General features: G+C 72.3%; 43 protein-coding genes and 2 pseudogenes (2 of these 45 only partly in view). 13 read left to right on the top strand and 32 right to left on the bottom strand.

The genetic code is table 11. From position 1 onward, the window contains the following. Both Sm713_RS41445 and Sm713_RS10985 read left to right on the top strand, forming a co-directional pair. Window positions 1-151 (top strand): annotated as a pseudogene (locus Sm713_RS41445) (helix-turn-helix domain-containing protein) (its annotated part extends 263 nt beyond the left edge of the window); the annotation flags it as partial. 219 nt (window positions 152-370) lie between these two features. After that, a complete protein-coding gene (locus Sm713_RS10985) occupies window positions 371-1,285 on the top strand; it encodes an XRE family transcriptional regulator (RefSeq protein WP_249416565.1) in 915 nt (304 codons plus the stop codon). Between the two features lie 137 nt (window positions 1,286-1,422). Here the strand turns inward: Sm713_RS10985 and Sm713_RS10980 are convergent, their stop codons facing one another. Together Sm713_RS10980 and Sm713_RS10975 are read right to left on the bottom strand one after the other, a co-directional pair. Further along, on the bottom strand, window positions 1,423-1,635 hold the full coding sequence (locus Sm713_RS10980; protein WP_212909430.1) for a DUF397 domain-containing protein: 213 nt from the start codon (window positions 1,633-1,635) through the stop codon (window positions 1,423-1,425). Continuing rightward, window positions 1,632-2,471, bottom strand: a complete 840-nt coding sequence (locus Sm713_RS10975) for a helix-turn-helix transcriptional regulator (RefSeq protein WP_212909429.1) — start codon at window positions 2,469-2,471, stop codon at window positions 1,632-1,634. The genes Sm713_RS10980 and Sm713_RS10975 overlap by 4 nt, the downstream gene beginning before the upstream one ends. Before the next feature lie 105 nt (window positions 2,472-2,576). Between Sm713_RS10975 and Sm713_RS10970 the strand changes: the two genes are divergently transcribed. Next, entirely contained in the window at window positions 2,577-3,083 is a 507-nt protein-coding gene (locus Sm713_RS10970; RefSeq protein WP_249416225.1) for an ATP-binding protein, read from the top strand. Window positions 3,084-3,433: 350 nt separating this feature from the next. On the opposite strand, the gene Sm713_RS10965 is transcribed toward Sm713_RS10970, so the two are convergent. The 11 genes from Sm713_RS10965 to Sm713_RS10915 form a co-directional block, all read right to left on the bottom strand. Then, window positions 3,434-3,646 carry a hypothetical protein gene (locus Sm713_RS10965; RefSeq protein ID WP_212909428.1) on the bottom strand — a complete coding sequence of 71 codons (213 nt, stop codon included), beginning with the start codon at window positions 3,644-3,646 and terminating at the stop codon, window positions 3,434-3,436. Continuing rightward, the gene (locus tag Sm713_RS10960) at window positions 3,643-3,930 is read right to left on the bottom strand and encodes a hypothetical protein (RefSeq protein WP_212909427.1); all 288 of its coding nucleotides are present in this window, start codon (window positions 3,928-3,930) and stop codon (window positions 3,643-3,645) included. Before Sm713_RS10960 ends, Sm713_RS10965 begins: the two co-directional genes overlap by 4 nt. Before the next feature lie 84 nt (window positions 3,931-4,014). After that, a complete protein-coding gene (locus Sm713_RS10955) occupies window positions 4,015-5,124 on the bottom strand; it encodes a hypothetical protein (RefSeq protein ID WP_212909426.1) in 1,110 nt (369 codons plus the stop codon). Window positions 5,125-5,128: 4 nt separating this feature from the next. Then, window positions 5,129-7,183 (bottom strand): methyltransferase, FxLD system, encoded by a 2,055-nt coding sequence (gene fxlM, locus Sm713_RS10950; protein WP_212909425.1) that lies wholly within the window; start codon window positions 7,181-7,183, stop codon window positions 5,129-5,131. Window positions 7,184-7,233: 50 nt separating this feature from the next. Next, entirely contained in the window at window positions 7,234-8,304 is a 1,071-nt protein-coding gene (locus Sm713_RS10945; RefSeq protein ID WP_212909424.1) for a lanthionine synthetase C family protein, read from the bottom strand. Beyond that, window positions 8,301-10,292: a lantibiotic dehydratase family protein gene (locus Sm713_RS10940; RefSeq protein WP_249416224.1), complete on the bottom strand. Its 1,992-nt coding sequence runs from the start codon at window positions 10,290-10,292 to the stop codon at window positions 8,301-8,303. The genes Sm713_RS10945 and Sm713_RS10940 overlap by 4 nt, the downstream gene beginning before the upstream one ends. A 124-nt stretch (window positions 10,293-10,416) precedes the next feature. After that, window positions 10,417-10,596 (bottom strand): FxLD family lanthipeptide, encoded by a 180-nt coding sequence (locus tag Sm713_RS10935; protein WP_212909423.1) that lies wholly within the window; start codon window positions 10,594-10,596, stop codon window positions 10,417-10,419. Window positions 10,597-11,224: 628 nt separating this feature from the next. Continuing rightward, the gene (locus Sm713_RS10930; RefSeq protein WP_212909422.1) at window positions 11,225-12,073 is read right to left on the bottom strand and encodes a helix-turn-helix transcriptional regulator; all 849 of its coding nucleotides are present in this window, start codon (window positions 12,071-12,073) and stop codon (window positions 11,225-11,227) included. Window positions 12,074-12,087: 14 nt separating this feature from the next. Next, entirely contained in the window at window positions 12,088-12,549 is a 462-nt protein-coding gene (locus tag Sm713_RS10925) for a DUF6879 family protein (protein WP_249416223.1), read from the bottom strand. Window positions 12,550-12,592: 43 nt separating this feature from the next. Then, the gene (locus Sm713_RS10920; protein WP_212909420.1) at window positions 12,593-12,817 is read right to left on the bottom strand and encodes a hypothetical protein; all 225 of its coding nucleotides are present in this window, start codon (window positions 12,815-12,817) and stop codon (window positions 12,593-12,595) included. A gap of 420 nt (window positions 12,818-13,237) precedes the next feature. Next, the gene (locus Sm713_RS10915) at window positions 13,238-13,651 is read right to left on the bottom strand and encodes a helix-turn-helix transcriptional regulator (protein ID WP_212909419.1); all 414 of its coding nucleotides are present in this window, start codon (window positions 13,649-13,651) and stop codon (window positions 13,238-13,240) included. 291 nt (window positions 13,652-13,942) lie between these two features. Between Sm713_RS10915 and Sm713_RS10910 the strand changes: the two genes are divergently transcribed. Continuing rightward, a complete protein-coding gene (locus Sm713_RS10910; RefSeq protein ID WP_212909418.1) occupies window positions 13,943-14,398 on the top strand; it encodes an NUDIX domain-containing protein in 456 nt (151 codons plus the stop codon). A 137-nt stretch (window positions 14,399-14,535) separates the two neighbouring features. On the opposite strand, the gene Sm713_RS10905 is transcribed toward Sm713_RS10910, so the two are convergent. The 7 genes from Sm713_RS10905 to Sm713_RS10875 form a co-directional block, all read right to left on the bottom strand. Next, window positions 14,536-15,816 carry a glycoside hydrolase family 71/99-like protein gene (locus tag Sm713_RS10905; protein ID WP_212909417.1) on the bottom strand — a complete coding sequence of 427 codons (1,281 nt, stop codon included), beginning with the start codon at window positions 15,814-15,816 and terminating at the stop codon, window positions 14,536-14,538. Window positions 15,817-16,165: 349 nt separating this feature from the next. Continuing rightward, entirely contained in the window at window positions 16,166-17,215 is a 1,050-nt protein-coding gene (locus Sm713_RS10900; RefSeq protein WP_249416222.1) for a phosphotransferase family protein, read from the bottom strand. 105 nt (window positions 17,216-17,320) lie between these two features. Continuing rightward, window positions 17,321-18,241, bottom strand: coding sequence for an ROK family protein (locus Sm713_RS10895; protein WP_212911937.1), 921 nt, complete (start codon window positions 18,239-18,241; stop codon window positions 17,321-17,323). Window positions 18,242-18,498: 257 nt separating this feature from the next. Then, on the bottom strand, window positions 18,499-20,481 hold the full coding sequence (locus Sm713_RS10890; RefSeq protein ID WP_249416221.1) for an ABC transporter ATP-binding protein: 1,983 nt from the start codon (window positions 20,479-20,481) through the stop codon (window positions 18,499-18,501). Then, window positions 20,478-21,392, bottom strand: coding sequence for an ABC transporter permease (locus tag Sm713_RS10885; RefSeq protein ID WP_212909416.1), 915 nt, complete (start codon window positions 21,390-21,392; stop codon window positions 20,478-20,480). Before Sm713_RS10885 ends, Sm713_RS10890 begins: the two co-directional genes overlap by 4 nt. Then, the gene (locus Sm713_RS10880) at window positions 21,389-22,348 is read right to left on the bottom strand and encodes an ABC transporter permease (RefSeq protein ID WP_212909415.1); all 960 of its coding nucleotides are present in this window, start codon (window positions 22,346-22,348) and stop codon (window positions 21,389-21,391) included. Before Sm713_RS10880 ends, Sm713_RS10885 begins: the two co-directional genes overlap by 4 nt. A gap of 142 nt (window positions 22,349-22,490) precedes the next feature. Beyond that, window positions 22,491-24,305 carry a peptide ABC transporter substrate-binding protein gene (locus Sm713_RS10875; RefSeq protein ID WP_212909414.1) on the bottom strand — a complete coding sequence of 605 codons (1,815 nt, stop codon included), beginning with the start codon at window positions 24,303-24,305 and terminating at the stop codon, window positions 22,491-22,493. Between the two features lie 309 nt (window positions 24,306-24,614). On the opposite strand from Sm713_RS10875, the gene Sm713_RS10870 reads away from it, so the two are divergent. Then, window positions 24,615-25,865 (top strand): ROK family transcriptional regulator, encoded by a 1,251-nt coding sequence (locus Sm713_RS10870; RefSeq protein ID WP_212909413.1) that lies wholly within the window; start codon window positions 24,615-24,617, stop codon window positions 25,863-25,865. A gap of 24 nt (window positions 25,866-25,889) precedes the next feature. Beyond that, window positions 25,890-27,419, top strand: coding sequence for a M81 family metallopeptidase (locus Sm713_RS10865; RefSeq protein WP_212909412.1), 1,530 nt, complete (start codon window positions 25,890-25,892; stop codon window positions 27,417-27,419). 382 nt (window positions 27,420-27,801) lie between these two features. Here Sm713_RS10865 and Sm713_RS10860 read toward each other — a convergent pair whose 3' ends face one another. Further along, a complete protein-coding gene (locus Sm713_RS10860) occupies window positions 27,802-28,656 on the bottom strand; it encodes an LLM class flavin-dependent oxidoreductase (protein ID WP_212909411.1) in 855 nt (284 codons plus the stop codon). A 586-nt stretch (window positions 28,657-29,242) separates the two neighbouring features. On the opposite strand from Sm713_RS10860, the gene Sm713_RS10855 reads away from it, so the two are divergent. Both Sm713_RS10855 and Sm713_RS10850 read left to right on the top strand, forming a co-directional pair. Then, window positions 29,243-30,703, top strand: a complete 1,461-nt coding sequence (locus tag Sm713_RS10855; RefSeq protein ID WP_212909410.1) for a sensor histidine kinase — start codon at window positions 29,243-29,245, stop codon at window positions 30,701-30,703. Continuing rightward, entirely contained in the window at window positions 30,700-31,392 is a 693-nt protein-coding gene (locus Sm713_RS10850) for a response regulator transcription factor (RefSeq protein WP_212909409.1), read from the top strand. Before Sm713_RS10855 ends, Sm713_RS10850 begins: the two co-directional genes overlap by 4 nt. Before the next feature lie 49 nt (window positions 31,393-31,441). Here the strand turns inward: Sm713_RS10850 and Sm713_RS10845 are convergent, their stop codons facing one another. From Sm713_RS10845 to Sm713_RS10820, 6 genes and pseudogenes are all read right to left on the bottom strand, one after another. Beyond that, on the bottom strand, window positions 31,442-32,671 hold the full coding sequence (locus Sm713_RS10845) for an FAD-dependent monooxygenase (RefSeq protein ID WP_212909408.1): 1,230 nt from the start codon (window positions 32,669-32,671) through the stop codon (window positions 31,442-31,444). Next, window positions 32,668-34,077 carry an MFS transporter gene (locus Sm713_RS10840; protein ID WP_212909407.1) on the bottom strand — a complete coding sequence of 470 codons (1,410 nt, stop codon included), beginning with the start codon at window positions 34,075-34,077 and terminating at the stop codon, window positions 32,668-32,670. Before Sm713_RS10840 ends, Sm713_RS10845 begins: the two co-directional genes overlap by 4 nt. Window positions 34,078-34,276: 199 nt before the next feature. Then, window positions 34,277-35,338, bottom strand: coding sequence for a serine protease (locus tag Sm713_RS10835; protein WP_212909406.1), 1,062 nt, complete (start codon window positions 35,336-35,338; stop codon window positions 34,277-34,279). A gap of 24 nt (window positions 35,339-35,362) precedes the next feature. Then, complete coding sequence (locus Sm713_RS10830) at window positions 35,363-37,429, bottom strand: HAMP domain-containing sensor histidine kinase (RefSeq protein ID WP_212909405.1); 2,067 nt, start codon at window positions 37,427-37,429, stop codon at window positions 35,363-35,365. After that, window positions 37,426-38,250, bottom strand: coding sequence for a response regulator transcription factor (locus tag Sm713_RS10825; protein ID WP_212909404.1), 825 nt, complete (start codon window positions 38,248-38,250; stop codon window positions 37,426-37,428). Before Sm713_RS10825 ends, Sm713_RS10830 begins: the two co-directional genes overlap by 4 nt. A gap of 285 nt (window positions 38,251-38,535) precedes the next feature. Then, window positions 38,536-38,817, bottom strand: a pseudogene (locus Sm713_RS10820) (helix-turn-helix domain-containing protein); the annotation flags it as partial. A 25-nt stretch (window positions 38,818-38,842) separates the two neighbouring features. Between Sm713_RS10820 and Sm713_RS10815 the strand changes: the two are divergent. Next, window positions 38,843-39,124: a hypothetical protein gene (locus Sm713_RS10815; protein ID WP_212909403.1), complete on the top strand. Its 282-nt coding sequence runs from the start codon at window positions 38,843-38,845 to the stop codon at window positions 39,122-39,124. 239 nt (window positions 39,125-39,363) lie between these two features. Here Sm713_RS10815 and Sm713_RS10810 read toward each other — a convergent pair whose 3' ends face one another. Both Sm713_RS10810 and Sm713_RS10805 read right to left on the bottom strand, forming a co-directional pair. Then, on the bottom strand, window positions 39,364-40,236 hold the full coding sequence (locus Sm713_RS10810; RefSeq protein WP_212909402.1) for an alpha/beta fold hydrolase: 873 nt from the start codon (window positions 40,234-40,236) through the stop codon (window positions 39,364-39,366). Window positions 40,237-40,432: 196 nt separating this feature from the next. Next, window positions 40,433-41,347: a cyclopropane-fatty-acyl-phospholipid synthase family protein gene (locus tag Sm713_RS10805; RefSeq protein WP_249416220.1), complete on the bottom strand. Its 915-nt coding sequence runs from the start codon at window positions 41,345-41,347 to the stop codon at window positions 40,433-40,435. Window positions 41,348-41,803: 456 nt separating this feature from the next. On the opposite strand from Sm713_RS10805, the gene Sm713_RS10800 reads away from it, so the two are divergent. From Sm713_RS10800 to Sm713_RS10790, 3 genes are read left to right on the top strand one after another with little or no spacing between them, the layout of a single operon-like run. Further along, the gene (locus Sm713_RS10800) at window positions 41,804-49,066 is read left to right on the top strand and encodes a type I polyketide synthase (RefSeq protein WP_212909401.1); all 7,263 of its coding nucleotides are present in this window, start codon (window positions 41,804-41,806) and stop codon (window positions 49,064-49,066) included. Next, complete coding sequence (locus tag Sm713_RS41180) at window positions 49,066-51,873, top strand: hypothetical protein (RefSeq protein WP_212909400.1); 2,808 nt, start codon at window positions 49,066-49,068, stop codon at window positions 51,871-51,873. The genes Sm713_RS10800 and Sm713_RS41180 overlap by 1 nt, the downstream gene beginning before the upstream one ends. Beyond that, window positions 51,870-53,492 carry a PfaD family polyunsaturated fatty acid/polyketide biosynthesis protein gene (locus Sm713_RS10790; RefSeq protein WP_249416219.1) on the top strand — a complete coding sequence of 541 codons (1,623 nt, stop codon included), beginning with the start codon at window positions 51,870-51,872 and terminating at the stop codon, window positions 53,490-53,492. The genes Sm713_RS41180 and Sm713_RS10790 overlap by 4 nt, the downstream gene beginning before the upstream one ends. A gap of 33 nt (window positions 53,493-53,525) precedes the next feature. Here Sm713_RS10790 and Sm713_RS10785 read toward each other — a convergent pair whose 3' ends face one another. Beyond that, on the bottom strand, window positions 53,526-53,885 hold the full coding sequence (locus tag Sm713_RS10785; RefSeq protein WP_212909399.1) for a helix-turn-helix domain-containing protein: 360 nt from the start codon (window positions 53,883-53,885) through the stop codon (window positions 53,526-53,528). A 103-nt stretch (window positions 53,886-53,988) separates the two neighbouring features. On the opposite strand from Sm713_RS10785, the gene Sm713_RS10780 reads away from it, so the two are divergent. After that, window positions 53,989-54,693, top strand: coding sequence for an SDR family NAD(P)-dependent oxidoreductase (locus Sm713_RS10780; RefSeq protein WP_249416218.1), 705 nt, complete (start codon window positions 53,989-53,991; stop codon window positions 54,691-54,693). Window positions 54,694-54,757: 64 nt separating this feature from the next. On the opposite strand, the gene Sm713_RS10775 is transcribed toward Sm713_RS10780, so the two are convergent. Beyond that, a complete protein-coding gene (locus Sm713_RS10775; RefSeq protein WP_212909397.1) occupies window positions 54,758-55,405 on the bottom strand; it encodes a DUF4230 domain-containing protein in 648 nt (215 codons plus the stop codon). 396 nt (window positions 55,406-55,801) lie between these two features. Then, window positions 55,802-57,671, bottom strand: partial view of an MFS transporter gene (locus tag Sm713_RS10770; RefSeq protein WP_212909396.1) — the 3' portion only. Its footprint extends 626 nt past the window's final position; the window shows 1,870 of its 2,496 coding nt (coding positions 627-2,496); its start codon lies beyond the right edge, outside the window; its stop codon occupies window positions 55,802-55,804.

Below are 57,671 nucleotides of genomic sequence, written 5' to 3'. Positions count from 1 at the left end.
CCAGGAACGAAGGGCTCAGGGGCTCACGCTGGCCCAACTCGGCCAGTTGACCGGTTACTCCGCAGCCCAGGTCAGCCGCTACGAACGGAGCGTCTCACCGCTCACCGATATCGACGTGCTCCGCCGCTTTGCGGGCGCCCTGAGCATCCCACCCCAGTGGCTCGGCCTCGCCCCGGCTCCCCAGACAACAGCCCGACACGGGCCCTGCAGCCCCTATCCCCGCCTCCCCCCGCCTACGCTGGCTGGTGCGCATGGGGAGGACGGTGACGTGAGACGACGACAATTCCTAGCCGCAACAGCAGCGGCGGCCGTAGGCTCCCAGGCCGGCTACCGCGCGGCTGAGGATGATGCCAGGCTTGGTGAGGTCCTTGTGGCAGGCCTCCGAGACGCCATGCTCGGACTCGGGCCCGCGTCCCCCGACTCGGCACCGGCTCGACTATCGTCCGAACTCGCCCACGCGCACGTCGAGTTCCGGGCCTGCGCCTACGCAAGCCTCGCCGTACGACTCCCGCGGCTCATCCGCACCGCTCACGCCAGGGCCGACATCACCGGATACTCCGTGCTGGCACGCTGCTATCTCCTGGCCACACGTCTGCTGATCAAACTGGACGAACAGCAGCTCGGATGGATGGCCGCGGACCGTGCGCGCCAGTTCAGCGAATCGGTCGGAGACCCCCTCACCGTCGCTGAATCAGCCCGTCAGCTCGCTGTCCTCGCCCGCAAAGCCGGGTGGCACGACCAAGCACTCACACTCGCGCTCAACGCCGCCGACGATCCGGCCCTCCGTGAGGCCGGCACCCAGGGAGCCGCAACCAGAGGGCTACTGATCCAATCCGCCGCCTACACGGTCGCCTGGCAGGGGGACCGCGACGGCATGCGGGAGCTGACCGCCGAGGCCGCCGCTATTGCCCGCGACCTCGACGGAACCCACCTCCATGACCTTGGTGGGTTCAGCCCGGTGACGGTCCAGCTCCATCTGGTCTCCGCCGAAAACTCCATCGGAGACCCCTCCGCAGCCATCGCAGCAGCCGCCGCCATCGCCCCAGCCGGCCTGCCCAGCGCTGAACGCCGCGCCCGCTACTACACGGACGTCGCCAACGCTTACAACCGTTGGGGCCGCCGCGAGGACTGTATCCACAACCTGCTCCAGGCCGAACGCTGCGCCCCGCAGGAAACCCACGCCCGCCCGGCGGTCAAGTCGCTTGTCTCGGGACTGTTCCTCTCCGGTCGCACCACACCGGAGCTCCGCCGTCTGGCTGCACGCACGGGCGTGCTCAATGGGTAGTCACACGACCAGCCGGAGCCGTGGAACCCGGTGCCCACCCGACGCGACGGCCGGGCCAGGGTGACTCCGTGAGCCCGCTACTGACACGTAGCGGACTCACGGCTTCGTGCGAGGTGACGGTTTCAGACCAGGAGCGGTCAGGCGGCGCCGAACTCTCCAGACCTGACGCCCGCCACGAAGGACGAGAACGCGTCGGCGGAGAAGTCCAGAACCGGACCGCTCGGGTTCTTGGAGTCACGCACGGGTATCACGCCGCGCGAGGCGACGAGGTTGGGGGCGACCTCGATGCAGGCGCCGCCATTGTCGCTATATGAGGACTTGAACCAGCGGGGGGACTCGGTCGTGGTCACGGGGTGCCCTTTCGTGCCTCGTTGATCAGGGTCACGGATGCTGCCTGGGACAGCGCTTCGGCCTGCAACTGATGGTAGGCCGTCAGTAGCGGAAGGACCGCCGGCGCTTCACGCTCCAGGTGCCCTCGGATCTGAGATTCCGCGTACGCGATCACGGACAGGTCCGGCAGCGTCAGAAAGTACGTCAGGTAGTTGAACGGACGACGCTCCCCGATGTCGAACGGAGCGATCTGGAGCACGGTGTTCGGCAACTCGGCGAACTCCAGCAGCCGGTCGAGCTGGGCGCCCATGACTTCGTCTCCACCGACCCGCCTGCGGATGCAGCTCTCATCCATGACCACCAGCACCATGGGAGGGCGGGGCCGCGTCAGCGCCGCCTGTCGCTCAGCCAGGAACGAGACACGTGCAGCGGCTTGTTCGTCCGTGATGACACCCCGCCGCACAGCGCTGTCCGCCAGCACCCGGGCGTACTCCGGTGTCTGTAACAGACCAGGGATGATCCCGATGTCGAACAGCCGGATCTCGGCCGCCCGCCCCTCGTATTTGACGTATTCCGGGAACCCCTCCAGCAGGCTGTTGTGCTTGATCTCGCGCCACGCGCGTTCGAACGACTCGGCCGTTCCCACGACCCCGAACACCACGTCCGTACTACGCGAGAAACGCAGCGTTGGCGGTTTGCGGCCAGTTTCCACCGCCGAGATGTGCTGGCCGGTGTAGCCCGTTCGCTCACCAAGTTCTTCCTGCGTCCAGCCACGCACCTCACGTGCGCTGCGCAGACGCGCGCCGAACGCCGCCTCGGGCGACTTCTCGGGATTCAACTCCATGCGGTTCACCATGGGTTGCCCCACCCCATCCTTCCGAACTGCCACGTTGAAGGACGCCCAACTGTACGCCACGCTGAACGCCCTTGGTAGTGGAAACACTACGGAGAGGAGCGGTCGGTGACCCATGAGATCACGAAAACGCAGCTAGTCCGCATGCCAGAGCTTGGACCCGCGGCCCATCCCGCACCGCCCGCCGCGCAAGCGGTGGCGTACCGGTTCCCTGGCCACGCCCGCAGCGTCAGCCGTGCCCGCGCGGCCCTCCGGGACCAACTCGCCTTGTGGCATGTCGAGGGTGACGCCGCCGACTCGGCAACCTTGCTCCTCTCCGAGCTGGCCGCCAACGCCGTCAATGCCGTCAACGCTCAGACCACGAACAGCCGAGATAGCCGGGATATCCGGGAATTCAAGGTCAGGTTCGAGCTGAACGGGCGCCGGTTGCGGCTTGAGGTCTCCGACACGAGCGACGAACGGCCGGCACTGAAGGACGCGACGGACGAGGACGTTTCCGGCCGGGGCTTGGCCCTGGTGGACGCCCTGGCCGACGGCTGGGGCGTCGAACCGCGCGGCGCGGCCGGAAAAGTCGTGTGGGCCCTCCTGGTTCTGATGAAGGAGGGACTGTCATGACCGCGGCGGCGTCCAAGAAGAAACCGTGCAACCACAAGAAGCTGGACCCGAAAACAAGGAAATGCGAAGACTGCGGGGAGCAAATCTACCCCGCGCCGGAAACAACAGCGGAAACAACCACTGGGCAGGGGAAATGACGCAGACGAGCGGCGACAGGCAGACGGCACCCGGGACTCTCCAGGACGCCGAGACGGTACGCGACGAACTCGACACAGCACTACGAAGCCGGGGAGTCACGCTGCCGTCCCTCTGCGTGGAAGCACTCGCATACGCCGATCGCGACGGCCGGCGGCCACTCATTCAGTTGGGCCGCTGCAACCTCGAAACGGCCCGCAAACTCAGCGCGGTGCTCACCGATGCGGCAGCCCCCACACCGGAGCCGCCCACTTCCCCGGGGACTCCGGCGGGCCGGTGACCGTCGCGGCGTCCAGGCCGCCGTACTGGTCCCACCAGGCGGTGTCGCCGACGACTTCCTTCAGCTCCTCCCCGAGGCCGAGGAAGTTCTCCGTGCGGTCATTGTCCGGATCGCCCGTCCCGCCGGTGTAGTCGACCTGCTTCTTCATGATCGCCGAGGCGATGCGGCTCTCCGCGGGCCATGAACTCGGGCCATGAACTCTCGCGCGTTGCGCATCAGGCCACGGCCGGTCTCCGCTATCACGTAGGCACTGAAACCGATCTTGTCGAACGTCGTTGCCGCCGCCGGCTTGTGCACGGCCGCGAGGACGTGCCCGGCGTCATCGTCACAGGCCATACCGTGCTGTCGGTCCAGCTCATGGAACAGCGCGATGGCGGTATCCCGGACGCCGGGCATGACGACCTGCACCATCCCCATGGACGCCTGGATCACGCCCTCGGCGATGACCTTCAGGTTCCGGTGCCAAGCCCACCTGTACCCCCGTCTTCAGTGCCTGGTACGCGGTGCCATGTTCGGTCAGGGTGAGAGAAGACCGCGGAGCCCAGCTTCCGCCGTGTCCACGGCGTCGGTGAGGGCACGCATGCGGGTTGTTGAGAGGTGCCCTGTTCCGATCCCTGATGTGGCGAGCACAGCATCGAGTTTCTGTTGCTGCCCACTGGCGAGGTGGGGACGTGCCACAGCGTGGTTCAGGACGTCGCGAGCGGCATAAGCGTCCAGGACGGCAACGTCTGCCATGGCCTCTCGCAAGGGAGCCACGAAGGGGCTGGTGCGCTCGCGGGCCAGGTCGAGCGCGGCAAGTCCGACTCGGGTCTGGAACGCTGCGATCGAAGCGTCGGGCGTGGCGATCAAGGCCGATGCCTCTCGCAGGACGGCGTCCAACTCCTGTCGCGGCACGGGCTCCCCCGGTGGGCGGCAGTGGAGGCGCAGAAGGGCGGCGACGGTGTCCTCCCACTGCTCTGCGGGGGTGGTGGAGTCGATCGTGTCGCGGGCCTCTTGATCGAGGCTGCGTTCCATCAGGGACATGATCAGGATTTGGCGGCCGTCGAGAAGGCGGTTGCCGACGCCGCGGTGGGCGGTCATGGCTTGGGCTGCCTCGGTCCAGCGGCCGATCCGTGCCAGGGCCCCGGCGCCGTCGACGAGGACGGTGGTCCACAGTTCCTCGCAGACCTTCCGGTGGTCCGCTTCCGTGCGGATCAGTGCCGAGAGGTCGACGATCCTGCCGTAGATCTCGGCTGTGCCGCGCTTCTGTGCCGCCCGGTAGAGGCGTTGGAGCACGGTGTAGGCGGCTTCGCCGTTGCCCTCGCGAGTCAGGAGCCGGGAGATGTTGATGAGGGGCATGAGCGACATCACAGCGATGTCTCCCGTGAGGTTTCCGGCATCGGCGAATACCTGGTGCTGTCTCCAGCACAGGTCGCCGGCCAGGTCGGGCAGCCCGACGTCGGAGGCGATCAGCGCGGCGTAGTTGAGGACCCCGCTGGCGCGGGCCACCAGATCGTGGTGGCTCGCACCGGCGGGTGCGACCGTCAGCCCGGTGAGGTGGATGATGCGCTCGTCCAGCGGGAGAGCCGGCGCCTTGGGGCGGCGGACCAGCGGGATGCGGCTGGCTATCACGGGCGCGGGGACCATCGGGTCATGCCTCGCGCGGCCAGTCGACGACAAGACGGCTGTAGGTCTTGTCGATGACGAAGCGCGGGTCGGAGGGCGTGAGCTGGTCGCGGGTGTCGCCGACGGCCATTCGGAAGCTGGGCTCCGGCGCGGTGTTGCCCCAGCCCTCGTTCCAGTCGCGGATCTCGCCCGCGACGCGGTCGGCAAGCTCGGCGGCGTGTGGGCCGTGGCCGATGACGCCGATCTCCCAGTACCGGCCGCCTCCGTCCTCGCCCTGGCGGATGGTCAAGTAGGCCAGGCTTTCGCCGTCGAGTGCGGCCATGGACCCCCAGCCGAAGTGCGGGGTGAAGCCGGGGCGCTGGCCGGGCATGCGGGACAGACCGTTGGGGAGCACGGAGGCAAGGTAGAGGTACAGCCACTCCCACGGGTCGCCTTGGCGGAACTTCACGCCTGTGTGGACCTTGGCCTGCTCCTGGTCGAGGACGGTGCGGATCGCGTCGCGGTCGACCTCCTGCTCGCTGAAGGTCTCCAGGCGGACGTTGCCCTCGCCGTCCATGGGAACCAGGGTGTAGAGGTCGTTGCAGACGCCCTTGCGCAGGGGCACGAAGGTGGCCATCTCGCAGGAGACGGTCTTCCAGGTGCTGCCGTCCCGTTCGAAGGCGAAGCTGCGGGAGATGCTGCCGCGGATGCGCATCGGAATGATCAGGCGTCCGCCGGGGGTGAGCTGATCCAGGATCTTCACGGGTACGTCGCCGGCGCCGACCGTGAACTGGATGCGGTCGAAGGGCGCGTACACGGGAAGGCCGGCGGCGCCGTCGCCCAGGAGCGCGGTCACGTTCGAGGCGCCGGCCTCGGCGAGGTTCTTCTGGGCGCCGGTGACGAGGTCCTGGTCGACGTCCACGGTCCACACATGGCCGCTGGGGGCGACGAGTTCACTCAGGAGGCAGGCGTTGTAGGCCGTGGCCGCTCCGACTTCCAGGACCTTGTGGCCGGGCTGGACGCCCATCTGCTCCAACTGGGTGGCGACGATCGATGGTGCGGAGATGCAGGAGATCATCTCGCCGTTCTCGTCGTGCTTGGTGGGCACAGCGTCCTCGATGTATGCCTTGTGGAGATCAACGCCAGGGAGGAACCGGTGGCGTTCGGTGGTGCGGAAGGCGTCGACGACGGCGGGGGTGCGCAGATGGCCGCTGTCGACGAGGCGGGTGACGAGGGCTTCACGCAGTTCGGCGGGGTCGGTGGCGGGTGGCACGGTGATCTCCATTCGAGCGAGGTCAGGGTCCGGCGAGGCGGACCGGTGGATGGACACGTCGGCGGCTTCGCCTGCGCTGAAGGCGACCTGACGAGCGAGCCACGCGGTGGCGGCCTGCTCGTCGGCAGGTACTCCTGCGCGGTTGAAGGCGAAGATCGCATGATGGGCGAGGACGGCGCGCAAGCCCCGTATCAACCACCCTTGGGCGGCGAGTCGGCGGAGCTGACGGCCGGTCTCTTCGAAGGCGGCGACCCGTTCGGCCCATCCGGGTTCCGCGTCCGGCCGCCGGGCCGCGTCGGCGTTCATCAGGCGTCGCATGGCGGTGATGGCCCGATCGCGAGCCAGACCGGTGGGCGGGGTGACGGGGGGCCGCAGGGTGCTGAGTCTCGCCCAGACATCGCCTGCTTCGAACGGGTCGAGACCAGTTGACCGGATCATGGCGGAGAGCAGCAGAACACAACGTTCTCTGGCTCCCGTACTGCCGACCTCGGCCAGGGCGGCACGGCTGTCGGCGCAGAACACGTCATGTGCGACGTCCATGCCCTCGGGGCCGCCGAAGGCTTCGGTCTCCGGCTCGTAGACGCCGCTGACCCAGCCGCTGACGTGCTGGGAGGCTACGAGACCGTTCAGCAGCTCTGCCGCGGAGTGCTCGGTGCGTAGCCTCAGCCCGCCGTCTTTGCGCAGGAAGTGAAATCGCTGGTCGTGCAGGGCGGTCGAGAGCGCGTGGGCGGCCTGCGGGCTCACTCCGGTGCCGTCCGGAAACGACACGATGGCGTGCCACCAGTCGTTCTCGGCGGTGATCGGAAGGTTCTCGTCGTCGATGTCCATGGTTCGTGGGCGTTCCTCATGAGTGGGCTCGGTCCGTACGCCGACCGACGTCAAGTGATCAGCAGGGCTCTGGTCCAGCCGGTGCTGTTCGTGCCGTCCAGAGCCAGTTGCGCGCCGGCACGGCCCTCCATGAATCCGGGCTTGGGCAGATGCGCCAGGTCAGCGGCGAGGCGGGTGGTCAGGTCGTCGATCAGCGGTGTGAACCGGCTGGGAGCAGTGCTGTCGTCGGCAACGGCACGGACGAGGGTCACCAGGCCGGCCCATCCGTGGCACAGCGAGGCGTCCCTGATCCGGTCGAGGTGCGCTGCGTCGGAGAGTGCGCTCGCGATGGTGTCCTCTGCCGCGAGCCGTCGGGCCGGGTCGCCCAGCGCGAGCGCGGCGAGCTGCTGCACCCGGGCGATGCCGGGCGGGCCGTAGCACCAGGACGGACGCGTCGGCGCTGGCTTGGGTGGCTCGGGATCTGTCAGCTCGTCCTGGGTGGTCCAGTAGCAGCAGCCGTACGTGTCCAGCCAGTGCGCGAAGACCTCGATGGCGTCGTGCTGCCCCGGCACCCGGATGCCGTGCCGCGTGGCGAGGGACAGCACGGCCAAGGGCCCGGCGATACCGTGAGCGACGCCGTTGTTGCCGTGTCCCCCGTCCATCTCCTCGTCAGCGGGCCCGGACTGCGACCACCACCCCGGCAGGTCACGGCCTTCGATGTAGACCGGCCGTGACAGCGAGACGAGGTAGGACAAGATCTCTTTCAGCAACGCCGGAACCCCGCCGCGGGTCAGCAGCAGGGCGGCCAGCCCCGTCAGACCGCGGATGAGGTCGAACTCTCCGAGATACGGCAGGGCGCCAGAAGCCCGCCGCCAGTGTGCCGCGGCCAGTCGGACAGTCACCATGCGATCGACGACGTTGCGGACGTCCCGGTCAGCGCGTCCGGCGCAGCTGAGCACGAACTCCAGTGCCGGGGCGCCGTGGAAGAGCGAGGCGTTGGCTCCTGCGCTCACGCCCTCGGCAACCGCGTGCTCCAGGCTGTTGTGGGCGGAGGGAAGATCACCGCGTTCGATGTGCAGCAGCGCTACTCCGAGGACACCCTCGGACAGATCCTGAGTCCCAGGCGGGGTCGCCGCTGTCATGAGCGCGCCTCCATGGGAAGGACGAGGGTGTGGGCCCTACCGCCGATCCATCCGTCAGCCTCTGGACCAGGCGCATCATGGAGGGTCGCGATGCCGGTCGGGCTGGCATCGAGGTGAGCACGCAGCAGGTCCAGGTGCATGTTCTGGTGCAGGTCGAGTGGAAGCTGTTGATCGTCCTCGGTCAGCAGCACGCGGTCCGGTACGCGGAAGCGGGCCATCCAGCCGTGTAACTGCCCGGCCCACTCATCCAGCCTCACCGTCCGGCTGGGCAAGTCCCTGGCCCGTACCTTCCATCGTGCGGCCACCAAGGTCGAGCGGCGGTAGCGCACGGCCGGAGTGAAGGGCAGCGTCCACGCCGCACCCCAGTCGAACGAGGTCACCTGCGGGGTCGTGGCCCGGCTGATCTCGACGAGGAAGCGCGCCAGCGGAGGCGTGTAGTTGTTCCATAGGAAGTTCAGGGCAGTCGGCGCGAGCAGTTCGAGGTGCGTGCCGGTGACGGCGTCGGCAAGGTAGGGGCGGCTGTCACGGATGCCGATGGCCAGGTCGGAGGGGAACAGCACGCCTTCCTCCGGCTGACGGAACTCGCCGACGCTGACCAGTCGGGGCAGCACGCGCGGGACGCGGGTGAGCAGGTCGGCCGGGACGCGACCGGGGTGGAAGGAGAGCTGGGCCAGCTCCGCGCCGGCTTCGACTGTGGGCAGGTCGGCGCACACCATGCCTGCATTCGGGAACAGGTGCCAGAACCGGCCCGTCATCGAGCCGGCCGAGCGAGAGACGGTGGACACCTGGAGTCGGAAGTTCCCACGTTCCAGAGCCTGCGTCGAGCGGGCGTTGACGGACACCGCCAGTTCGAGATGCGGCGCGGTGCCGGCGGGCTTGCCTGCGGCGGCCTCCAACTCTTCGATCAGCGCAGGGGGCAGTGGCACCGAGCGAGCGCCTTCGGCCACGGCAGCACCCGCGAACCCCAGCAGCAGTCGGTCCCGCCGCGTCATGGGGCGTGGCGGCTCGGACACGTGGCCGAACCCGTCGGGAAAGCCCAAGCCCTTCTCGGGGTCCAGCACCAGGTTCAGGGGCACCTCGGTGCTTTCGCCGTAGCGCTCGGCGAACTGCGCGATCCAGCGACGCCATGCCGGGGTGCCGCTCAGATGCGTAGCGATCCGGGCCAGGACGGTCGCAGCGGTCTCCGCCTCCGTCAGGACCGCGCTCGGGAGCCGGACCGTGGCGTCCAGCCTCAGATCCGTCGCCGACGAGGTGTTCCGAATCTCCTCTCGCAAGGTGGAGGGAAGGACGTCCGTGGGGTGGACGACGGTCGCGGGAGCGCGCAGTGCGGACCGCAGCAAGCGCACCCGTAGAAGTTGCGCAAGCAGACCGGCCCTGTGATGGTCAGCCGTCCCCGGAAGCTCTGCGGCGAGCTTCTCCGCCAGGTCCGAGTACCGGATCGGTGATCGGGCCACGTCGAGGACGAGCGCGACCGCGGGCGTCAGCGCCAACGAGAACTCCGAGGCCCCCTGGGACGGAACGTGAACCCGCCCGTCTCGCTGCTGAACAAGATTGTTCACGCATACGTCAACGTCGGCCATCCGCGCGCCGTCGCCCTCCCAGCCGGTGACCGCGGCATCCAGGGCCACCGGATCCGGCCTGCTGACCGCCTGGTGCCGGTCCCCGACTCGTACCTCGGCCATGTCGCCGAACTCGACCAGCGCAACGCCCGCGAACAGGCCGAACGGGGTAGAGCGCCGCGCGTACCTGATCGCATACCGGGCGATGGCCAGCGCCGCACGTCGCACCCGGCGCACCTTCGGTGAGCGGCCATCGATGATCGACTGGACCTGGCGTTCCAGGTCCGGGCTCGCGCTCGACACAGCCCGCCGGAATGTGTCATCGGCCCACACCGCGGCCAGCCACGAACGCCAGTGCACGAGCGAAGCCGCAGGCCCCGGCCAGGGCGGCATGACCGGCTCGGAGAGGTGCGCCGCAGCGCGCAGCATCCCTTGGCCCGTCCCCCTGTACAGGTTCTGTCGTAAGCGCGTCATAATCCGGACTCCGTTCTTGGCTGGAAGGGTGTGGGTCGGGCGGAGGCGATCCGTCCGACCCACACCGGCGGACGGCGTGTTACGACGTGGTGCAGGCGCTCGGGCAGGAGCTTCCGCAGTTGTCACCGGTGCTGCACATCAGCACGGTCTCGGTTGCCGGCGTGTTCTCGATGAAGGTGATGTCGAGCTGGAACGGGTCGTCGTCGGTGTCGGCGGCCGGCTGCTCGGGAGTAGCCGAACTGTCGATTTGCACGGTCATGCAGGCTCCTTATGGCAATGGGCTGTGGTGGTGCAGGCTCCGGACCCGGCGGGGACCGCGGTGGTCTCCGCCGGCCCGGCGAACTGGATGCCAGAAAGAGGTGAGAGCCCCGCCCGCTGCGTCGTCACCGCGGGGGAACGATCGGCTTCCCGTAGCGGGCCGGGCAGTCCAGGGGAACGGCGTCGAGCAAGCCCGAGGTGGCACGGTTCTGGCAGACGCGCGCCAGCCAGCGAGGACCGAGGGACTCAGGCCGCGGTCGGCAGCCGCAGCCACCCCGGTATTCGCGACAGCCGGACGGTCTCTATGCCGGTCTGGACGTCCTCCAGGCAGACCTCATGACGGTAGTGACGAACATTGGCCCGGAAGTCCGGAATGGCTCGTTCTCCCCGATCGGCTGACGGCAGCGGACGCAGAACATGGCGCAGGTCTCCTCATACGGGAACAGAGAGCCGTTCGGACGCGGGGTGCGCCTGAAGGCGGCGACGCGTGGCGCCGGACTCCAGGGAAGCCGTGGCCAGAGTTTCGGTGGGCGGCGGCGGCAGTGGCGGGGATCGGAATTCCCGCTGCTCAAGGACCGTACGGAGGCGCGTATGCACTGGACAAGGAATGTGCATGAACTTGCACGACGTCACCTGAGTGCGTCGATGGCGGCCGTGATGAGTCCTCGCGCCTGCGCACCATAGACGGCGATATCGGCCAGCGCGGCGAATGCCTTGCTGTACTCGGCCACCTCGCTCGGAGAGGTGACCGTCAGGTGTGCGGACACCAGCTCCACGTTGACCTGTTCCTCGTCGTAGATCGTGAAGGACTCGACGGGCCAGCCCTTGCCCCGAGGGGTGCCCAGCGGGATCACGCCCAGGCTCACCGACGGCAGGGTTGCCACGGAGATCAGATGTCCGAGCTGACCAGCCATGACCTCCGCGTTGCCGATGATCGTGCGCAGTACCCACTCCTCCAGGAGCATGGCGAAGCGCTGGCGACCGGAGTGCAGCGCCTGCTGACGCTCGATGCGCACCTGCACCGCGTCGTCGACGTCGTCCGGCACGTCGCGAAGCGCGGTGATGGTCTCCAGCACAGCCTTGGTGTACGCGGCGGTCTGAAGTAGCCCCGGGACGACCCAGGACTGGTAGGAGCGAAAACGGCGCGTTCGTTCGACGAGGGGCGCCACGGACTCCTGGACCTGCTTGAGCCCGGCGCGCTCCACGCGCCGCCACTCGATGTACATGCCCTCGATGCCGCGCGCCGTGGCGATCAGGTCCTCGATCTGATCCTGAGCGTCGCAGTGCAGCGCCCAAGACCGGATGTCGTTGTCGGACGGCGGCGTTCTCGCGTGCTCCAGGCGCGAGCACTTCGATTCATGCCAACCGGCCCGCCGGGCCAGCTCCCTCGCCGTCAGTCCAGCGTCCTTGCGGATCTCCCGCAGGCGCAGGCCGAAGGCTTGCCGAGCCTGCTGAACGCTGGACGACGATGAGGGCACGCTTCACGGACCCGTCAGGCGAACCGGTACTCCGCGTGGGGCACGGCACGCTCCCACACGGATTCGAAGGCCGACGCGCACAGCTTTGCCACGGCCGGCTCCGTGTTGACCTCTTCGTCTCCGTCCGGGGCCAGCTCGCCGTTACCGTCGAAGTGGAGGAAGACGACGAGGCTGTGATCGAACAACCAGAAGTCGTTGCCCGGAAGTGCCAGGTCGGATGCCTGGCGGCGGGGTAGCCATCGGACGGACTCGCCCGCCGCGACATTTCCCGCGGTGACGTGGTGCTCGAACCGGATGTAGTCGCTCACCGGCTCGGACACGATCCGAGCCCGGCGAACGTCGACTCCTCGGCCGACCGTCTCCACGATGACTCCGAGCCAGGGGCGCAGCTGCGGGTCGATGTCCTCCGGCGCGTCACGCTGGCCCTGTTGCCAGGCAACGTAACGGCGGTCGGAGGGCATGTAGCCGTCCCTCATCTCCAGGTGCAGAGCTGACCGCTCGCAGGCTCGCAGACGATCTTCAAGAGTCGGTTGCGGCACCCTTCACCTCCGGGAAGAACTGCATCATGCGCACAGGGAATTCGATCACGGTCTCGTGCTCGGGGATGTCCATCTGCCCAAGCCGTGCGGGGTCTGTCACCTTCCAGCCCTGCAAAATGTAGTTGCCGGTTTCGTCGTCGAGGTACACGGTGGGGGACTTGCCGTCAGGGCTCTCCGGATCCTTGCCCAACATGTGCAGTGCCATGATCAGTCCTTTCCGTCTGTGTGAACGAGCACCTTGTCTGAGATTGCGCGCGACGCCGCCCCATCCGCCAGGAATGTGCGCGAACTTGCACGCACACCGCGGCACAGGTCACGCCCCGGCGTAGACCCGGCGCCTGCATTTCGCGCAGTGCTTCTTGCCCCAGGGAACATCGTGTTCGCAGTTCTTCCTCTGATCCGCCATGACCGGTCAGCTCCCCTGGATGGCCGCCGCGATGTGCGCCGGCTGCGTTCACCGTCCGCGCGGGGTGGTGAATCCCCTATGGGACCGCGGAGCCGTTACCGCCGCGGCGTGAGCCGCGCCTTCGGTATCCGGGCCGTGCACGGCCCATGGCCGCGGCCTTTCTCAGAGGCACGAGAATGTACGAGAAGGCTCACGGCCCCGGCCAGTGCCCTACCGGCCTCACACGCCCGGTACCACCCCGGAACCCAACTCCCGCCGCACCCTTGACGCCGCTCCCACCGCCACCGCCCGGCTGCCGAGGGCCGCGCGTACGAAGTGGATCGGGTTGCCGCTGACCGGGCCGGGAGGGGCATATGCAGAGGCTGACGCCGGTTGGCGTGGCGCGAGCCCCAGCCAGTGCGGCGGGATACCGAGGTGAGCCGCGAGGCGCTGGAGCAGCTCCATGTCGCGCATCGGCTGGAGCCCGCGTCCCATGCGGGACAGGGAAGCGGCGGTGTACCCCACGGTGACCCCGAGATCGTTGAGGGTGAGGTTCTCGGCTCGGCGCACCAGCCGCACGATGGCTCCCGGGTCGTGCCGGGCCACGGCATCTTGCATGGCGGACGAGCGCCACAACGGGTGTGCGGGGTCCACATCGCCCTCCCCCTCGGGCCGCCTATGGTCCCGCCTTCCACCGCTTCGTGCAGGCCGTTGTAAAGGAATTACGCCCGATGCAAACGGTGTGCGGCATGCCGTGCTACGCCTCCCGGTCCCCCGCCGCCTACGGCTCAATGGACCGTGCGCCGCAGGGCCGCGGGGTCCCCTCCGCACCCCTGTAGTCACTCACCCCTGATACGCAGCGTGTTTGGACGGTCACGTCGAATACGTCATCGTGGCGGTTCCACGGGCCGCACGGCGCGGTCCGGCTCGCTGAGGAGGAACGAGATGAAGCAGGTCATCGCTCGGCTGTGGCGGATCATCCGCGGCCCGATGCAGTGGCGCCTGCTGTGGCTGGCTCACGCCAAGTTCATGGTCGGCGTGACCGGTGTCGTCCGGGACGGCCAGGGCCGTGTGCTGCTGCTGCGTCACCGCCTTCGGCCCGAGGGCCGCCAGTGGGGCCTGCCGACCGGCTACGCGATCAAGGGCGAGGAGTTCGGCGCGACCGTCGCCCGGGAGGTGCGCGAGGAGACCGGCCTGGACGTCAAGGCGGGTCGACTCGTGCACCTCAAGAGCGGCTACCGGCTGCGCGTCGAAGTCGCCTACGAGGCCCAGTTCCTCGGCGGCGACCTGGCAATCGACTCGTTCGAGATCCTGGAGGCCCGATGGTTCACCCCCGAGGAACTACCCGACGGGATGCAGGAGTCGCGCCGGCTCCTCATCCGCGGGGAAACCCCGAACTGACCCGACCGACGGGCATCAGTCCCCGGCTTCTCGCCCCGAACGAGCACCTGGTGGGCACCGCCGACGCAGCCCGGCTGCTGGAGCGCCCCCGGACGGCCTCGGGAGCCGGGGCCCAGCCCTGGAGTCGCCTCGGACGCCTACACCCTCGGCCGCGTCGGCCGCGTCGGCGTCAGCCCTATCTGGCCCTTGAGCATGCGGCCGCCGTCGCCGGTGAGACGCAGGTAGTAGTCGGAGGAGCAGGAGGTGCCGTCCTCGTCCAGGGCCCACAGGCCGGAGCCCGACGGCACCATGGACGCGTTCTCCGCGGTCTTGGCGATCTGGTTGCCCTCGCCGTACTCGTCGAACATCGAGACGTAGATGCCCTGCACGCCCGCCCGGCACATGTTGTAGAACTGCCGCCACATGAAGTCGCCGTGCGCCCGCTGCCGCGCCGAGACGTCGCCGGGCAGCACGCACGGCTGGTAGTCGATGCCGTGGGCGTTGCAGTCGGCCTGGTCGGGGACGGTGTAGGTGGAGTACGCGCTGTCCGAGCCGGAGGCGTCGCCGATCGCGCCGACCATCCAGGGCGAGATCATGTTCAGGGCGTGGTAGACGTCCCCGTACCCGGCGCGCGAGCCGCCGGTGCCGGTGCGCCATTCGCGCGGCACCCCGCCGATCACGTAGCAGCCCCGGCCCTTGAACCAGTTGATGACGTCGAGGCAGGCGGACTGGCTGAACGGGTGGTTGCCGTCGTTGTAGCCGAAGCCCCAGATGCACACCACCGGCTTGCCGTTCTGCCGGGCGTAGGCCCCGCTCGCGGTGTGCGCGGACATCTTGCTCGTCCAGTCGGCCTTGATCTCGGACTGCATGTTCGTCCAGCCCGAGACGTCGTACATGACGTAGAACTTCACGCCCTTGGACTCCGCCGCGCTGCGCACCTTCCGCGCCATGTCGTCGCGGGTCGCGCCCTCGCTGCTGTTGGGGTTGAAGCGCTGGAGGGCGGCGGTGTCGATGCCGTAGGTCCTCATCCACTGGAAGTGGACGTCCACGGTCTGCTGGTCGTAGGAGGAGAAGAGGGTGGCCGGGCCCCCGCCGTTGAGGTTCGGGTAGGCGGTCGGGTACGCCCTGGCGTACTCGCGCATGTCGGGCCAGGCCTTGATGGCGTTGTTCGACGGCGAGGGGGACCGGCCCCAGTCCTGGCTCCAGTGCCACCAGCCGTTGATGGGGGCCCCGTCGCCGGCGCAGGCGAACCACCCCTGGTAGCCCGTGCTGATCTTGCCCACCACGTCTCCGGGACCGCTGGCGGTGGGTCCGGCGATCCTGGCTGCGGGCCGGGGCGCCGGGGTGGCCGCGTGCGCGGCGCCGGCGGCCGCGCCGAGCGCCGCGGCGCCCGTCCCGCCGGCGATGGTGCTGAGGAACGTACGTCGTGACACGCCCATGTGACGACTCCGATGTTCAGTCCCTGAACTCAGACCCCGCGGCAGGGCACACCGCATCGATGGCACGGCTCGCCGGTGTTCCGCTCCATTTGCGCATGCTTGCGGTGGGGTCGGCGGGTACGCATCCGGCGTGCCCGCCACGCTACGCACGTGTGGCAAAGCGGTTTGAGGTTCGCAAGAATTCAACTGCCGAAGGAAACATCCCGTCAAGAGGCGGGAGAGGAACTCGACTTCGCCCGTTTATAGGAGGATTGCCCGCCTAAGCTGCCCCGTACGGCTCTTCTTCCGCTTGCAAACGTCGGACGACCGGTTTCGACGCTTGACAGGGCTCGGCGGCGCGGGGCCTGGCTCAGCGCGTCCGCCAGGTGTCGAGCGTCGCCGCGAGCGGACCGAGCACCCGCTCGCGCAGCCAGGCGCGGCGCTCCTCGCCGTAGCCGCGCGGCACGGCCTCCGTCCACATGATCAGGTGGAGGTAGCAGCGGTACAGCTCCAGGCGCCGGCGCGCCGCGGTGTCGAAGGTGACCGTGCCGCCGGCCGCGCGGTATCCGGCCAGGAAGGCGGGGTCGTCCTCGATGTCCCCGAACAGCGCCAGGGAGACGAACTCGGCGAGCGGGTCACCCCAGAAGGCCCGCTCGGCGTCGATCAGCGCGCCGATCCGGGGCTGGCCGGAGGTCGCGCCTTCCCGGGGCCCGGACGAACCCCCGGCGGTCCCGCGGTCGACGAGGATGTTCCCGTCCCACAGGTCGAAGTGGACCAGACGCGGGACGGTCACCTCGTCGAGCACGGGGCCCTGCGCCGCGAACAGCTCGTGGATCTCCTCGGCGGGGCGCGGCAGCGGAACGCCGAACCGGACGGCGTCGGCGAGGACCCCGCCGACCATCTCCAGGAAGGCCACGCGCCATCCGGACCGCAGCGGCCCGAACGGCTCGGCCGGGTAGCCGAAGCCCTCCCCGGCGAGGGTGTGGACGGCGGCCAGCTGGCGGCCCAGCTCGGCCCGGAGGGCCCGGCGCTCCCCGGCACCGAGCCCGTCGCCCAGCTCGTACCAGGAGGTGCCGGGACACTCGGACATCACCAGGAATCCACCGGCACCCACCGCGCCGCCGGCCCCCGGCTCCCCCACCCGCACGTGCGGCACGCGCACCCCGGGCAGGCCGCCCACCCGCTCGTAGTAGAGCGCCTCGGTACCGAGGATGCCGCGCTCGTAGCCCAGCACCGGGGTGGCCGGATCCGGCGCGAGCTTCACCACGAGACCGGTGCCGTCGGTGCGGCGCACCCGGAAGACGGTGTTGTAGGTACCGCCACCCAACTCGCGGCAGTCGGCCACCTCGTCCAGGGGCACCCCGACTGCCGTCAGCGCGGCACCCAGGCCGGGGCGATCCGGATCCTTCGTGAACTCCACCGTGTGTCCCCCCGGTTGTCAGGGCCCCGGTGCGCGACCTGCCGGCCTGTCCGGGGGCACGGGGGAGCATAAAGGTCAACGTCGCACGCGTCAGCGGGCGGTGCCCTACATGCCCCGTACCGCCCCGGAACCCAACTCCCGCCGCACCCGCGAAGCCGCCCCCACCGCGACCGCACGGCTGCCGAGGGCCGCGCGTACGACGTGGACCGGGTTGCCGCTGACCGGGGGCTCCGCGTCGAGTGCGGCCTCGATGACGGGGGCGAGGATCGGCCAGGCGCGGCTTACTCCGCCACCGATCACCGCCGTCGTGATGTCCACGAGGCCCGCCGTGATGAGGAGTGCGCGGGCGATGGCGGCGCCGGCCGCCTCGAACACGGCGATGGCGTCCGGGTCGGCCTGGGCCGCCGCGTTCGCTATCTCCCCGGCGGTGTGGTGGCGGCCGGTCCGTTCCGCGTACCGGGCGGAGATCGAGCGGCCCGAAGCCAGGGTCTCCAGGTGGCCCCGGCCACCGCACGTGCAGGGCAGGTCGCCGAAGCCGGGGATGTGCCCGATCTCGCCCGCCGCGCCGTGCGGGCCGTCGAGCAGGGCTCCGTCCACCCACAGCGCCCCGCCCACGCCCGTGCCGAGGGTCATGCCGAGCACGTGGGACTCCCCCGCGACGGCGCCCTTGGTGGCCTCGCCGCGCAGGAAGGCGTTGACGTCGTTGTCGAGGAAGGCCGGCACGCCCAGCGCCGAGCGGACCGTCTCCGTCACCGGGAAGCCCGCCCACGCGTGGAACGAGTCGCTGGCGACGAGGACCCGGCCCTCCCGGGCGTCGACGACGCCGGCCGCTCCCACCCCGACCCCGGCGAGCCGGTAGCCGGGCCCCTCCAGCAGCCCGTTCAGCGCGTCGAGTGCGGCGCCGACCATGGCGCTGCCGCCCTCGGCCGCGGGCGTGGGCACCTCGGTGCCGCGGACCACGGTGAGGTCGGCCGTGCAGAGGACCACCTGGGTGGTGGTGCCGCCTATGTCGACGCCCGCGAACACCTCGGGCGCGCCGCCGTTCGCCGGTGGTTCCGGCGCCGAGCCGTTCGCGGCCGGCCCGGGTGCCGAGGCCCCCGCTCCCGGTGCCGGGCCATCCGGTGTCCCGGACACAGCGCCGTCCGCCACGCCGCGTGCCGCACCCTCCGTGGCCGCGTGAGCCGTGCCGTTCGCCGTGGGGCCGTGCGCCGGCCGGGCGGATCCGGGCACCGGGCGGTGCGCCGGGGACGCGTTGCCCGCGTCCCGGCGCCGAGAAGCGTCGTTCACGCACCCGCCGCCGTTCTGCCCGCGGCGAGCGCGGCCTGGCGTGCCGTGCGCCTGCGGCGCTGGAGTTCCGGGTCCGGCACGGGCACGGCCGCGATCAGCCGGCGGGTGTAGTCCGTCTCGGGGTGCAGCAGCGTGGTCGCGGTGCTGCCCTGCTCCTCGATCCGGCCCGCGCGCATCACGACGACGCGCTGCGCGAACTGCTGGACGACGGCGAGGTCGTGCGAGACGAAGAGGCAGGCGAAGCCGAACTCGTCCTGGAGCTCCCTCACCACCTCCAGCACCGCCGCCTGCACGCTGACGTCGAGCGCGCTGGTCGGCTCGTCGGCGACCAGCAGCCGGGGTTCGAGGACCAGGGCGCGGGCCAGGCTGACCCGCTGGCGCTGCCCGCCGGACAGCTCGCGCGGCGCGCGGTTCGCCAGCGCCCGCGGCAGGCGGACCCTGTCGAGGACGTCGGCGACCCTGGCCCGGCGCTGCACCGCGGTCATCTTGCCGCGGTGCACGTACAGCGGCTCCGCGACGCACTCGGCGACGCTCATCCGGGCGTCGAGCGAGGCCACCGGGTCCTGGAGGACGACGCCGACGCCGGAGAGCAGGGCGCGGCGTGCGCGCCCCCTCGACCGGCGCAGGTCGGAGCCGAAGAGCCGGACCGAGCCGGCGGACGGCTGGACGAGACCGAGCGCGACCCTGGCCGCGGTGGACTTGCCCGAACCCGACTCGCCGACCAGGCCGACGGTCTCCCCCGCCCGCACGGACAGCGTCACCTCGTCGAGCGCCTGCACGGCGCCAGGCCCGCGGCCGAACCGCACCGACACGCCTTCCAGGGCGACCACGGCCTCGCCGGCACCACCGGCTTCCGCATGCCCGGTGGCGTCCGCATGCCCACCGGCGTCCGTGTTCTTGGCGGCACCCGTATCCGTGTCCGTGCTCTTGGCGGCGGCACCCGCGGCGTCCGCGGTCCCGGCGCCACCCGCACCCGCGGACCCGGCACCCGGCGCACCGCCGGCCGCGCCCGCCTCCGCCACCGCAAGCCGCGGCACGGCCCCCAGCAGCCGCTTGGTGTAGTCGTGCCGGGGCCGCAGCAGGACGTCCGTCACCGTTCCGGTCTCGACGATCTCGCCGTCGAGCATCACGGCGACCCGGTCGGCGAAGTCCGCGACCACGCCCATGTTGTGCGTGACGAGCAGGACGCCGGTGCCGGAGTCGGCGGCCAGCGCGCGCAGCAGGTCGAGGACCTCGGCCTGCACGGTGACGTCGAGCGCGGTGGTCGGCTCGTCGGCGATCAGCAGGCTGGGGCTGTTGGCGATGGCCATGGCGATGACGACGCGCTGCCGCTGCCCGCCCGAGAGCTGGAACGGGAAGGCGGACGCGCGCTGCTCCGGGTCGGGTATGCCGACGCGGCGCAGCAGCTCGACGGCCTCCCGCGCGGCCTCGCGGGCGTGCACGTCCCGGTGGTTGCGGATCACCTCGGCGATCTGCGCGCCGATCCGCGTCAGCGGGTCGAGCGCGGTCGCGGGCTCCTGGAACACCATGGCCGCGGACCGGCCGCGCAGCCCGGCGAGTTCGGCCTCGGAAGTGCCGATCACCTGCCGGCCGCCGACGGAGACCGAGCCGGTGACACGGGCGTTGGCCGGCAGCAGGCCCATCGCGGCGAGCGCCACGGTCGACTTGCCGGAGCCGGACTCGCCGACCAGGGCGAGGGTCTCGCCGGGCGCGACGGCCAGCGCGACGCCGCGGACGGCGGGCACGTCACCGGTCTCGGTGCCGAACGTGACGCCCAGATCGGCGACGTCCAGGATCGGCCCTGCGGAACCGGCGGCGGAACCCGCTGACCCGGCGGCGGAACCGGCAGACCCGGCGGACCCGGCAGACCCGGCAGACCCGGCAGCGGAACCGGCGGACCCGGCAGACCCGGCGGACGCGCCGCCGGTCTTCTCGGCGGGCATCCCGGCGCTCCCGCCGGCGTTCTCGGCGGCGGTCATCCGCGCCCCCTCACGTCGAAGGCGTCCCGCAGCCCGTCGCCGATGGCGTTGAACGCGCACACCACGAGGATGATGGCAAGGCCGGGCGGCACGATCAGCCACCAGCGGCCCGAGTAGGCGGCCGTGAGGCCGGAGGAGAGCATGCCGCCCCAGTCGGTGGACGGCGGCTGGACGCCGAGTCCCAGGTAGGAGACGTAGGCGACGAGCAGGATCGCGTCGGCGACCTGGAAGGTGGCGGCGACGACGATGGTGGAGATCGAGTTGGGCAGGATGTGCCGCAGGATGGCCCGGCTGTGGGTGCCGCCGATGGCGCGCAGGGTCAGGATGTAGTCCCGGTTCTTGAGCGTGAGCGTCTCGGCCCGGATGAGCCGGGACGGCACCAGCCAGGACACGAACCCGAGGATGAGGATCAGCCCCGGGATGCCGGGCGTGGAGATCGCGGAGACCACGAGCAGGATGAACAGCGCGGGGATCGCGATGCCGGCGTCGACGATGCGCATCATGACCGCGTCGACCCAGCCGCCCGCGTAGCCGGCCGCCGAGCCCCAGAGGGTGCCGATGACGGTCGCGAGGATGCCGGCCGCGAGGCCCACCACGAGGGACACCTTGCCGCCGAACATCAGCCGGCCGAGCTCGTCGTGGCCGACCGCGTCGGTGCCGAGCAGGTGGGCGCCGCTGGGCGCCAGGTTCACCTGCGTCAGGGTGGTGTGGGTCTGGTCGGTCGGGTACAGGACCGGGCCGAGGAAGCAGAACAGCACGAAGAACACGACCACCGCGAGCCCGACGACCGCGAGCTTGTTGCGGGCGAAGCGGCGCAGGGCGATCCGGGCGCCCGACGCGCCGGCCGCCGCCTCGGGCTCGCCGGGCGGCCTCAGGCCGGGGGCCTGGCCCGGTTGGAGGACGGCGCTCATGACGTGCCTGCCTTCACTCGGGGGTCGATGAACCGTTGGAGGATGTCGGCGAGGAGCGTGCCGACGACCGTGGCGATCGAGATGACGAGGACGCAGCCGAGCAGCACCGGGTAGTCGGAGGACTGCGCGGCGCTCCAGAACAGCAGCCCCATGCCGGGGTAGTTGAAGAGCTGCTCGACGACGAGCGAGCCGCCGAAGAGCACGGGCACGTAGTACCCGAGCATCGCCACCACCGGGGTCAGGGAGTTGCGGAACACGTGCCGCCACAGGATCGCCCGCTGGCGGGAGCCGCCGGCCCGTGCGGTCCTGACGTAGTCCTCGGAGAGGTTCTCCAGGGTGGCGGCGCGCATGTATCTGCTGAACACCGCCACCATCGAGGTGGCCCCCGCGATCACCGGCAGGACGAGCGCGTTGGCGTCCGCGAAGACGGACCCGAGCGTCTCGCCCTGCGGCCCCTGTGACGGGAACCAGGGCAGCCACTGCGTGAAGACGAGCACCAGGATGAGGCCGAGGAAGTACACGGGCGTCGAGTAGGCGACGAAGCTCAGCGTGGTGATCGCGTAGTCGGTGGGCTTGTTGCGCCGGACCGCCTGCCACATGCCGAGCGGCACCGCGAGGAGCAGCCCGACGATCGCGGAGAGCACGGTGAGCACGAGCGTCTTGGGCAGCCGCTCGCCGATGAGCTGGGAGACGGACTCGTTGAGCGTGTACGAGGTGCCCAGGTCGCCGTGGACGAGGGTGCGCAGGTAGTACACGTACTGGACGGGCAGTGGCTGGTCGAGGCCCTGCTCGTGGTTGAACTGCGCGAGCTGCTGCGCGGTCGCCTGGGGGCCCAGGATGCCGCGGGCCGGGCCCCCCGGGAGCGCGTGCAGCAGGCAGAACACCACGACCGTCACGATGAGGATCACGACGACGGCCTGCAGGACCCGCCTGGTCAGGTAGAGAAGGTTGGGCATGGGACTTCCGGTCGGTGGGTCGCGGCGGTGCTGGCTTCCCTGAGCTGCCTCACGCGGGCGCGCGGGCCCCTCCCGCGAGCGCGCGGGGCCGTGAGGCCGGGCGCGCTCGCGGGGGTGCCCGCGCTCGTGTGGCTGCGGGGGCTCACTTCATCCACTTCCACTGGGCCGGGTGGAAGTTCGCCAGCGAGTCCTGGAAGAAGCCGCCCAGGCGGTTGCTGACGACGGAGATCTGGTAGTCGGGCTCCGGCAGCCACACCACCGGCAGGTCCTTGGCGAGGGCCGCGCTGTAGTCCTGCATCGCCTTGGGCGAGTTGGAGGTGGTGGACGCGTCGATCAGCTTGTCGACGTCGGGGTTTGCGTAGTTGCCGAAGTTCGAGCCGCCCTTGCTCTGGAAGAGCGAGTCGCCGGTCGGGTAGGCCGGGAAGTACCAGCTTCCGGCGGTGCCGAAGAACGACAGCTGCCACTTGCAGATCGGCTTGTCGGCGGTGCACTGCGGGGTCTGCGAGAGCACGGAGTTGACGGGCGCGGTCTTGATGGACAGCTTGATCCCGGTCTTCTCCATGGAGGACTGGATCGCGCTCATCATGTTGTCCGTGACGGTGGAGCCGGACTGCGACAGCACCTGCATCTGGAACTTGGTGCCCTTGTCGACGCCCTCGCCGCACGCGTTGTCACCGCTGCCGGGCGTGGTGCAGGTCATCACGCCGCCTTGGAGGCTCCAGCCGTGGCTGGTGAGCAACTCCTTGGCCTTGCCGGTGTCGAAGGGGTACGGGTTGCCCTTCTGCTCCGGCGAGAGGAACGACGAGACCTGCGCCTGCGGGACCGGGCCGTAGCCGGGCACCGCGGTGCCGCCCCAGACGACCTTGGCGAGGCTGGTCTGGTCGACCGACTCCTGGATCGCCTGGCGCGCGTAGAGCTGCTTGAAGACGGGGCCCATGGTGGGGTTGTTGAAGTTGTACGGCAGGTAGGTGATCGCCCAGCCGGTCCACGGCTTGACGGTGTAGCCCTGCGTGGTGAACTGGCTCTTCTGGTCCAGGTCGGTGGCGTCGATGTAGCCGTAGTCGACGCGCCCGGAGCGCAGCGCGTTCTTCTCCGCGTCCGTGGTGGTGAAGGGCAGCAGGTTCACCGTCTTGATGGCGGGCTTCTCAAGCCCGTCGTACTTCTCGTTCGCGGTGAGGACGACCTTGCCGGCCGTGGAGAACGACTTGATCGCGTAGGGCCCGTCGATGGTCTTCCACAGCGGGTCGCTCTGGTAGTTCGCGATCTTCTTCGCGGCGCCGTTCAGGAAGGCCCACACCTGCTTCGCGCCCGCCGCCGAGCGGTCGGCGTCCGAGACCTTGGCCGCGGCGCCGGTCTTGTCCCAGGCGTGCTGCGGCATGGGCTGGATCTGGCTGAGCTGGTTCGCCAGCATCCACTGGCTGTTGTAGGCCTTGTCGAACGTGAGGGTGAAGTGCCGCGCGTCGACGGTCTTGAACGAGGTCCAGTTGTCGGGGGCCTTGCCGGGGCTGTAGCCGGCCCACTCGGACTTGTTGCCCTTGACGACGTTGTACCAGAACTCCACGTCACGGGAGGTGACGGGCTTGCCGTCGCTCCAGTGCCGGTCGCCCAGGGTGACCGTGACGCTCCTGCCGTCCTTGGCGAAGTCGGCGGCGGTCGCCAGGGAGGCCGACTTGTTCCAGGCGATCTTGCCGGTGGAGCCGTCGTAGGCGATCAGCGGTTCCCAGAGGCTCGCGATGATCGAGTTGTTGTTGGTGTTCAGGTGCGCCGCGGTGCCGATGGGCAGGATCCAGTTCGGCGTGAAGTTGGCGGGCAGCGCGTAGTTGATCGCGTCGTGGGACGACCCGGACGACGAACCGCTCGTCCCGGAGCAGCCCGCGAGCAGCGCGCCCGCCGAGACGAGGACACCGGCGAGGACCGCCGGGTGGCGCCGACGGGCCGCCGTGGCAGCAAGGAACATGGCTCTCCTCAAAGGAGTGAACGGCCCGGTGTGTCCGCCGGGAACCTGGATGACTCGTGTGAACCGTGGGGCGTGGCGGAGTCAGTCAACGACCATAGACGTCGAAGAAACAAACGGGTAGTCGTAAAAAGTAAGTTTCTGCTGTCCCAAAAAAACCAGCGCGTGAGGGGCGAGATATCGTGTTCACCATGCTTTGTCCCGTTTGATTCTTCGGCAATTGGGCTGATCATCTGCCCGATGGGGGCTACGCTCACCGAATCGCGGGATTGGTTCCCGCGTCTCGACCCGCCGGCGGAAGTAACTGCGTCCATGCCTGAAAAAAGCGCGCCCCCACGGAGGAGCCCCACCGGGGCCACCACCTCCGTGGCCCTGCGCGTTCTCGAACTGCTCGCCTCCGGGCAGGCGGAGTCACGCACCGAGCTGGCCGACCTCACCGGCGCCGCGCCGTCCACGATCTCCCTCACGGTCGGGCAGCTCGTCGCGCACGGGCTCGTCGCGGAGCAGGGCACCCGCTCGTCCACGGGCGGGCGCCCCAGGAAGGTGCTCCGGCTCGGCGGCACCGACGGGTACGTGGCCGCGGCCGACCTCGGCGGCCATCACGCCCGGGTGGGCGCGGTGCTGCCGGGCGGCGGGCTCACGGACGTGGCGACCGTGCCGCTGCTGATCGACGACGGGCCCGAGGCCGCGCTGCCCCGGCTCGCCGAGACCCTGGAGGAACTGGCCGACCGCCGCGGTCGCGCCCTGCTGAAGGGCGTCGGGTTCTCCCTGCCGGGCCCGGTGGACATCACCGCGGGAACGGTGACGCTGCCGTCCCGGATGCCGGGCTGGCACCGGTTCCCCGTGCGGGACTGGCTCCAGGAGCGGTTCGGGGTGCCGGCCGCCGTCGACAACGACGCCAACTGCATGGCCGTCGGCGAGCACGCCGCCCAGCCCGCCGCGCGGCGCCAGTCGATCACCGTGAAGATCGGCACCGGCATAGGCACCGGCATCATCACCGACGGCCGGCTGCACCGGGGCGCCACCAACGCCGCCGGCGAGATCACCCACGTCCGGATCGAGGCCGCCGACGACCGGCCGTGCAGCTGCGGGAACACCGGCTGCCTGGAGACCGTGGCCTCGGGCGCCGCGCTGGTGCGGATCCTGCGCGAGCAGGGCGTCGAGGTGGACTCCGTCGAGGACGTCGCCCGGCTGGCGTCGGACGGCGACCCGCAGACCACCCTCGCCGTCCGCCAGGCCGGCCGCCACCTGGGCACCGTGCTCGCCGCCAACGTCAACTTCTTCAACCCCGACGCCGTGTACCTCGGCGGCATCCTGTCCACCCTGGAACCGCTCGTCGCCGCCGTGCGCAGCCGGCTCTACGAGGCCTGCCACCCGCTCGTCACCGAGCACCTGGTGATCGAGCGGGTCAGCCTCGGCGCCGACGCCAACCTGGTCGGCGCGGGCCGGTTCGCGTTGCAGAGCGCTCTCACGCACGCCCTGGAGGCCGTCGCACCATCCACCACCGGCAGCGCCCACCCGCGCCCCGCGCCGCACCGCGGCGGCGGCGACGCGGCCGGCTGACGGCGAACCCCGCGAAGAGGAGCCATGCCCGAGCCACACCCCCGTACCCCCGTCGCCCACCCGGTCATCGCCATCGCCGGTCTCGGCATCGAGTCGTCGACGTTCTCGCCCGCCCGCACCGAGGCGCCGGCGTTCCACCCGCTGCGCGGCGATGACGTCGTCACCCGGTACCCGTTCCTCGCCGCAGGTGAGCCGCTGCGCGAGGCGGCCGACTGGCGCGGCGCGCTCGTCGGCAAGTCGCTGCCGGGCGGCACGGTGACCGCCGGGGCGTTCGCGGAGCTCTCCGACGAGCTGATCGAACGGCTCGCCGCACTCGGCCGCGTGGACGGCCTCTGGTACGACATCCACGGCGCCATGTCGGTGGAGGGCCTGGACGACCCCGAGGCGGCCCTGCTCGCCCGGATCCGCGAGACCGTCGGCCCCGACGTGATCGTGTCCACCTCGATGGACCTGCACGGCAACGTCTCCCGCGAACTCGCCCACGGCAGCGACCTGATCACCTGCTACCGGATGGCGCCGCACGAGGACGCCATGGAGACCAAGGAGCGCGCCGCGCGCAACCTCGTGGACCTGCTCGGCTCCGGCGCCGGCCGGCCGGTGAAGGCGTGGGTGCCGGTGCCGGTGCTGCTGGCCGGCGAGCAGACCTCGACGCGGATCGAGCCGGCGCGCAGCGTCTACGCGGCCGTCGCCGACGTCGAGGCCGCCGACGGCGTCACGGACGCCGCGATCTGGGTCGGCTACGCCTGGGCGGACGAGCCCCGCAACCGCGCCGCGGTCGTCGTGACCGGCCCCGCCGAGGCCGCGGTGGCCGCCGGTGCCGAGCGGCTGGCCCGCGGCTTCTGGGACGCGCGGCACGACTTCGCGTTCGTCGCGCCGACCGGAACGCTCGACGAGTGCCTGGCGGCGGCCCTCGCCTCCCCGGCCAGGCCGTACTTCATCAGCGACACCGGCGACAACCCGACCGCGGGCGGCGCCGGCGACGTCACCTGGACCCTCCAGCGGCTGCTGGAGCGCCCCGACCTCACCGCGGCGGACGGCCCGACCGCCATCTACGCCTCGGTGCCGGGCCCCGAGGCGGTCGCGACGGCGGTGGCGGCGGGCGTCGGCGCGGAGGTCACCGTGACCGCGGGTGCCGAGGTCGACGACCGGCACGCCGGGCCCGTCACCCTGACCGGCGTGGTGCACGCGATCAAGCACGGCGACCGCGACGCCCGCGTCGAGGTGGTGATCCGCGTGGGCGGCCTGCACGTGATCGTCACCGAGCTGCGCAAGCCGTACCACCACGAGAAGGACTTCACCGACCTGTCCCTCGAACCGCGCGGCGCCGACCTGGTGATCGTCAAGATCGGGTACCTGGAGCCGGAGCTGTTCGCGATGGCCAGGGACTGGAAGATGGCGCTCACCCCGGGCGGCGTCGACCAGGACCTGGCCCGGCTCGGCCACCACCGCATCCGCCGCCCGATGTTCCCCTTCGACGCGGACATGCCCGAGCCCGACCTCACGGCCCGGATCATCCCGCCGTCGCACGCGCCCCTCGCCGGGCGCGACGAGTGAAGCCCCGGCCGGACGGATGAGGTGAGCGGCCCCCGTCCGGCCGGTCAGGCCCTGTGGGGCGGTGTCGGCGGCACCGCCCCACAGGGGTAAACGTCGCGGGCGCGTCCGCACAGGCGGCCGTCCCCGTTTCCAGCGGGTCCGCAAGTCCACACGGGCGGACGCGCCCGTTCCCAGCGGGTCCGCAACGACCGGCTCGGCTGCGCTACTCGCGCGGTGACCGCTCGGAGGACGATCGCCCGATGCGTCAAAGGACGATCACGCGATGCGTCGGAGGACCACCTCGCGATGGTCCAGAGGGCGATCAGGCAATGGTTCAGAGGCCGATCACGCGATGCGTCAGAGGCCGATCACGCGATACGTCAGAGGACCATCTCGCGACGGTTCAGAGGACGATCTCGGCGACCCGCTCGATCTCGTCGAGGTCGTCGCCGGTCGGGTTGAGGATCAGCTCGTCGGCTCCGAGTGCCTCGAACTCACCGACCGTCTTCCTGATCGCGTCCGCTCCTCCGCTCGCCGCGGACGAGATGAGCCCGGCGATCTCCGCTCCCGCGGTGGAGTAGTAGTCGTAGACGTTCGCCCGGCCACCCTCGACGTCCGCGACGGCGTAGTACGCGATGGCGACCAGGTACGGCGAGCCGTCGCGTCCGGCGTCCTTCCAAGCCGCCCGTACGCCGTCGAAGGCGCCGGTGACCATGGAGGCCGGCAGTGACGCGCCGATGTAGCCGCGGCCGGAGCGCGCCACGCGGTCGTACGACGCCTGGACCATGCCGCCGAAGAGCAGGGGCACCTCGCGGCTGCCCTCGGGGACCAGCGGGTTGTCGCAGCCGTCGGGTGTCTCACCGCGCCACACGCTCTTGAACGTCTCGATGTCCTGGTCGAGCCGCTTGCCGGTGCCGCGCGGGCCAAGACCCTCCACCACGAAGTCGTCGGAACGCCCACCGAGGCCGACGCCGAGGGTGAGACGGCCGCCCGAGACACCGTCGATGCTCTGGGCCTCCTTGGCCAGCATCAGGGCGGGCCAGACCGGGCCGAGCAGGACGTTGCTGATGAGCCCGATCCTGCTCGTGGCACCCGCCGCGGCGGCCAGCGCGACCGTGTCCATCACCCCCGGGTAGGCGACCCGGCCCACACTGCCCAGGGAGGAGAACCCCGCCGCTTCGGCACGCCGCGCCCACTCGGGGATGACGTCAGCTCGCACGTTGCGTATCTGGTTGGGGATCCCGATGCCGATTTTCATGATCTGTGCTCCCTGCGTTCATGCCAAGTACGTCGGTGTGTCTCGCGCTTGGGGTTGGGTGCGAGGCCACCGTTTCTTGATCCGGTGTATCAGGGATCGCCGCGGGCGGGCCAGATCAGGTCCGTGGGTGGACTGCCGGGCTGCCGCCCCTCGGTCCCCGACGGCGTGCCGGACGGGCGGGGGGCGGTGTGGTCGGCGGGCGATCCGTGGCGTGTCCTGTGGTGCGTGTCCCATAGTGCGTATGCACCAGGACACGCGAGTGGCTGGTCCAGGCGCACCAGGCGGAGGCGGACTCGGGGACGATGCCGGGCGGGGCGCCGGAGGCGAGGGTGGGAGGCGTGGGAATCGCGCGCAATTCCTCTTGCCCAGCGGTGGTTGGAGTGATCAGCAGTGGTCCGGATGGAGATCGCACCCGTGGTCCTGGCACCGCTCGGCCGCCGGGCCTGGCGGCCGGCCCCTATCCTGAAGCATGTGCTGCTTGATGCGGATATCGAGGGTGAGGCACTGAGCAGGCCGGTCCCGGCCTCCACGACCGGGCCGGACACCGCGGTGCGTCGGCTCCCCTCCGGCCGGCACTGAGCCGGCCATGACGGACACAGGAGGCAGTGGTCCGCGACCGGGCGGCACGTGGCGGCGCCAGGGAGCGATCACGGCGACGGCGTTCGTGCTCTGCCTGCTCGGCGGGGTCGTGCAGGTCGACAACACGCTGTCAGCACCACCCGCCGCCGCCTACGCCATCGCCATCGTGTCCTGCGCCGCGCTGCCGGTGCGGCACCGGGCGCCCCTGGCCGCCATGGCGGTCACGACCGCCTGCGGCGTGGTGGTGTCGCCCCTGGGCCTCCTGCTGAGCCCGCTCATCGTGGCCCCCGCCGTGATCACCGCCTATTCCTACGCGCTCACCGCGCCCGACGAGCGGCGCGCGGCGAGCGCGGTGTCGCTCACTTCCGCGGCACTGCTGGTCGCCTCCACCCCCTTGTTCGGGGGCCTCTCGTGGCAGGACGCGAGCAGGGTGGCGGCGGTGGCGGCGTTCCCGCTGGTGGCCGGCGTACTCGGTCGCTCGGTGCGGAACCGGCGTGCCTATCTGGCGGCCGTTCAGGAGCGGGCCCTGCGGGCCGAGGAGAGCCGGGACAGCGAGGCGCGCCGCAGGGTGGCCGAGGAGCGGGTGCGCATCGCCCGGGAGCTGCACGACCTCGTGGCCCATCAGATCACCCTGGCCAACGCGCAGGCCACGGTCGCCGCCCACCTCTTCGACGCTCGCCCGGAGCAGACCCGCAAGAGCCTGGGGGAGCTCGTCGAGACCACCGGCCACGCGCTCGACGAACTGCGGGCCACGGTCGGCCTGCTGCGCCAGTCCGGGGACACGGCCGCCCCCGCCGAACCGGCGCCCGGCCTGTCCCGGCTTCCCACGCTCCTTGAAACCTTCCGCCGCGCGGGTCTGGAGGTGTCGGTGCACACGGAGGGCACGGCCAGGCCGCTGCCGCCGGGCGTGGACCTCACCGCCTACCGGATCGTCCAGGAGGCCCTGACCAACGTGACCAAGCACGCCGGTACCGGCAGCGCCCGGGTGGGCCTCACGTGGAACGGTGATCGCGTGACCCTCACCGTCGCCGACGACGGAGGGGGCGCCCGCACGGCGCCGACCGCGGCCACCGGACCGGCCGCGTCCATCGGACCGGCCGCGTCCATCGGACCGGCCGCGTCCACGGTGGCGCACCGTGCGCCCGGTTACGGCCTGATCGGCATGCGTGAACGTGCCACCGCGGTCGGGGGACACCTCTGGGCCGGCAGGGGCCCGGAGGGCGGCTTCCTCGTCTCCGCCCGGTTGCCCCTCCCGCCCCTCCCGCAGGCCAAGGACACGGCGCGCGGGACCGCCGGTGCGACCGCCATCGAGGGGCGGACGTCCGACGGCGCGATCGACGGCGGAGGGGCGGGCGGCGGAGAGGCCGGCGACGGCGCCACCGGCAGCGGGCGGACGTCCGACGGCGCGACCGGCAGCGGCGCTGGCAGCGGGCGGACGGGCGACGGAGAGCCGGGGGACGCGCCGTGACGCTCCGAGTGCTGCTCGCCGACGACCAGGCCCTGCTGCGGGACGCCTTCCGGATACTCCTCGACACCGCCGACGACATCACCGTGGTCGGCGAGGCCGCCGACGGCAGGGAGGCGGTGGGACTCACCCGGCAGCTCCGCCCGGACGTGGTGATCATGGACATCCGCATGCCGGAGATGGACGGTCTCACGGCCACGTCGGAGATCTGCGCGGACCCGGAACTGCGTGCCAGCCGCATCCTGATACTCACCACGTACGAGACCGACGAGTACGTCGCCCAGGCGCTGCGCGCGGGGGCCGGAGGTTTCATCGGCAAGGGCATCGGCGCCGAGGCCCTGCTGGACGCCGTGCGCACGATCGCCGCCGGCGACACCCTTCTGTCCCCCGCCGCGACCCGCTCCCTGGTCGCCCGTTTCCTGGCCACACCGGACGATCCCCCGCCGCACCACCCCGAACGGCTCGCCGTGCTCACCCCGCGCGAACGCGAGATGGTGGCTCTGGTCGCGACCGGCCTGTCCAACCAGGAGATCGCCGAGCGGATGTTCCTCAGCCCCTTCACCGTCCGCGCCCACGTACAGCGGGCCATGACGAAGCTTCAGGCCCGCGACCGGGCGCAGCTCGTCGTCATCGCCTACCGGACGGGCCTGGTCCACGCCGCCCCCGACGGCGGTACCGACCGCATGCCGTGATCCGGCAGAGGGCCCCTCGGCGGCACCACTCGGCCGGCTCCGTCCGGGGTCACGGCATCGGGGCGAACTCGGGCAGCGCAAGGGCCGAGTGGGCCGGCTGCGCCGGCGCGGACGGCATCGTCACGAGGCCGCGCAGCATGGTGTTGCGTCGTTCCAGAGCCCGCGCCGTGGTGGGGAAGAGCGTGGCCGCACCCGTGTCGACCAGTGCCTGGTTCATGGCCACGAACCCCCGGAGGTCGCGTTCGTAGGCCGCGAAGGCCGCGGTGTGGTCCCGGTTCGCGGCCAGGGCGTTGGCGAGCATGTAGGCACCGGCCAGCGCGAGGCTCGAACCCTGCCCGGTGAGGAACGAGGGTGCGTACGCGGCGTCGCCGACGAGCGCGACGCGGCCGCTCGACCAGCGGGGCATGCGGATCTGACCGGCCGTGTCGAAGAACAGGTCGTCCGCGCCGTGCATGGCGTCGACCATGCCCGGCACCTCCCACCCCGCGCCGGCGAAGACCGCGGCGACCAGGTCCCGCTGGGCGTCGGGGTTCCTCAGGGCTTCGAACGGTGGCTCCGGTCGGTGAAAGGTGAGGAAGGCGTGCAGCTCGCCGTCCCCGACGGCGTAGAGGGCCGCGGCCTTGCCCGGGGTGTTCCACAACACGAGCTCGCGGGAGAGCCCGACGGTGTTCGGCATGGTGAAGATGGCGAAGGCGTAGCCGAGGTAGCGGTGGAACTGCTCCTCGGGACCGAACAGCAGCTCCCGGGTGTGCGAGTGCATGCCGTCGGCGCCGACCACCAGGTCGAACGTGCGCTGTCGCCCGCTGTGGAACGTGACGTCGACCCCTTGGCCGGACTGGTCGAGGGTGTCGAGGGTGTCGATGGAGTCGCCGAACAGGAATTCCACCCCGTCGGAGACGATCGCGTGGAGGGCCGCGGCCAGGTCTCCCCGACGTACTTCGAGGTCCCGTCCCTCGACACCGCCGGCAACCGCGCGCGGGTTGACCGAGGCCACCTCACTTCCGTCGGCGTCGAGGAAGGTGCAGCGCCGCGAGCCGATGTGCGCGTCGCGCAGTCGCGGCAGGATCCCCATCCGCCGGACCACCTCTGTCGCACTGCCGCGGATGTCGATCGGGTAACCGCCGTCGCGCAGTGCGCCTGCCTTCTCCACCACGGTGACCGCGCATCCGGACCGGTGCAGCCAGTAGGCCAGCGCGGGTCCGGAGATACTCGCCCCGGAGATGAGAACGGTGCGCTTCGCGGTGGTACTCGCGTCCGTCGACCGGCCGGTGGGTGTCATGCCGGGGCTCCGTTCTTCGTGGTGCGAGTCTTCGTGATGCGGGCGACGAGCAGTGACAGCGCGGCGACGAGGCCGGCGACGGCGAACCCCGTGGCGAAGGCCGATTCGGACGGCAGGCCCGTCACCGGGTCGGCTCCGGCGGCGAGGATCGCGCCGCCGACCTGGACGCCCAGGGCGACCCCGATCACGCGCGTCACCACGAGCAGGCTGGTGGCGATGCCGGTGTCCCCGGTCTCGACGGCGGTGGCGGTGCCGGCGAGCAGCGCCGTGGTACCGGCGCCCGCGGCGAACGCGGTCACCGCCTTCGCGAGGACGAGCTGCCATGCCGAGGTGTGCACCGACGCCAGGGCGATCAGCGTGGCCGCCGTGACGACGGTGCCCGCGACGACCACGGCACGCGAACCGAAGAGCCGCGCCGCGAGCCCGCCGACCGAATCGCTCACCGCCCCGGCGACCGCGCCCGGCATCAGGAACAGTCCGATGGTGGTGGTGCCGGCTCCGAAGCCGTAGCCGTCGCCCGACACCGCGAAGAGCTGCGGAAGCAGGAAGATCACCATCCCGGAACTGGTGGTGATGACGAGGGTGAGCACCCACGCGTTCCACATCGCGGGCTTCGCCAGCATGCGCAGATCGACCATCGGCGAGGCCGCCCGGCGCTCGACGGCAACCCATCCGGTCGCGAGGGCGGCCACGACCACGGCGATGGCACCGACCGCGAGGGGCGGCAGGCCGCCGCTCGTCACCGTCACGAGCCCGAGCATCAGCGCGAGCAGCGTGCCGCTCAGCAGGACCACGCCGGGCCAGTCGATCCCGCTGTCCGACCGGATCGGCGGATCGTGCGGCATCAGCCGCGTCACGGCCAGGGTCGCCGCGATGATCGCGATCGTCGGCAACGCGAACATCCAGTGCCAGGACAGTCCCTCCGCGATCGGCCCGGCGACCAGCGTTCCCACCATGCCGCCGCCCGTGAACAGCGCGACGACCACCCCGATCGCCACCTGTGACTCTCCCGCCGGGAGGTGCCCCCGGACCAGGATGAACGAGAGCGGCAGCGCACCCACCATGGCGCCCTGCAGTACCTGACCGATCAGCAGCAACGGCAGGTTCGGCGCCAGGCCGGCCAGCAGACCACCGGCCGAGACCACGGCCGCCAGCCAGACCAGCACCCGCTTTCCGCCATGGCGGTCGCCGAGTTTGCCTGCGAGGGGTGTGAGGACCGCGCCGGTGATCAGCAGCGTGTTGGCGACCAGTGCCCCTTCGGCGGGGCTGACGCCCAGCTCACGCTGGATCAGCGGGAGCGCGGGCTCCACCACGGACTGGAGGGTGCCGAGGGCGAGCGCCAGGATGCCGAGGGCACCGATCGCCGGCTTCCCGATACGGACCGGGGAGACCACAGCTTCGGACATGGACGTCCTTCCGTCGTTGGTTCCCCCCACACTCGCCTCCGCCGCCCCGGCCGGGCATCGCCTCCCGCCACCGTCTTCGTCTGGTGCGTCCGGATCAGGCACGCACGGCCCCTGGTGCGTACGCACCAGGGGCCGGATCGGGACTCGACGGGCTTGAGGCGGAGTTCGGTGTTCTGGCGGAACTCGACGAGCGCGGCCCCTACCCCTTCTGCTGAACCCGGTCGTACAGCGGCTTGGTGATCGTCGTCGTGAACTGCGGGCCCACCAGGTACCGCGCGCAGTCGTCGTGGGCGTCGATCGGGCACGGAGTGCCGTCCGCGTCGAAGAACCCGCCCTGCGTGTTGTCCCCGACGACCGTTCCCACCCCCGTCACGGGGTCGAGGCCGGTGATGCGTGGGCCGCCGCTGGAGCCGCCGCCCATGATGCACGGCGGGCCGAACTGGCCGGGGGGCTCGGGCCAGTCGGGGGAGCCGGGGTACTCCCGCGCCTGGCCCGAGCAGTAGGCGAGGCGTTCGCCGGTGTACTCCGGGAGGCCCTCGCGGGCCGGGTCCGCGCTGGCGCGCGGGTAGCCGAAGGACGTGCTCCGGACGTTGCCCGGGCGGTCGAAGCCGATCTTCTGCGCGGCGCCGACGACGTCCTGCGGGGCCCGGCCGTGCCCGTCCGGGTTCAGTACGACGAACGCCTGGTCGTAGGCGTCGTACGTCTCGCCGTGCTGCGCGTCGTTGGCCAGCCAGGTGGCGTCGACGGCGCCCGTGCGGCCGACGAACTTCCCGTAGGGCGCCTGGCCGTCGTGGTAGCCGGGCACGAACATCTCGTTGGCCGCCCACTGGTTGTCCTCGCCCAGCAGGTTCGTGTTGTTCACGCAGTGGCCCGCGGTCACCACGGTGCTGCGGTTGGCGCTCTCGACCAGCGTGGCGGTGCAGCTCGTATCCTCGCCGTGGTCGGTGAAGAAGAGCCGTCCCACGGTCCTCGGCAGCGCGTTCGGTGTCGTCCAGGGGGCGCCGTCGGGGCCGCCGGTGGGCGGGTTGTCCGACGCCGGCGTGGTGAGCGCCCCGATGCGCTCCGGCGTCCAGTAGTCGAGCACGGCCTGCCGCTCGGCGGCGGTGACCGCCTGCTGGTGCACGGCCACCTGGCCGGCCGCGGCGGCGCCGTCCGCGGCGGGGGCCGGGGCGGTGGCCAGCAGTGGCGCCGCGGCGGCCACGGCCACCACGACCGCCGCGGTCACGGGGCGCCTGCGGGATGCACTGGGTACGTATCGCATGCGGCGGAGGCTACGGAGGGTGTGTCAGGAAGCTGTCAGATTCCTGGCAGGAGGTGGTGAGGGGATGCGCAGGGTGAACGTGGCGCCCTCGCCCGGGACGGACTCCGCCGTGGCCGTGCCCCCGTGCGCCTCCGTGAGTTTGCGGACGATGGGAAGGCCGAGGCCGCTGCCTCCGCCGCGGCGGCTGCGGGACTTGTCGGCGCGCCAGAACCGCTCGAAGACGTGCGGCAGTTCCTCGGGGGCGATGCCGGTGCCGGTGTCGGACACCTCGATGACCGCGGTGCCGTCCTCGTGGCGTGCCCGCAGCGTCACCGAGCCGCCGGCGGGGGTGTGGCGGATCGCGTTGGAGAGCAGGTTGCCGACGGCCTGCCCCAGGCGCACGGGGTCGGCGGGCAGGGGCGGCAGGGCGGGGTCGGCCTCGACGGCGAGCCGGACGTCCGCCGCGGCGGCCGCCGCACGGTGCCCCATCGCCGTCGTGTCCAGCAGCCCGGCCAGCGACACCGGCTCCTTCGCCAGGCGCAGCTCGCCCGCGTCGGCGGCGGACAGGTCCCGCAGGTCGTCGATGATGTGCTGGAGCAGCCGGGCCTGGCCGAGCAGCAGGGAGACCACCTTGTCGTCGGGCCGCGCCACCCCGTCCTGCACGGCCTCCAGCCACCCGCGGATGTTGCTCAGCGGGGTGCGCAGCTCGTGCGCGACGTCGCTGGTCATCGCCCTGCGCCCGGCCTCCAGTTGGGCGCGCCGCGCGGACATCGCGTTGAACGCACCCGCCAGCCGGCCGAGTTCGGCGCCGCCCGCGACCGCCACCTGGGCCCCCACGTCGCCGTCCTCCATCCGCCGCACCGCCTGTGTCAGCGCCCGCAGCGGCCTGACCAGCCGGATCCCGGCGAACGTCGTCACCGCCACGGTCACCAGCAGCACCAGCGCCGAACTCGCCGCGATCCGCAGCCTGTTGCCCGGGGACAGGTCGAAGAACGTGGTCGCCGTCCGCCCCGGGCTGCTCACGTAGAGCCGGGCCCCGGGCGCCACCAGGGGGGCGAGCTGCTGGCTGCGGCTGTTGGCGAGGCAGGAGGCGGCCCGCGCGTTCGTGGCGTCGGCCTCGCCGGGGGCGGGGCGTGCCACGGCCGCCTGGCGCGGCGCGGGGCGGGTGGGGTCGGGCAGGCTCACCGCCGGCTGCCCGCTCGGGTCCAGCGTCAGCGGCACCGGGCCCGTGCCGCGCCGGGCGAGGCACGTGTCGACCAGGGAATTGAGCGCCTTCAGGGCCCTGGTCTCGGTCGGCGTCGGCGCGTCGAGCGCCGTGCTCGCGCACCGCGTGCCGGTGACGGGGCTCTGGTCGGCGGTGACGACGCGGGGGCGCCCGCCGGGCGCGGTCTCGACGTGCGCCTCGACGCCCAGCGTCCGGCGCAGGCAGGCGGTCGCCTTGGCCGCGGCCCGCGCAAGGCGGTCCCGCTCGTCCGCGGGCAGCCGGAAGGGGCCGACGGCGCGCGGGTCGATCCCGTCGGCCTCGGCGCCGGGCACGAGCTGGGGGTCGACGGCGAGCGGGTCGATCACGGCGGTCGGCTTGTCCGGCGGGCGGTACGGGGGGTGGGTGGCGTCGGAGCCGGGGGCGGGGGCGTGGCCGTGGGCGGTGGCGGTGGCGGTGGCGGACTCGGAGTCGGCGAGCGTCCGGCCGGACTTGTCGAGCAGCACGATGCGGTGGCCGGTGCGGTGCGCAAGCTCGCCGGTCAGGTGCCCGGCGCCGGACCAGTCCGGGTGGGTGGCGGCGTAGCCGAGCAGGCCGTCGTAGATCCGGGTGTCGTCCGCGAGCGCCTGCCCGCGCTCCTGTCCGATGGCGACGGCGGTCGTGCGCACCACCACCCACGCGGTGGCCGCGACCGAGCAGACGGACACCAGCGCCGACACGGCCAGCAGCCGCACCAGCAGGCTGCGGCGCAGCGGCACGTCCCGCCGGTCGGTGGGGACGGCGGTGCTGGGCCGGTCCGTGTGGGGGGCGGTGCTGGCCCGGTCGGTGTGGGGGGCGGCGCCATGCTGGTCGGTGTGGCCGACCAGCCCTGCCCGGTCGGTGCGGCCGGATCCGGAGGCGGCCGGACTCATGAACGGCCGCCGGCCCCGGGCCGTCGCGGGCCGTCCGGCTCCCGGGAGCCCGGATCCCGGAAGGCCTGCTCCGCGGAGGCCGGGGCCTCCGGCCACTCGTCCGCCAGCTTGTAGCCGACCCCGTACACCGTCACCAGGCAGCGGGGCACCCGCGGATCGGGTTCCAGCTTCCGGCGCAGGTTCATCACGTGGACGTCCACCGTCCGGCCGGTGATGTAGCTGTCGAAGCCGTGCAGCCGCGAGAGGATCTGAGCGCGCGTGAACACCTGCCCGGGGCGCTCCGCGAGCACTTCGAGGAGCCGGAACTCCCCCGGTGTGCACTCGATCCTGCGCCCGTGCGCCCACGCCTCGTGCCGCGCCGGATCCACCGTCAGGGGGCCCGCCCTGAGCACCGGCCGGGACGCCGGCTCGGGCTCGGTGGGACCGGTGGGACCTGTGGGACCGGTGCGGGCGCCGCGGCGGAGCAGTGCCCGCACCCGGGCCATCAGTTCCCGGGGGCTGAACGGCTTCGTCATGTAGTCGTCCGCGCCGAGGTCGAGGCCGAGCAGCAGGTCGTCCTCCGTGGAGCGGGCGGTGAGCATCAGCACCGGCAGGTCGGCGAGGGCCTGTTGGGAGCGGACGATCCGGCAGACGTCGAGCCCGTCGACGCGCGGCATCATCACGTCCAGGACCAGCAGGTCGGGCGGGGCGTGCCGGAGCGCGTCGAGCGCGGCCCGGCCGTCGTGCACGACGGTCACCCCGTGGCCCTCGTGCTCCAGATAGCGGCGGACCAGCTCGGCCTGCCCCTCGTCGTCCTCGGCTACCATCACCTGCGCGCACATGGCCCCGAGTCTAGGAACGCGCGACCGGGCGCCGCCCCGCCGCACGCCCCCTCGGCCGCACCGCATGCCACACCGCAGGCAGGCCGCCATGCCGCCCGCACCGGGCAGGCAGATGTGGTCCGGCCCAACGCCGCGTGTACCGCGAGGGTTTCTTGTGCGATACATCCATCCGTTCAGCGGGACTTCCGGAAGCGGCCATCCCGGTTCCGCGTGATGGGTCGCCTCTCCGAGTGACCGTTTGCGAGCCCCCTAAGTCGGCCGAAGAGCCGAACTTGAAAGGACTTCGTAATTTGTGAACGCCGTCTGCAAGTGCCGCAGGGCCTGCTGGAGCGGAACGCTGGAGACCTCATTGAGGAACGCGAGTTCCTCACTCTTCTTCCAAACGGTCAGCATCGCCGACGTCTGGTTGTAGTTGACCCGCTCCTGGCGTGCCCACGCCTCCGTTCGGGCCGCGAGAGCTAAGTTGTAGACCTTCCGCACGCACCCGAACGTGCGCGACAACTCAGCCGCCTGCGCATCGCTCGGATAAAAGCGGTGCTTGAACGCCCGCTTCACGTGAGTAGTCATCGCTCGCAAGCTACCATCACAGCGTGTGACCTCGCCGGTGAACACTGGGGGAAGCCCTGCAAAGGAGCCCAACATCAGCGAGTGGCGCCGGCGGACCGTGGGCAACCTGACGTCCACGTTCCGGTTCGGCAAGGCGAACGACGCGCCGGTGCTGCCGGACACCACCGGGCAGTACCAGCTCGCGCAGTACGAGGTGAACCAGCTGCCGAAGCCGACCATCCGCCGGCCAACCAGCAGATACCGCGCCAGGAGCCGGGCAAGCGCCCGCACACCTCCTGACGCACACCTCCTGATGCGCGTGTCCTGACGCACGTGTCCGTGATGCACGCGGCGTGACGAGCGTGCCCTGACCGACCCCCTCACGCCCCGGCAGCGCAGCCGCTCGCGCCCCGGGGCACCCCGCTCCGTTCCCGCCGCTGCCGCGTGGCGCGGCGCGGAACGGGTCCCGGCCACGGATGCCGAGGATTCCCCTCTCCCCGGCATCCGTGGCCCACGGATCTCGCTGGCATCCGTAGCCCGCCACTGGCCCTGAGCGGCAGTGGCCCGCTACGACCCCTTGATGTTCCTGCCGAGGAAGTTCCGGATCAGGCGGACGGCCTCGTCGAGGGCGGACTCCAGGAGGAAGTGGCCGCCGTCCAGGAGGTGCACCTCGGCGTCGGGCTGGTCGCGGCTGAAGGCGCGGGCGCCGTCGGGACCGAAGATCGGGTCGTTCCTGCCCCAGACGGCGAGCAGCGGCGGGCGCCGGTCGCGCAGGTACTCCTGGACGCGCGGGTAGAGCGGGACGTTGGTGGCGTAGTCCTGGAGCAGCTTGAGCTGGACCAGGTCGTTGCCGGGGCGGGAGACCATCCGGTGGTCGTGGTGCCAGGTGTCGGGGTCGACCAGCGTCTCGTCGGGGACCCCGGTGACGTACTGCCACTTGATCATGTCGAGTCCGAGCGCCGGGGCCAGGGCCGCCGCGTTGTCGGGGCTGGGGTCGCGCTGGTAGGCGACGATGGGCCGCCAGAACTCGTCGACGAAGCCCTCCTCGTAGGCGTTGCCGCTCTGGGTCACCACGGCGGTGATCGCGTCGGGGTTCCGCAGCGCCAGACGCCAGCCGACGGGGGCGCCGTAGTCCTGGACGTAGAGCGCGTACCGGCCCACCCCGAGCTGGTCGAGCAGGCCGCCGACGTGGTCGGTGAGGGCGTCGAAGGTGTAGTCGAACTCGTCGGTGGACGGCGTGTCGGAGAAGCCGAAGCCGGGGTAGTCGGGGGCGATGAGGCGGTACTCGTCGGCCAGCGCCGGGATCAGGCGGCGGTACATGAAGGAGCTGCTCGGAAAGCCGTGCAGCGGTACGAGGACGGGGGCGTCGCGCGGCCCGGCCTCCCGGTAGAAGAGCTGCCGTCCCTGCACGGTCGCGAAGCGGTGGTGCACTTCCGCCATGTCCTCGTCACCCTTCTCGGACCATCGCCCGATATGCGGCTTTCATTCACCCTTATTTGCATACTGCCGCATGGGCGGGAGGGGGCGGGGGCGCCGCGCCGGGGCGGGGGCGCCGCGCCGGGGCCGGGGCGCCGCGCCGGGGCCGGGGCCCGGTACCGGGTCGGCTCTCCGTGACGGGTGGATCCTCCGTACCGCTTCAGCTCTCCGGGCGGTCCAGCACCAGCGCCGCATAGCCGCTCGCCCGCTGGACGGCGGTGTGGGCGTGGATGACGGCCGCGAAGTGCACCCAGTCCTGCCCGGACAGGGTGGACAGCGCGGGCCAGCGGCGGCACAGCAGGCGCCGCCCGGCCCGCGTGCCGCTGAGCCCCGCGCAGAGGTGGGCCAGGCGCAGGAAGCGGCCGGTGACGGGGCGGGTCCAGTCCAGGGTCCTGCGGATGCGGAAGCCGATGTCGAGGGCGTGGCCGTGGTAGCCGGCGAGCGGTTCGAACGCCTCGAACCGCCAGGTGTCGCGCACCAGCCGCCCCGGGTCGGCGGCGGCGATGCCGGCCGGGTCGCCGGTCCTCCAGACGAAGTCGACCAGCACCAGGCGGCCACCGGGCGCCAGCAGCTCGTAGGCGTCCTCCAGGAACGCGCGGCGGCCCTCGGGGCCCAGGTGGAAGGCCGCTTCGAGGCAGTGGACCCTGGTGAAGGAGCCGTCCGGGAAGGGGCGGTGGCCGTTGCCCGAGGGCGGTCGGCGCAGCGCCGTGAGGTCGCCGGTGGTGAACCTGAGCCCCGGGCGCCCGCCGAACCGCCGCTGCGCCTGCGCCACATGGGCGGTCAGCAGGTCCACCCCCGTCACCCGGGAGCCCTGGCCGGCCATCACGTGGCTGCTGTAGCCGCGGCCGCAGGCGGCGTCCAGGACGGTGTCCCGCGGGGTCAGCCCGAGCAGTGCGGTGGAGCGGGCCACCAGCCGCCGCTGGAACGGCCCGAGCCCGGCGGCCGGCAGGACCGGCAGGGTGCCCGGGGTCCAGTAGCCGAGGTTGAGCAGGTCCCCCCAGCCCATCGGCTCCAGCACCCGGAAGAGGACGTTCCCGGGGCCGTAGGCGTCCTGGAGGGTGTGGGGGCTGGTCATACAACCTCCGTGACGTGCGCCGGGGACGCGTGCGCTTCCGCGTTCGTGGACAGCGTGGCAGGCGCCCCACCGGCCGGGTAGGCGCCGGCGGGCACGAGCGGACGCGGCCGGCAGGCGCACGGGAGCGTACCGGCGCGGTGAGGGCCCGGACACGGCGCGGGCGCCCCGACCCGGAGCGCGGACGTGAATGGAAAGGCACCGAAGGCTTTCGTGCGCCCTCTCGCACTCTGATGCAACGGTTTCTCGCCGTTTGGCTGACAGATGCCCCGTGCATTGATGTGGACGGCGGTCCGGGCCCCCGTGCCCTGGAGCGCCGCCAGGGGTGCCGCGCGCCGGCGCACCGGCGGCGTCCGCGGACCACCGCGGTCCTTCTCACCGAGGCAGCCGACGTCCCGCCCACCACGGGCGGGCCCCGCCTGCCCACCACAGCCAACGAAGGGGCGGGTGCACACGCGCATGTCGGACGACGGAGCCGTCGAGAGTGCCGGGCACGTGAAGGACACGGAGAAGGCAGGGGACGCCGGGAACGTCAAGGACACCGGGTATGCCGTGGACACCGCGTCCGCCGAGGACACCGACCGCCGGCTGGCGCGTGATCCCGTGGCGATCGTGGGGCTCGCTGCCAGGTTCCCCAAGGCGTCGGACGTCAGGGAGTTCTGGGACAACATCGTCTCGGGCAGGGACTGCTCGGACGTCGTGCCCGAGAGCTGGTGGAACGCCGAGCACCACTACGACCCCGACCCCTTCGCCGAGGACCGCACCTACTGCAAGCGCGGCGGCTTCCTCACCCCCGAGATCTTCGACCCGCGCGAGTTCGCCATGCCGCCGAACATGGTCGACTCCACCGGCCTGGTGCAGCTGCTGAGCCTGGTGGTCGCCAAGGAGACCCTGCACGACGCGGCGGACGGCAGGCAGACCTGGCACGACCCGGCGCGCACCGGCGTGATCCTCGGCGTGTGCGGCACCAACAGCACCCTGATGCCGCTGGCCGCCCGCCTGCTGGTGCCGGAGCTCAAGCAGACGCTGCTGGCCTTCGGGCTCGCCGAGGAGACCGTCGAGCGGATCGTGCGGTCCCGGCTCGCGGCCCTGCCGCCGTGGACGGAGGACTCCTTCCCCGGCATCCTCGGCAACGTCGTCTCCGGCCGCGTCGCCAACAAGCTGAACCTCGGCGCGGCCAACCACACGGTGGACGCGGCCTGCGCCAGCTCGCTCGCCGCGCTGCGCGCCGCCGTCGACGAGCTCCTCGGCAGGCGCGCCGACGTGATGCTCACCGGCGGCTGCGACGCGGACAACTCGATCGTCTCCTTCATGTGCTTCAGCAAGACGCCCGCGCTGTCGCTCAGCGGACAGGTCAGGCCCTTCGACGCAGCGGCGGACGGCACGCTGGTCGGCGAGGGCATCGGCATGCTGGCGCTGAAGCGGCTCGCGGACGCGGAGCGGGACGGCGACCGGGTGTACGCGGTGCTGCGCGGCCTCGGCAGCTCCAGCGACGGCAGCGCGAAGAGCATCTACGCACCCAGCGGCGAGGGCCAGCTCCGCGCGCTGCGCCGCGCCTACGCGGACGCGGACTGCGCCCCGGCGTCGGTCGGCCTGATCGAGGCGCACGGCACCGGGACCCCGGCCGGCGACGAGGTCGAGCTGACCGCGCTGAACACGCTCCTGGCCGCGCCCGACGACCACCACTACGCGGCCGTGGGCAGCGTGAAGTCCCAGATCGGCCACACCAAGGCGGCGGCCGGCGCGGCCGGGCTGATCAAGGCGGCCCTGGCGCTGCACCACCAGGTGCTGCCCCCGACCATCAACGTCACCGAGCCGCGCGCCCAGGCCCGGGCCGGCGACAGCGCGCTCTACGTGAACACCGCGGCCCGGCCCTGGCTCCGGGAGGCGTCCCGCCCGGTGCGCAGAGCCGGGGTGTCGGCGTTCGGCTTCGGCGGGGTGAACTACCACGCGGTGCTGGAGGAGCACGTACGGGCGGAAGCGGGGGCGGGGGCCGTTCCGGGGGGACACGTCCAGGCCGGGGCCGTTCCCGACGGACGCCTCGGGGCGGGGGCCGTTCCCGACGGACGCCTCGGGGCGGGGGCCGTTCCCGAAGGACACCTCCAGGCCGGAGCCGTTCCCGAAGGACACCTCCAGGCCGGAGCCGTTCCCGAAGGACACGTCCAGATCCGGCGCGCCCTGCACGAGACACCCCGCCCCTGCCTCTGGCACGCCCCCGACCCCGCGCTGCTGCTCCAGCGGCTGGAGCGCGGCGACGCACCGGACACCGGGCCGGCCCCGGCGGACCACGCCCGCATCGGCCTGGTGGCCAAGGGCTCCCGGCAGCACGCCGAGCTGCTCGCCCTCGCGGTGGAGCGGCTGCGGGCGACGGTGGAGGGCGAGCGGGGTTCGGCGGCCACCGTGCAGGCGGGCGGCCTGATAAGCACGAGCGGTCCGGGCGGTGCCGGAGACCCGGCCCCGCCGGACGGCTGGAGCCACCCGCGCGGCATCCACTACCGGCGGCGGGCGCTGCCGTCCGGCACCCGCGTGGGGGCGCTCTTCGCCGGTCAGGGCAGCCAGTACGTCGACATGGGCCTGGGCGCCGCCTTGGCGCTGCCCCCGGTGCGGGACGCCTTCGAGGCCGCGGGCACGGGCTTCCCGGCCGCCGACGGCCTGGCACGCGCCGTCTTCCCGCCGCCCGGCACCGGGGACACCCAGGCACACGCCGAGCGGCTGCGCCGCACCTCCTACGCGCAGCCCGCGATCGGCGCCCTCTCGATGGGCCAGTACACCTGGCTGCGGGAGCTCGGCTTCGCCCCGGACGGCGTCCTCGGGCACAGCTTCGGCGAGCTGACCGCGCTGTGGGCGTCGGGCGTCCTGGACGACACCGCGTTCACCGCGCTCGCGCGCGCCCGCGGGCGCGCCATGGAGCAGCCGCCCGGGAAGGACGCCGACCCCGGCGCGATGGCCGCCGTGCGGATGCGGCGCGACGCGCTGGACGAGGCCCTGCGCGCCCACCCCGACCTGACGGTGTGCAACCACAACGCCCCGGACGAGCACGCCCTCGGCGGGCCGACGCCCGCGGTGACCCGGTTCCTGGCGTGGTGTGCCGCGCGTGACCTGCACGCGGCCAGGCTGCCGGTCGCCGCCGCCTTCCACACGCGGCACGTCGCGCACGCCACGGACGCGTTCGCCGCCGCCTGCGGGACGACCGCGTTCGGCACGCCCGCGGTACCGGTGTACGCGAACACCTCCGGCGCGGCGTACGGCACCGACCCCGCGGCGAACCGCGCCACGCTGGTGGCCCAGCTCGGCCACCCGGTGGACTTCGCGTCCCGGGTGCAGGAGATGTACGCGGACGGGGTGCGCGTCTTCGTCGAGTTCGGCCCGCGGCGCACCCTGACGTCCCTGGTGGAACGCACCCTGGGCGACGGCGCGGTGGAGGCGTTCGCCTGCGACGGCGGGCCCGGGTCCGATGGTGCCGCGACGCTGATGCAGGCCGCGGTGCGGCTGTCGGTGCTGGGGCTGCCGCTGACCGGCCTGGACCGGTACGCGGCCCCGCCCTGCGCCGAGCGGCCCGCCCCGTCCAAGGTGGCACGGCGCCTGGAGGGCCCGCTGTTCGCGGTGGAGCGGCGCCGGGCCGCCCACGAGGAGCTGATGGAGCGGCTGACGGCGGAGGGCGCCTCCGTGTCCGGGGGCAGCCCGGCGGTGGCCATGGCGAACGGTTCCGGGACACCGGCGGCCGCGGGGACGAACGGGGCGGTGGAGACGATCGGCGTGCCGGAACCGAACGGAGCGGTAGAGACGATCAGCGTGCCGGAACCGAACGGAGCGGTAGAGACGATCAGCGTGCCGGAACCGAACGGAGCGGTGCGCTCCGTCGCCCCGGGAGCGGGACAGGACGCGGTGGCCGGTCAGCGCGACCCGCTCTCCCAGGACGCGACCACCGGCCAGGCCGACCCGCTCTCCCGTGCCGCCACCGAGCACCTCGCCGCGCACACCCGCTACCTGGACGGCCAGGTGCGCACCGCGGACCGCCTCACCGCGCTGCTGCGCGAGGGCGCGGCGGGCGGAAGGGGCGTCGACCCGGCGCTCCTCGCGGCGGTGCAGGCGGTCACCGAGCACAGCGCGGCGCTCGGGGAAGCGCACGCACGGGCCGGCGAGGCGGTCCGCGACATCCTGCGGCCCCTGTCGAACGGCACGGTGCCGGCGGCGGGCCCGCCCGGCGGCGCACGGCCCGACGGTGCCGGCGGCCACGGCACCCTCCCGGGCGGCACTCCGTCCAACGGCGCCCTGGGGAACGGCACGCAGTCCAACGGGGCACTGTCCAGCGGGGCACAGCCCAACGGCACACTCTCCAGAGGCACGCTGCCGGGCGGCCAGGCGCCGGGCGGCGGGCTCCTGCTCAACGGGGCGCCGTCCAACGGCGCCCAGGCCGGCGCGATCGCTCCCGGTACCGCCCTGCCGCACCAGCACACCGGCACCTTCCCGGATCCGGAAGCGGAGGTGGCCGGCGCCCAGGACGCTCAGGACGCCCCGGCCGCCGCCGACCCGGGCGAGGACGAGACGCAGGCCGGCTCCATGGGCGAGAACGTCTCCGCGCTGGCCGAGCTGTGGGCGGCGCGGCAGAACAGCGAGACCGCCAAGCCCGTCACCATGGACATCGCGGACCTCGACCCGGAGGAGCTGGAACGGGAGTTCCGGGTCGTGATCGCCGACAAGACCGGCTACGACCTGGACATGATCGAGCCGGACATGCACATCCAGGAGGAGTTGGGCATCGACTCCCTCAAGCAGGTGGAGATCGCTGCCGAGATGTGGCGCCGCTACCCGGTGATCAGCCGCAGCGAGCTCTACCGCTTCAGCGAGGCCAAGACCGTGCGCCAGCTCACCGAGATGGCGCAGGACATCCTCCTCAACCCGCAGCCCCAACTGCGCAGCCCCGCACGGCACTCCGGCACCGGCCGCACCCATGTCGCCCCGGCGGACCTGCCCGCGCCCGACGTCTGCACCGACGCCTTCGCGGACGAGCCGCACGCCCTGCTCCTGGACGACGGCGGCGAACTCGCCGCCACCGTCGCACGTGCGCTGGCCGACCGCGAATGGCGCGTCACCCGCGTGTGCCTGCCCGGCCGGGCGTCGGCGGAGGATGCGGGCGAGGCGATCGATGCGGACACCGCGCCGGACGTGCAGCCCGTGAACGGGGCGCAAGCCCCGGCCGGAGCGGAACCCGGGGCCGGAACGGAATCCGCCACCGGGGCGGATACGGCCACCACCGTCCGGCTGGCCGACTGGAGCGAGGCGGCCTTCGAGACGGCGCTGGCCGGCGTCCTGTCCGCGACCGAGCGGCTGGACCTGTGCGTGCTGCCCGTCAGCCGGAACGCCACCACCGACACCGGCACCAACACCGCTGCCACCAGCACCAGCACCAGCACCGGCACCCCTGCCGACGCGGAAGCGGACGCGGACGCCCTCGTGCGCAGGCTGCGCCACGCCGTCCTCGTGGCCAAGCAGGTGCGCCCCGCGCTGGAGGCCGCGGCGGGCACCGGCACGCGTGCCGGGCTGGTCACGGTGACCAGCCTGGACGGCGCGCTCGGTCACGCGGGCTCCGGCGGCGACGGCACGGCCGCACTGGCCGGGGGTCTCGGCGCGCTCGTCAGGACGGTGGCCCTGGAGGCGACGACGCTCTTCTGCCGCGCCGTGGACTTCGCCCCCGGGCTCGCCGCCGACGCGGTCGCCGAGGCGTTCGGCGCGGAGCTGGTGGACGTGGCCACCGACGTCCGCGAGGTCGGCGTGGACTCCCGCGGCCGGCGCACCCCCCGGCTCTCCACGGTGCCCTGGCCCGGGGCGCCCGCGGCGCCGGCCGCCCTACCGCCGTCCGAGGCGGACCTGCTGCTGGTGACCGGCGGCGCGCGGGGCATCACCGCCTGGTGCGTCGAGGCCCTCGCACAGGACAACCGCTGCGGCTACGTGCTGCTCGGCCGCACCCCCCTGGACCCGGAACCCGAGTGGGCGGCGGGCCTGACCACCGCCGAGGAGCTGACCGGCGCCCTGGAGGCGCGGGCCCGCGAGGCCGGCGAGGACCCGAACGCGGGGCCGGTACGGGACCGTATCGAGCGGGACCGCACCCGGGTACTGCAACAGCGGGATGTCCGCGACCAGTTGGCCACCCTCCAGTCCAAGGGCGTCGAGGCGGTGTACGCCGCCGCGGACGTACGCGACGCCGACGCGGTGGCCGCCGCACTGGCCCCGTACGCGGACCGGATCACCGGCGTGCTGCACGGCGCCGGCATCCTGCGGGACCGCCCGCTCTCGGAGGTCACCGCCGAGAGCGTCGCGCCCGTCGTGGACACCAAGCTGATCGGGCTGCGGAACGTGCTCGGGGCGCTGGAGCCCGGAAGGCTCCGGCACCTGGTGCTGTTCTCGTCGGTCTCGGCCACCTCCGGCAACCTCCGGCAGACGGACTACGCCCTGGCCAACCACGCCATGAACCTCTTCGGCTGCGCCTTCCAGGCCGCCCACCCCGGCTGCCGCGTGCTGCCCATGGCCTGGGGCCCCTGGGAGGGCGGCATGGCCGCCGCCGTGCAGCAGGTCTTCACCGAGGCCGGCATCCCGGTGCTCTCCCGCGAGGAGGGCTGCCGGTACTTCCTCGCGGAGCTGGGCGCGGCGGATGCGGAGCTGGGCACGACGGGTACGGAGGCGGGCACGACGACGGCGGCGGCCGGCGAGGCCGACGCCCCAGCCGGATCCGAGGCCGGGGCCGACGCCCCCGCCGGCCCGGGTGGCGGCGTGATCGTCGTCGGGCCGACCGCGGACCTGTTCCGCCGCTGCGACCGGGTGCCCGAGGCGGGGCTCACCGCGTACCGGATGATCACCGGCCTGGGCGAGCACCCGCTGCTGCGCGACCACCGCATCGGCGGCGCGCCGCTGCTGCCGATGACCGCGGCCGTCGGCTGGGCCCTGGGCACCGTCGAGCGCGCCCACGGCGACAGCCGGCCGGTGATCGAGTGCCGCGAGTTCCGCATCACCCGCGGCGTGCTCCTCGCGCCGGGGCACCCGGAACGGTTCCGGGTGCGCCTCACCCGCGACCCGCAGCCGGAGCTGGCGGCCCGGCTCACCCGGGTGCGCATCCAGGACGCGGGGCCGGGCGGCGCCGCGCACTACGAGGGCGGTTTCCTGCTCTCCGACGGGGTGGAGCCGGCGCCGACCGTCGACCTGCCCCCGTTCCGCTGCGGCCCCGAGCCGCACCCGGGGTACACCGACGGAAGGCTGTTCCACGGGCCGGCGCTGACGGGCCTGCGGGACGTCCTGGAAGAGGCCCCCGGCCGCCTGGTGGTGAGCGCCCGGATGCCCGAACCGGAACTGTTCCGGGGCTCCTACGCGGGGCGGCTGCACAGCCCGGCCCTCGCCGACCTGCTCCTGCAGACGGGGCTGCTGGCGCTGCTCGACCTGGCCGACGGGGACGCCGTACCGCTGCCGGTCTCGGTGGAGCGCGTCACCTTCCACGAACCGCTGCCGGACGACGCGCCGTTCGCGGTCATCGCCGACGTCGACGACGTCTCCACCGCCGCCTCGATGATCTCCACCGTCACCCTCACCGCGTGCACGCCCGAAGGGCGCGTACTCCAGCGGTGGCAGGACCTGCACTTCCTGTGGATCGACCACCCCGACCGGCGCATCCCCGACTTCGTCGGCGGCACGGGTGCCCCGGCGGACGGCGGAGCACGGGGAGGGCGTGGCTGATGGACGAGCTCACCTTCGACGGCGTTCCCTTCCCCACGGCACCCGTCCAGCCCCTGCCGGACGGTGCCGTGGTGAACGGAGACGGTCACGTGCCGGACGGGCACGTTCCCCTCCCGGTTCCGGCTTCCGTTCCGGTGCCGGCTGCCGTCCCGGTCCCACCTCCCGGACCCGTTCCGGACGCGACACCACCGTTCTCCCCCGCCCTCCGCATCGCCGCGCAGATCCAGCGGGCGCACGCGGCGGTGCTCGACGCCCACGAGGCCATCACAGCGTGGCAACTGGCCCGTGCGGAGGCTGCCGGCACGGCACGTTCACGGGAGACCGCCGTGCCCACCGCCGCCGTCGCCCCGCCCGCCGCGGCCGTCCCGGTCCCGGTGCTCCGGCCGAGGACCCCGCCCGCCGGACCCGTCACACCCGCGGAGCCGATGGACGCGCCGCAGGCACCCACCGAAGCCCAGACCGAAGCCCAGACCGAAGCCTCCGCCGAGCCCTCCGGCAGGACCGAGGCACCCCCCGGGGAAGCCGCCGGGGAAGCCCCCGCTCCACCGCCACCACCCACCGGCACACCCGAAACCCGCCCCACTCCCCCGGACCCCGTCGCCGACGAGGCGTCAAAGGCCCTCAGAACCCTGGCCGCCGCCCTGCACACCACCGAAGCCCCAACGGACACCGGCACCACCGCCCACACGAGCAGCGACACGGGCACGGACACCGGCACCGGCACCCACACCGGCACCCACACCGACACCGACATCCAAGACAACGTCACCCACCCCCAAGACAACGTCACCGCCATCACCCTCACCTGGCGGCGTCCGGCACCGCAGCACCCCACCGAGCAGCGGGTGACGGCGACGGACGGTGGCTGGCAGGTGGTGGACGGGGCGGGACCGCTGGCGGAAGCCGTCCGGGCGGACGGACGGGCGCGGTCGTGGCCGCCGCGTCCGGCGCTCCCTCATCCGCCCGACCCGAGGCCGCTCGCCCGTGCCCGGGTGGACCGGCTCGCCGGCGCCGAGCTCGACGCGCTGGCCGAGGGGCGGTTCGGGGAGGTGTTCGGTGCGGGGTTCGACCAGGGCGGCGGGCCACCGGACGCGCTTCCGGCCCGCTGGCCCGCGCGGCTCCTGGACGGCCTCACCGTCACCGGCGCCCGCGACGGCGCCCACGCCCAAGGCAGGCTGCTGGCCACCACACGCCTCCCGGAGGAACCCGTACCGGAGGAACCCGGGACCGCGAACGATTCCGCCCCCGCCCCCGCCGCCACAGCCGCCACCCGCACCACCGCCTGGGCCCACATGGTGGCCGCGGCCCTGGAGGCCCTGCGGGTGCACGCCTTCCGGCAGGGGCTCCACCTGTGCGTGCCCGGCGCGCGTGCCGTGCCGTCCGCCGGGCGTCCCGTGCGGATCGAGACGCTCGCCCCCGCCGTCCGGCCCGGCACCGGACTCCGTCTGGAGCTGCACGTCTCCGGCACCGGCATGCTGCCCCTGCCGTACGCGACCGCCGACTGCGAGGTCACCGCGGGCGGGCGGCCGGTGGCGCGGCTGTGGGACCTCGGCGTCACGCTGCAACCGGGCCCCGGCGTCACGCTGCTGGGCCAGGGCGCCGCCAGCTCCCGCACGGCGGCGTCGGGCCGCCGGGTCGCGCTGGACGAGTTCCAGATCGCGTTCATGGCGGAGGGCGACCACGGATCCGTACGCCTGCCGGGACTGCCCCGGGTGACCGCCCGGGTGCGGCCCCGGCTGCCCCGCGGGGACCTGCGCATGGCGGACCGGATGACGGGGCGCCCGGCCGCCGGCGGGTACCGGCCGGGGGCCCGGGGGACGTGGGAGTACGACGTGCCCGAGGACCCCTGGTTCGTGCGGGAGAACAACGGGACGATGCCGCAACTGGCCCTCATGGAGACAGCGCTCCAGCCGGCGGGCGGTTTCAGCGGGGCCCTCGGGGTGTCCGGCGAGTACCCGGACACGAGCCTGAGCTGCCGCAACCTGACGGGCCGGATCCGCCTGCTGGCAGACGTGGCGCTGCGTTCGGCGACGGTCGAGCAGCGCATCACGCTGCGCGCCCACTCCCCGCTGCCGGACGGCATCATGCACCGGTACGACGTGTCGCTGCACACGGGCGGCGTGGAGTTCTGCACCGCGGAGGCCGTGCACGGCTACCTCACGCCGCGGCTGCTGGAGGGCCAGCAGGGCCTGGACGGCGACGCGCCGCGCCACCCGTGGCTCGACGACCACCCGCGGGACCCGGCCGGCACCCGCCGACTGCGCCTCGCGGACGACGCCCGGCTCGGCACCGGCCGCCTCGCACTGCTGGACGAGGTGTGCCTGGTGCCGGGCGGCGGGGTGCACGGGGCCGGGTATGCGCTGTGCGAGAAGCCCGTCAGGCCCGACGACTGGTTCTTCGAGCAGCACTTCCCGTACGACCCGGTGCTGCCGGGCTCGGTGAGCGTGCAGATGCTGTACCAGGCCGTGCACGCCTTCGCGCTGCACACCGGCCTGCTCGACCACCTGCGCGAGCCGCACCTGCCCGAGCCGCGGATGTCCGTCGCCGTGGGCGAGGACCTGCGCTGGAACTACCGCGGGCAGATCCTGCGCGAGCACCACCGGATCCGCGGCGAGGTGCACATCCGGCGGGTGGAACGCACCGGGGACCGCCTCCTGGTGTGCGCGGACGGCAGCGTGTGGCGCGACGGGACGCGCATCTACGAGGTGGACAACATCGCGGCCGACTTCCACGCCGCGCACCCGGACTCCGGGGGTTCGCCCGGCGCTCCGGTACCGGGGCGGGCGCAGGGAGGCGGCACGCGGTGAGCACGGTGGTGCGGCACGACACGGACGGTGTGTACGCGGTCCTGGCCGACCTCGAACGGCCCTGCTACATCGTCGCCGACGGCGGCCGGCTCGGTGCCGCGTCGGAACCGCCCGCGCCGGGCGGCGGCATCACCACGCTGGCGGTGGCGGCGCCGCAGGACCCGGAGCGGCTCGGCGCGGCGGAGTTCCGGCGCCGGCACGGGGTGCGGCACGCGTACATGGCGGGGTCGATGGCGTCCGGCATCTCCGGTGAGGAGCTGGTGGAGGCGCTGGCGCGGGCCGGGTACCTGGCCTCGTTCGGGGCGGCGGGGCTGCCTGAGGCACGCCTCGACGCGGGGCTCGGCCGCCTCGCCCGCACCCTGGGCGCGGGCGGGACGGACGGGACGGACGGGAAGGGCAGGACGGGCCACCCCTACGCGTGCAACCTCATCCACAACCCGCTGGACCCGGCGACGGAGCGCATGTGCGTGGACGCGTGCCTGCGGCACGGGGTGCGCTGCCTGGAGGCGTCGGCGTTCGTGCAGCTCACACCGGACCTGGTCCGGTACCGGGTGGCGGGGCTGCGGCGTGCGGCGGGTGCCCCGGGCGGGGTGCGGGCGGAGCACCGGATCGTGGCGAAGGTGTCCAGGCCGGAGGTCGCGGAGCTGTTCCTGCGGCCCGCGCCGGCCGCGCTCTTGGCGGACCTGGCGGCGCGCGGCCTGGTCGGCGCCGAGCAGGCGGAGCTGGCACGGGCGGTGCCGATGGCCGACGACATCACCTTCGAGGCGGACTCCGGCGGGCACACCGACCGGCGTTCCCTGACGGTGATGCTGCCCTCGTTCGTGCGGCTGCGGGACGAGGTGGCGCGCGAGTATCCGGGTGCGGCGCCGGTGCGCATCGGGGCGGCGGGCGGCATCGGCACCCCGGAGTCGGTGGTCGCGGCGCTGGCACTGGGCGCCGCGTACGTGGTGACGGGGTCGGTCAACCAGGCCACGGTGGAGGCCGGCACCGCGCCCGGCGTGAAGCGGCTGCTGGCCGCCGCCGGCCCGGCCGACTGCACGATGGCGCCGGCGGCGGACATGTTCGAGCAGGGCGTCCAGGTGCAGGTCCTCGCGCGCGGCACGATGTTCCACGCGCACGCCGCCCGGCTGCACCGACTGTACCGGGACCACGCGGGGCTGCCGGACCTGCCGGCCGGGGACCTGCGCCACCTGGAGGACCGCATCCTGCGCCGCACCGTCGACGAGGCGTGGAAGGACACCGCCGCCTACCTGGCCGCGCACCATCCAGGATGGCTGCGGCGCGCCGAGTCCGACCCCAAGTACCGGATGGCGATGGTCTTCCGCTGGTACCTGGGCATGGCCTCGCGCTGGGCCGCCGAGGGGGTGCCGGAACGGCAGGGCGACTGGCAGGTGTGGTGCGGGCCGGCCATGGGTGCGTTCAACGGCTGGACGGCGGGCAGCGCGCTCGCCCTGCCGGAGGCACGGCGCGTGGCGGCGGTGGCGGATCAGCTGCTGCGGGCCGCGGCGTTCCACACCCGCGTCACCCAACTCCGCCTCGCGGGCGTCCACCTGCCGGCGTCCTGCGCGCACTACCGGCTTCCGGGCCCCGCGGCACCTCCCCCGCGAGGCGCCGCCTGAGCATTCCGCTTCATGCGGCGGCCGGCTCGCGGGTCAGGGAGTCGGCCGGCGGGCGCGGGCCGCCTCGATGTCGGGGACATGCTCCTCGGCCCAGAGCCGTACGGCGCGGAGGGGGACGAGCAGGGAGCGGCCCAGCGGTGTCAGGGCGTACTCGACGCGGGGCGGGTTCTCGTCGTACTCGTGGCGGCTGACCAGACCGTCGGCTTCCAGGGAGCGCAGGGTCTCGGTCAGGACCTTCGGGGTGATGCCCCGGATGTGCCGCTTCAGTTCGCTGAACCGGTGGGGTCCGTCGTCGAGTGCGTTGACGACGAACACGGTCCAGCGGGCGCCGATGCGGTGCAGCACCGTGCGGCTCGGGCAGGTCGCCGCCATCACGTTGTACGCCTTGCCCATGACCGCTCCCCGTTCCGGTTCCGGTTCCGGTTCCGGTTCCGTTGAAGATACCGGTATCAAATCCATACCGTTGCGTCCGATCCTACGAGAGGGCGTGAGACATATGGAACGGATCCTGGTCATCGGCGGTGCACGGGCGCTCGGCGCGGCCGTCGCGAGGCGTGCGGTGAAGGACGGGTACGACGTCGTCGTCGGGGCCCGCGATCTGCGGGCGGCCGAGGTGCTGGCGAGCGGGATCGGCGCCACGGCGGTGCGGGTCGATCTGCAGGACGAGTCGACGCTCGCGACCGCGGCGGAACGGCTGAAGGACGGAATCGACCACATCGTGACGACCGGCTCGGCGCCGCACGACGTTCGCGCGACCGAGCTGGATCGCGACAGGCTGCTGGCCGCGTTCACGGCGAAGGTGATCGGCCCGATGCTGGTCGCCAAGCACTTCGCGCCGGTACTGCGGCCGGCCGGGTCGATGGTGCTGTTCTCCGGTGTCGTCGGCTGGCGCCCCGGGCCGGGATCGCTCGTCAAGGGCGTCACGAACGGTGCGGTCGAGTACGCCGCGCGCCACCTGGCGGCGGATCTGGCGCCGGTACGGGTCAATGCCGTCTCGCCCGGTGTCGTGGACTCGGGCGCATGGGACCGCCTCGGCGACGGCAAGGCCGCCCTGTTGAGCAGGAGCGCGGCCGGAACCCTCGCCGGACGCCACGGCGGGACCGACGACGTCGTCGAGGCGGTGCTGTGGCTCCTCCGTGCGGGTTTCGTCTCCGGCGAGACGATCCACGTAGAGGGAGGAGCCCGCCACAAATCCGCCTGACGCCAGACTGCCGAGGGCACCGGCGCGCCCGAAGAGCAGGTCGCCTCCTGCCGTTCGGGCAACCTCAGGACGCGCTGCCGTACCGCACGCTCACGTGCTGGAAGCCGAGGGAGTGCAGCAGGCCCTCCAGCATGTCGACGGTGTTCTTCTCGGCCCGCGCGGTGAGGTGGCTCTCCTGCGCGGCCTCGCTCAGGTGCTTCACGGCGAGCTTCTGCACCGCCTGCTCGCTGTTGGGGTTGTCGCGGAAGACGTCGCCGAGCCGGTCGAGCAGCCCGCGGCTCTTGGAGACCGAGTACGACCGGTTGGGATCGAGCGAGGGCCGGGCCAGCGCGGCGTGCGGCAGGATGATGGTCGCCGAGGTGCGGTCCTTGTCCACGGTGACGTCGCCGTTCTTGAGCCCGCCGAGATCGACGTAGGCGTCGACGGTGCCGGCGCCCACGTACAGGGTGCGCGACCCCTTGATGACGTCGGGCAGGTACTTGGTGTCCTTCTCCATGTCGATGACGACCTGGAAGTTGCCGGTGGCCGCCTGATAGCGGCTCATGTCCTGTATGGACTTCAGTACCGCGGGCCCTGAACGGTCCGTCGTGCGCTCCCCGAAGAGATCCCACTTGGGCAACAGCCCCGCACCCATCAGGCCCCACAGCACGGCGGCCACCACCACCGCCAGAACGATCAGCTTCCCCAACCAGGACCACAGACTCTGAGCCATGTCAGCGACATCCCTTCCCTCGGGGTGCGCCTTCCCCCCGGCCGGACCGTACAGGCATGATTCTGCCCGCAGTTGACCAAGGTCCTAACGGAATACGGGGAACCCGCACACACCCACAACCCCAAGGCACAACCGCCCGATCAGGGGCGCGGGGAACGGCGCAAACAACCACAACGAACCAGCAGACACCCAACAACCCAAGCGGGCACCGCCCCGACCAGGGGCGCGGGGAACTGCGCAGAACAGCAACCACACCCCACCGCAAACCAGCAGCCCGGACCCACCCCGGAAAAAGGGGCACGGGGAACTGCGCAGAACAGCAACCACGCCCCGCCCAAAAGCCAACGACCCCGGGGCACCCCTCACAAGGGGCTCCCCGGGGCCGCAGGCCCCCACTCAGTCCTCGTGCGCCAACTCGATATCGAACGCGTCGCCGCCCTCACGGCCGAGAGTGAACTGCGTGGACCGAGGCGGATACCCCCCGGCCACCACGGTGTAGTACCCGTCCGGCAGATCCGTGAAGGAGTACGCCCCGTCCTCCGCGGTGGTCCGGTGCGCCAGCACGTTCCCCGCGGGGTCGAGCAGGGTCACCCGGATGTCCCCGAGCGGCGACCCCTGGGTGTTGCGTACCGTGCCGCCGATGAGCGCCGCGGGCCGCAACTCGATGTCCTGCTTGCCCTGGGAGGCGTTCTGGAGATCGACGGTGAGGGCGGTCGGCTGGTAGCCGTCCGCGCTGACGGCCAGCGTGTACAGGCCGGGCGTGAGGTCGCTGAGCCGGTAGGCGCCGGACTCGTCGCAGCGGACGGTGCCCGCCACGTCGCCCCGGGCGTCGGTGGCCACCACCAGGGCGCCGCCGATCGGCGACCACTCGGAGTGCACCGTGCCGGTCAGCCCGCCGGAGGCGGCCAGGTGCAGGTCGAACGCGGTGGGCATGGGGCCGACCGAGACGGTGGCCACGTGCGGCTGGTGCCCCGGCGCCGAGGCGATCAGGACGTACGAGCCCTTCTCCGGCCCCGTAAGGCTGTAGCCGCCGTCGACCGCGGCCTGGGTGCGGGCGAGTTGGACGCCCGCCGGGTCGATCAGGGTGACGGCGGCGCCGGGCACGGGGTGTCCGGCCGGGTTGAGCACGTAGCCGTGCACCTGGGACCCCTCGCCGAGGGGCCGCTCGGCCAGCGCGGTGGCGGCCTGTGCCAGCACGGCCGCGGGGACGGGGCTCTCCCCGTTCCGGGACACCGCGATCGGGCCCTTGGCGTGCTTGCCCGGCATCCGCGTCGGCAGCGGCTCGGCGGCCTGTGCCACGGCCGGCTCGGGCACCGGGGCGGGCTCCTCCGCCGGGGCGTGCGCCCCCGCGCCCAGCGGCCGGCCGGCGCGGTAGATGATCAGCGAGAGGAGCAGGCCGGCGCCGAAGAACCCGGCGGCCCACCAGTACGCGGTGGAGTAGCTGTGCAGCGCCGCGAACACCGGGAGGTTGGGCATCCCGACGTGCTTCTTGACGTAGTCGGTGGCGGCGGTGGCAGCGATGGTGTTGAACAGGGCGGTGCCGATGGAGCCACCGATCTGCTGCATGGTGTTCACCATCGCCGAGGCCACACCCTGGTCCTGGCGGGCCACGCCGAGCGTGGCGAGGCTCATCGCCGTGGGCATCGCCAGGCCGAGCCCGAAGCCCATCAGGAGCAGCGGCGGCAGGACGTGCGCGGGGTAGGTGCTGTTCAGGTCGAGCTTGGTGAACAGGATCAGGCCGCCGCCGGCGGCGGCCATGCCGAAGGGCACCACCGGCTTGGGGCCGATCTTCGGCACGATCAGGTTCACCGCGAGCTGGGCGGTGACCATCAGCATCCCGACCATCGGCAGGAACGCCAGGCCGGTCTTCACCGGCGTGTACTGCAGCGTCTGCTGGAGGTAGTACGTGAGGAAGAGGAACACCCCGAACATGCCGGTACCGGCGATGAACACGCTGATGTACGAGCCGGCGCGGTTGCGGTCGGCGAGTACCCGGAGCGGCAGCAGGGGGTGCTTGGCCTTGGTCTCCCACAGGACGAACAGCAGGAGCAGCAGGCCGCCGGCGGCGAGGAAGCCCCAGCACATCCAGTTGCTCCAGTCGTGCGTCTCGGCGTTGGAGAAGCCGTAGACCACGCCGAAGAGGCCGCCGGCCGCCAGCAGCGTGCCGAGCAGGTCGAGCTTGGGGCGCTCGGGGGGCCTGGCGCTGCGCACGAACACCGCGGCGCCGATGACGGCGACGACGGCGATGGCGTCGTTGACGTACAGC

The organism is Streptomyces sp. TS71-3 (genome assembly GCF_018327685.1).
Taxonomy (GTDB): Bacteria; Actinomycetota; Actinomycetes; order Streptomycetales; family Streptomycetaceae; genus Streptomyces.
The sequence above is the reverse complement of the archived record's forward strand: the minus strand, read 5'-3'. Positions and strand labels throughout refer to the sequence as shown.

What these genes read in the sequence shown, in the direction of transcription:
- Sm713_RS10975 (WP_212909429.1), bottom strand. Translation starts at nt 2,471, where the DNA reads ATGGTGAACCGCATGGAGTTGAATCCCGAGAAGTCGCCCGAGGCGGCG.
- Sm713_RS10965 (WP_212909428.1), bottom strand. Translation starts at nt 3,646, where the DNA reads ATGAAGAAGCAGGTCGACTACACCGGCGGGACGGGCGATCCGGACAAT.
- Sm713_RS10955 (WP_212909426.1), bottom strand. Translation starts at nt 5,124, where the DNA reads ATGGTCCCCGCGCCCGTGATAGCCAGCCGCATCCCGCTGGTCCGCCGC.
- fxlM (WP_212909425.1), bottom strand. Translation starts at nt 7,183, where the DNA reads ATGGACATCGACGACGAGAACCTTCCGATCACCGCCGAGAACGACTGG.
- Sm713_RS10945 (WP_212909424.1), bottom strand. Translation starts at nt 8,304, where the DNA reads ATGACAGCGGCGACCCCGCCTGGGACTCAGGATCTGTCCGAGGGTGTC.
- Sm713_RS10940 (WP_249416224.1), bottom strand. Translation starts at nt 10,292, where the DNA reads ATGCTGCGCGCTGCGGCGCACCTCTCCGAGCCGGTCATGCCGCCCTGG.
- Sm713_RS10935 (WP_212909423.1), bottom strand. Translation starts at nt 10,596, where the DNA reads ATGACCGTGCAAATCGACAGTTCGGCTACTCCCGAGCAGCCGGCCGCC.
- Sm713_RS10925 (WP_249416223.1), bottom strand. Translation starts at nt 12,549, where the DNA reads ATGAGGGACGGCTACATGCCCTCCGACCGCCGTTACGTTGCCTGGCAA.
- Sm713_RS10920 (WP_212909420.1), bottom strand. Translation starts at nt 12,817, where the DNA reads ATGGCACTGCACATGTTGGGCAAGGATCCGGAGAGCCCTGACGGCAAG.
- Sm713_RS10910 (WP_212909418.1), top strand. Translation starts at nt 13,943, where the DNA reads ATGAAGCAGGTCATCGCTCGGCTGTGGCGGATCATCCGCGGCCCGATG.
- Sm713_RS10905 (WP_212909417.1), bottom strand. Translation starts at nt 15,816, where the DNA reads ATGGGCGTGTCACGACGTACGTTCCTCAGCACCATCGCCGGCGGGACG.
- Sm713_RS10890 (WP_249416221.1), bottom strand. Translation starts at nt 20,481, where the DNA reads ATGACCGCCGCCGAGAACGCCGGCGGGAGCGCCGGGATGCCCGCCGAG.
- Sm713_RS10885 (WP_212909416.1), bottom strand. Translation starts at nt 21,392, where the DNA reads ATGAGCGCCGTCCTCCAACCGGGCCAGGCCCCCGGCCTGAGGCCGCCC.
- Sm713_RS10880 (WP_212909415.1), bottom strand. Translation starts at nt 22,348, where the DNA reads ATGCCCAACCTTCTCTACCTGACCAGGCGGGTCCTGCAGGCCGTCGTC.
- Sm713_RS10875 (WP_212909414.1), bottom strand. Translation starts at nt 24,305, where the DNA reads ATGTTCCTTGCTGCCACGGCGGCCCGTCGGCGCCACCCGGCGGTCCTC.
- Sm713_RS10870 (WP_212909413.1), top strand. Translation starts at nt 24,615, where the DNA reads ATGCCTGAAAAAAGCGCGCCCCCACGGAGGAGCCCCACCGGGGCCACC.
- Sm713_RS10865 (WP_212909412.1), top strand. Translation starts at nt 25,890, where the DNA reads ATGCCCGAGCCACACCCCCGTACCCCCGTCGCCCACCCGGTCATCGCC.
- Sm713_RS10860 (WP_212909411.1), bottom strand. Translation starts at nt 28,656, where the DNA reads ATGAAAATCGGCATCGGGATCCCCAACCAGATACGCAACGTGCGAGCT.
- Sm713_RS10855 (WP_212909410.1), top strand. Translation starts at nt 29,243, where the DNA reads ATGACGGACACAGGAGGCAGTGGTCCGCGACCGGGCGGCACGTGGCGG.
- Sm713_RS10845 (WP_212909408.1), bottom strand. Translation starts at nt 32,671, where the DNA reads ATGACACCCACCGGCCGGTCGACGGACGCGAGTACCACCGCGAAGCGC.
- Sm713_RS10840 (WP_212909407.1), bottom strand. Translation starts at nt 34,077, where the DNA reads ATGTCCGAAGCTGTGGTCTCCCCGGTCCGTATCGGGAAGCCGGCGATC.
- Sm713_RS10835 (WP_212909406.1), bottom strand. Translation starts at nt 35,338, where the DNA reads ATGCGATACGTACCCAGTGCATCCCGCAGGCGCCCCGTGACCGCGGCG.
- Sm713_RS10830 (WP_212909405.1), bottom strand. Translation starts at nt 37,429, where the DNA reads ATGAGTCCGGCCGCCTCCGGATCCGGCCGCACCGACCGGGCAGGGCTG.
- Sm713_RS10825 (WP_212909404.1), bottom strand. Translation starts at nt 38,250, where the DNA reads ATGTGCGCGCAGGTGATGGTAGCCGAGGACGACGAGGGGCAGGCCGAG.
- Sm713_RS10810 (WP_212909402.1), bottom strand. Translation starts at nt 40,236, where the DNA reads ATGGCGGAAGTGCACCACCGCTTCGCGACCGTGCAGGGACGGCAGCTC.
- Sm713_RS10805 (WP_249416220.1), bottom strand. Translation starts at nt 41,347, where the DNA reads ATGACCAGCCCCCACACCCTCCAGGACGCCTACGGCCCCGGGAACGTC.
- Sm713_RS10800 (WP_212909401.1), top strand. Translation starts at nt 41,804, where the DNA reads ATGTCGGACGACGGAGCCGTCGAGAGTGCCGGGCACGTGAAGGACACG.
- Sm713_RS41180 (WP_212909400.1), top strand. Translation starts at nt 49,066, where the DNA reads ATGGACGAGCTCACCTTCGACGGCGTTCCCTTCCCCACGGCACCCGTC.
- Sm713_RS10785 (WP_212909399.1), bottom strand. Translation starts at nt 53,885, where the DNA reads ATGGGCAAGGCGTACAACGTGATGGCGGCGACCTGCCCGAGCCGCACG.
- Sm713_RS10780 (WP_249416218.1), top strand. Translation starts at nt 53,989, where the DNA reads ATGGAACGGATCCTGGTCATCGGCGGTGCACGGGCGCTCGGCGCGGCC.
- Sm713_RS10775 (WP_212909397.1), bottom strand. Translation starts at nt 55,405, where the DNA reads ATGGCTCAGAGTCTGTGGTCCTGGTTGGGGAAGCTGATCGTTCTGGCG.